This is a genomic window from Flavobacterium sp. 40-81, assembly GCF_001898245.1.
In the GTDB taxonomy this organism is placed as follows: Bacteria; Bacteroidota; Bacteroidia; order Flavobacteriales; family Flavobacteriaceae; genus Flavobacterium; species Flavobacterium inviolabile.
Genome location: NZ_MKTM01000033.1, coordinates 1 through 57,671, shown reverse-complemented (window position 1 = coordinate 57,671; position 57,671 = coordinate 1). Strand labels below are relative to the sequence as shown.

The 57,671-nt window shown below is 41.3% G+C and carries 44 protein-coding genes (1 of these 44 running past the window's edge); 36 read left to right on the top strand and 8 right to left on the bottom strand.

Annotated elements, in window-relative coordinates:
* The 12 genes from BGO42_RS13380 to BGO42_RS13325 form a co-directional block, all read left to right on the top strand.
* Positions 1–162, top strand: the 3' end of a protein-coding gene (locus tag BGO42_RS13380) for an SIMPL domain-containing protein (RefSeq protein ID WP_177734162.1). It extends 525 nt beyond the left edge of the window; the window shows 162 of its 687 coding nt (coding positions 526–687); the start codon falls outside the window, past its left edge; it ends in the stop codon at positions 160–162.
* A 135-nt stretch (positions 163–297) separates the two neighbouring features.
* The gene (gene guaA, locus BGO42_RS13375) at positions 298–1,827 is read left to right on the top strand and encodes a glutamine-hydrolyzing GMP synthase (protein WP_177734164.1); all 1,530 of its coding nucleotides are present in this window, start codon (positions 298–300) and stop codon (positions 1,825–1,827) included.
* Positions 1,828–1,903: 76 nt separating this feature from the next.
* Entirely contained in the window at positions 1,904–3,928 is a 2,025-nt protein-coding gene (locus BGO42_RS13370; protein ID WP_273244907.1) for a LysM peptidoglycan-binding domain-containing protein, read from the top strand.
* Positions 3,928–4,329, top strand: a complete 402-nt coding sequence (locus BGO42_RS13365; protein ID WP_177734168.1) for an OsmC family protein — start codon at positions 3,928–3,930, stop codon at positions 4,327–4,329. The genes BGO42_RS13370 and BGO42_RS13365 overlap by 1 nt, the downstream gene beginning before the upstream one ends.
* A 3-nt stretch (positions 4,330–4,332) precedes the next feature.
* Entirely contained in the window at positions 4,333–4,773 is a 441-nt protein-coding gene (locus tag BGO42_RS13360; RefSeq protein WP_177734170.1) for a DUF805 domain-containing protein, read from the top strand.
* A gap of 4 nt (positions 4,774–4,777) precedes the next feature.
* Complete coding sequence (locus tag BGO42_RS13355) at positions 4,778–5,008, top strand: DUF3820 family protein (RefSeq protein ID WP_177734172.1); 231 nt, start codon at positions 4,778–4,780, stop codon at positions 5,006–5,008.
* 102 nt (positions 5,009–5,110) lie between these two features.
* On the top strand, positions 5,111–6,727 hold the full coding sequence (gene pyrG / locus BGO42_RS13350) for a CTP synthase (RefSeq protein WP_273244911.1): 1,617 nt from the start codon (positions 5,111–5,113) through the stop codon (positions 6,725–6,727).
* Positions 6,728–6,765: 38 nt separating this feature from the next.
* Positions 6,766–8,661, top strand: coding sequence for a membrane protein insertase YidC (gene yidC, locus BGO42_RS13345; protein ID WP_177734176.1), 1,896 nt, complete (start codon positions 6,766–6,768; stop codon positions 8,659–8,661).
* Between the two features lie 124 nt (positions 8,662–8,785).
* Complete coding sequence (locus BGO42_RS13340) at positions 8,786–9,532, top strand: toxin-antitoxin system YwqK family antitoxin (protein WP_273244913.1); 747 nt, start codon at positions 8,786–8,788, stop codon at positions 9,530–9,532.
* Between the two features lie 56 nt (positions 9,533–9,588).
* The gene (gene mnmA, locus BGO42_RS13335) at positions 9,589–10,776 is read left to right on the top strand and encodes a tRNA 2-thiouridine(34) synthase MnmA (RefSeq protein ID WP_273244915.1); all 1,188 of its coding nucleotides are present in this window, start codon (positions 9,589–9,591) and stop codon (positions 10,774–10,776) included.
* Between the two features lie 25 nt (positions 10,777–10,801).
* Positions 10,802–12,412 (top strand): S8 family serine peptidase, encoded by a 1,611-nt coding sequence (locus tag BGO42_RS13330; RefSeq protein WP_273244917.1) that lies wholly within the window; start codon positions 10,802–10,804, stop codon positions 12,410–12,412.
* 13 nt (positions 12,413–12,425) lie between these two features.
* Positions 12,426–13,364 carry an NAD(P)H-dependent flavin oxidoreductase gene (locus BGO42_RS13325; RefSeq protein WP_273244919.1) on the top strand — a complete coding sequence of 313 codons (939 nt, stop codon included), beginning with the start codon at positions 12,426–12,428 and terminating at the stop codon, positions 13,362–13,364.
* Between the two features lie 55 nt (positions 13,365–13,419).
* Here BGO42_RS13325 and BGO42_RS13320 read toward each other — a convergent pair whose 3' ends face one another.
* Positions 13,420–14,100 (bottom strand): Crp/Fnr family transcriptional regulator, encoded by a 681-nt coding sequence (locus tag BGO42_RS13320; RefSeq protein WP_177734186.1) that lies wholly within the window; start codon positions 14,098–14,100, stop codon positions 13,420–13,422.
* 109 nt (positions 14,101–14,209) lie between these two features.
* Between BGO42_RS13320 and BGO42_RS13315 the strand changes: the two genes are divergently transcribed.
* The 8 genes from BGO42_RS13315 to BGO42_RS13280 all read left to right on the top strand — a co-directional run bounded on the left by BGO42_RS13315 (position 14,210) and on the right by BGO42_RS13280 (position 23,040).
* Positions 14,210–16,585: a heavy metal translocating P-type ATPase gene (locus tag BGO42_RS13315; RefSeq protein ID WP_273244921.1), complete on the top strand. Its 2,376-nt coding sequence runs from the start codon at positions 14,210–14,212 to the stop codon at positions 16,583–16,585.
* Between the two features lie 131 nt (positions 16,586–16,716).
* Entirely contained in the window at positions 16,717–16,908 is a 192-nt protein-coding gene (gene ccoS / locus BGO42_RS13310) for a cbb3-type cytochrome oxidase assembly protein CcoS (RefSeq protein WP_177734190.1), read from the top strand.
* A 2-nt stretch (positions 16,909–16,910) separates the two neighbouring features.
* Complete coding sequence (gene ccoN / locus BGO42_RS13305) at positions 16,911–19,106, top strand: cytochrome-c oxidase, cbb3-type subunit I (protein ID WP_273244922.1); 2,196 nt, start codon at positions 16,911–16,913, stop codon at positions 19,104–19,106.
* Positions 19,107–19,112: 6 nt separating this feature from the next.
* Positions 19,113–19,301: a CcoQ/FixQ family Cbb3-type cytochrome c oxidase assembly chaperone gene (locus tag BGO42_RS13300; RefSeq protein WP_177734194.1), complete on the top strand. Its 189-nt coding sequence runs from the start codon at positions 19,113–19,115 to the stop codon at positions 19,299–19,301.
* Between the two features lie 11 nt (positions 19,302–19,312).
* Positions 19,313–20,260, top strand: coding sequence for a cbb3-type cytochrome c oxidase N-terminal domain-containing protein (locus BGO42_RS13295; RefSeq protein WP_273244924.1), 948 nt, complete (start codon positions 19,313–19,315; stop codon positions 20,258–20,260).
* Between the two features lie 56 nt (positions 20,261–20,316).
* Positions 20,317–21,735 (top strand): cytochrome c oxidase accessory protein CcoG, encoded by a 1,419-nt coding sequence (gene ccoG / locus BGO42_RS13290; RefSeq protein ID WP_273244926.1) that lies wholly within the window; start codon positions 20,317–20,319, stop codon positions 21,733–21,735.
* A gap of 57 nt (positions 21,736–21,792) precedes the next feature.
* On the top strand, positions 21,793–22,245 hold the full coding sequence (locus tag BGO42_RS13285) for a FixH family protein (protein ID WP_177734200.1): 453 nt from the start codon (positions 21,793–21,795) through the stop codon (positions 22,243–22,245).
* A 93-nt stretch (positions 22,246–22,338) separates the two neighbouring features.
* Positions 22,339–23,040, top strand: coding sequence for a sulfite exporter TauE/SafE family protein (locus BGO42_RS13280; protein WP_177734202.1), 702 nt, complete (start codon positions 22,339–22,341; stop codon positions 23,038–23,040).
* Here the strand turns inward: BGO42_RS13280 and BGO42_RS13275 are convergent.
* Positions 23,037–23,612 carry a uracil-DNA glycosylase family protein gene (locus BGO42_RS13275; protein WP_273244929.1) on the bottom strand — a complete coding sequence of 192 codons (576 nt, stop codon included), beginning with the start codon at positions 23,610–23,612 and terminating at the stop codon, positions 23,037–23,039. The two genes, BGO42_RS13280 and BGO42_RS13275, sit on opposite strands and share 4 nt — an antisense overlap.
* A 60-nt stretch (positions 23,613–23,672) precedes the next feature.
* On the bottom strand, positions 23,673–23,966 hold the full coding sequence (locus tag BGO42_RS13270; protein ID WP_177734206.1) for a helix-turn-helix domain-containing protein: 294 nt from the start codon (positions 23,964–23,966) through the stop codon (positions 23,673–23,675).
* A 112-nt stretch (positions 23,967–24,078) separates the two neighbouring features.
* On the opposite strand from BGO42_RS13270, the gene BGO42_RS13265 reads away from it, so the two are divergent.
* A complete protein-coding gene (locus BGO42_RS13265) occupies positions 24,079–24,528 on the top strand; it encodes a hypothetical protein (protein WP_273244931.1) in 450 nt (149 codons plus the stop codon).
* Here the strand turns inward: BGO42_RS13265 and hemN are convergent, their stop codons facing one another.
* The gene (hemN, locus tag BGO42_RS13260) at positions 24,529–25,890 is read right to left on the bottom strand and encodes an oxygen-independent coproporphyrinogen III oxidase (protein ID WP_273244933.1); all 1,362 of its coding nucleotides are present in this window, start codon (positions 25,888–25,890) and stop codon (positions 24,529–24,531) included.
* Positions 25,891–26,020: 130 nt separating this feature from the next.
* On the opposite strand from hemN, the gene BGO42_RS13255 reads away from it, so the two are divergent.
* From BGO42_RS13255 to BGO42_RS13225, 7 genes are all read left to right on the top strand, one after another.
* On the top strand, positions 26,021–26,410 hold the full coding sequence (locus BGO42_RS13255) for a rhodanese-like domain-containing protein (protein WP_177734212.1): 390 nt from the start codon (positions 26,021–26,023) through the stop codon (positions 26,408–26,410).
* 15 nt (positions 26,411–26,425) lie between these two features.
* Positions 26,426–27,163, top strand: coding sequence for a sensor histidine kinase (locus BGO42_RS13250; RefSeq protein ID WP_246297062.1), 738 nt, complete (start codon positions 26,426–26,428; stop codon positions 27,161–27,163).
* Positions 27,132–27,854: a LytR/AlgR family response regulator transcription factor gene (locus BGO42_RS13245; RefSeq protein WP_177734214.1), complete on the top strand. Its 723-nt coding sequence runs from the start codon at positions 27,132–27,134 to the stop codon at positions 27,852–27,854. Before BGO42_RS13250 ends, BGO42_RS13245 begins: the two co-directional genes overlap by 32 nt.
* A gap of 124 nt (positions 27,855–27,978) precedes the next feature.
* Entirely contained in the window at positions 27,979–30,249 is a 2,271-nt protein-coding gene (locus tag BGO42_RS13240) for a cation:proton antiporter (protein ID WP_177734216.1), read from the top strand.
* A gap of 61 nt (positions 30,250–30,310) precedes the next feature.
* Positions 30,311–30,877 carry a helix-turn-helix domain-containing protein gene (locus BGO42_RS13235; RefSeq protein ID WP_273244936.1) on the top strand — a complete coding sequence of 189 codons (567 nt, stop codon included), beginning with the start codon at positions 30,311–30,313 and terminating at the stop codon, positions 30,875–30,877.
* 83 nt (positions 30,878–30,960) lie between these two features.
* Positions 30,961–33,165: a heavy metal translocating P-type ATPase gene (locus BGO42_RS13230; RefSeq protein ID WP_273244937.1), complete on the top strand. Its 2,205-nt coding sequence runs from the start codon at positions 30,961–30,963 to the stop codon at positions 33,163–33,165.
* Positions 33,166–33,195: 30 nt separating this feature from the next.
* Complete coding sequence (locus BGO42_RS13225; protein WP_177734222.1) at positions 33,196–33,408, top strand: heavy-metal-associated domain-containing protein; 213 nt, start codon at positions 33,196–33,198, stop codon at positions 33,406–33,408.
* Positions 33,409–33,437: 29 nt separating this feature from the next.
* On the opposite strand, the gene BGO42_RS13220 is transcribed toward BGO42_RS13225, so the two are convergent.
* From BGO42_RS13220 to BGO42_RS13205, 4 genes are all read right to left on the bottom strand, one after another.
* Positions 33,438–34,457 carry a M28 family metallopeptidase gene (locus BGO42_RS13220; protein ID WP_177734224.1) on the bottom strand — a complete coding sequence of 340 codons (1,020 nt, stop codon included), beginning with the start codon at positions 34,455–34,457 and terminating at the stop codon, positions 33,438–33,440.
* A 121-nt stretch (positions 34,458–34,578) separates the two neighbouring features.
* Positions 34,579–35,241 (bottom strand): thiamine diphosphokinase, encoded by a 663-nt coding sequence (locus BGO42_RS13215; RefSeq protein ID WP_273244940.1) that lies wholly within the window; start codon positions 35,239–35,241, stop codon positions 34,579–34,581.
* 81 nt (positions 35,242–35,322) lie between these two features.
* Positions 35,323–36,147 carry a DUF4249 domain-containing protein gene (locus tag BGO42_RS13210; protein WP_273244942.1) on the bottom strand — a complete coding sequence of 275 codons (825 nt, stop codon included), beginning with the start codon at positions 36,145–36,147 and terminating at the stop codon, positions 35,323–35,325.
* A 34-nt stretch (positions 36,148–36,181) separates the two neighbouring features.
* Positions 36,182–38,551 (bottom strand): TonB-dependent receptor, encoded by a 2,370-nt coding sequence (locus BGO42_RS13205; RefSeq protein ID WP_177734228.1) that lies wholly within the window; start codon positions 38,549–38,551, stop codon positions 36,182–36,184.
* 178 nt (positions 38,552–38,729) lie between these two features.
* Between BGO42_RS13205 and BGO42_RS13200 the strand changes: the two genes are divergently transcribed.
* From BGO42_RS13200 to BGO42_RS13165, 8 genes are all read left to right on the top strand, one after another.
* Entirely contained in the window at positions 38,730–39,734 is a 1,005-nt protein-coding gene (locus tag BGO42_RS13200; protein WP_177734229.1) for a sensor histidine kinase, read from the top strand.
* Entirely contained in the window at positions 39,710–40,402 is a 693-nt protein-coding gene (locus BGO42_RS13195; RefSeq protein ID WP_273244945.1) for a LytR/AlgR family response regulator transcription factor, read from the top strand. Before BGO42_RS13200 ends, BGO42_RS13195 begins: the two co-directional genes overlap by 25 nt.
* A gap of 276 nt (positions 40,403–40,678) precedes the next feature.
* Positions 40,679–42,235 carry a helix-turn-helix domain-containing protein gene (locus tag BGO42_RS13190; RefSeq protein WP_273244947.1) on the top strand — a complete coding sequence of 519 codons (1,557 nt, stop codon included), beginning with the start codon at positions 40,679–40,681 and terminating at the stop codon, positions 42,233–42,235.
* 7 nt (positions 42,236–42,242) lie between these two features.
* Complete coding sequence (locus tag BGO42_RS13185) at positions 42,243–43,388, top strand: tetratricopeptide repeat protein (RefSeq protein WP_273244950.1); 1,146 nt, start codon at positions 42,243–42,245, stop codon at positions 43,386–43,388.
* A gap of 272 nt (positions 43,389–43,660) precedes the next feature.
* Entirely contained in the window at positions 43,661–51,412 is a 7,752-nt protein-coding gene (locus BGO42_RS13180; protein ID WP_273244952.1) for a choice-of-anchor J domain-containing protein, read from the top strand.
* A 70-nt stretch (positions 51,413–51,482) separates the two neighbouring features.
* Positions 51,483–52,418, top strand: coding sequence for a PorP/SprF family type IX secretion system membrane protein (locus BGO42_RS13175; protein WP_177734234.1), 936 nt, complete (start codon positions 51,483–51,485; stop codon positions 52,416–52,418).
* Positions 52,419–52,433: 15 nt separating this feature from the next.
* Positions 52,434–54,302, top strand: a complete 1,869-nt coding sequence (locus tag BGO42_RS13170; protein WP_273244955.1) for an OmpA family protein — start codon at positions 52,434–52,436, stop codon at positions 54,300–54,302.
* A gap of 182 nt (positions 54,303–54,484) precedes the next feature.
* Positions 54,485–57,671, top strand: a 3,187-nt coding sequence (locus BGO42_RS13165) for an FIDD domain-containing protein (protein ID WP_502686367.1), incomplete at its 3' end; no start/stop codon positions are given.

Genomic DNA, 57,671 nt, shown 5'->3' with positions numbered 1-57,671 from the left:
GGGAAAGCAATCCTGGTAGCCGATAATTCGTCTACATACTACCCGAGACCGTATATGTCAGCCATGAAAATGTCGGCCGATACCGAAATGACAAGAGAGACTTTGGCGATCGGAGAGATTGAAGTTACCGCTAATGTGACGATAAATTTCGCATTGGATTAATCCAATTCTTTATAAAAACTGATAAAACTGCCCGGTTAGGGCAGTTTTTTTTTACGTAAACATTTGAAAATAATTTCTTTACATTTTTTCAATCGTTTAAATTTTTCAATTTTCAAGAATTGTCTATTTTTGCACATGCAACACAACGTACTTATTTTAGATTTCGGGTCGCAATACACTCAGCTTATTGCGAGAAGAGTTCGCGAATTAAATATTTTCTGCGAAATTTTTCCTTTCAATCACTTTCCCAGTGATTTATCAAGTTATAAAGCGGTTATCCTTTCCGGTAGCCCATACTCCGTAAGAGCAGAGGATGCACCGCATCCGGACTTATCACAAATCAGAGGCAAAATGCCGTTACTGGCGGTTTGCTACGGAGCACAATACCTGGCACATTTTAGCGGAGGAGAAGTAGCCCCTTCCAATATCAGAGAATATGGAAGAGCGAACCTGTCTTATGTAAAAGATGACGAAGCCTTCTTCGATGAAGTGGCTTTAAACAGTCAGGTTTGGATGAGCCACAGTGATACCATCAAGCAATTGCCAACAAACGGTGTTCGTCTGGCAAGTACTAAAGATGTGGAAAATGCGGCTTACAGAATTGAAGGAGAAACCACTTATGCTATTCAGTTTCATCCGGAAGTTTACCATTCAACAGACGGTAAACAGATGCTGGAGAACTTTTTAGTAAAAATTGCAGAAGTACCTCAAAACTTTACCCCTAAAGCATTCGTTGAAGAAATCGTAGACGAATTAAAAGGTAAAATTAAAAATGATAAAGTTGTTTTAGGACTTTCCGGTGGAGTGGATTCTACGGTAGCGGCAGTATTGTTAAACAAAGCTATCGGTGAAAACCTGTACTGTATTTTCGTAAACAACGGACTATTGCGTAAAAATGAATTCCAGAACGTTTTAGAGCAATACAAAGGAATGGGCTTAAACGTAAAAGGAGTGGATGCTTCGGCACGTTTTTTGAATGAATTGGCAGGTATTGAGGATCCGGAAACGAAAAGAAAAACAATCGGACGTGTGTTCATTGAAGTTTTTGATGATGAAGCCCATCTTATTGAAGATGTAAAATGGCTGGCTCAGGGAACGATCTATCCGGACGTAATCGAATCGGTATCGGTAAAAGGACCATCGGCAACGATCAAATCGCACCACAATGTGGGTGGTTTACCGGATTTCATGAAATTACAGGTAGTAGAACCGTTACGAATGCTTTTTAAAGACGAAGTAAGAAGAGTAGGAGCTACTTTGGGAATCAGCCCGGACTTATTGGGAAGACACCCGTTCCCGGGACCTGGATTGTCCATCCGTATCCTGGGAGATATCACGCCGGAGAAAGTTAGTATCTTACAGGATGTAGATGCGATCTTTATTGAAGGACTGAAAACACACGGATTATACGACAAAGTCTGGCAGGCAGGAGCAATCCTGTTACCGGTAAACAGCGTTGGGGTTATGGGAGATGAACGTACCTATGAAAAAGTAGTTGCGTTGAGAGCTGTAGAATCTACAGACGGAATGACTGCAGACTGGGTACATTTACCGTATGACTTCCTGATGAAAATATCGAACGAAATTATCAATAAAGTGAAAGGGGTTAACCGGGTTGTTTATGATATCAGCTCCAAACCGCCGGCCACAATTGAGTGGGAATAAAAAGAAATTGTAAATTTGAGATAAGTCGTTATAAAATTCTAACTTTATAACGACTTATTCGCTTAAAAATAGTAGTATGAAATATATTGTAACTGTTGTAATTTCAGGACTTTTTATGTCCGGTGTTGTTTTTGGACAAACTAAAAATTACATAGAACATAAGGTAGAAAAAGGAGAAACAGTAGTACAGATTGCAAAAAAGTATAGTGTAACGCCTTACGATATTTATCGGATGAACCCGGATTCGCAAAACGGATTAAAGGAAAATTCGAAAATATTGGTTCCGACAGCTTCCGGTAAAATAATTACTGCAAAAACAGAAGATAAGAAAACCGCAACTAAAGAAGTCCTTAAAGAAAAAGTAAAGGAAACTTTAGGAACGGTAACCATTACACATACGGTAGAACCGAAAGAAGGCGTTTACGGTATTGCTAAAAAATATGGAACCACGGTTGAAGCCATCTACAAAAGCAATCCTGCTGTAGAAAAAGACGGATTGAAAATTGGTCAGGTGCTGACTTTTACCGCTCCGAAAGCAGACAAACAACAGCTTAAAGCTGAGAAAAAAGAATTGAAGCAGGAGCTTAAACAAGCGGCAGCTGCCGGATCGGGCACAGCTTCCGGTAAAGCGGTTTACCATATTGTTGAAGCAAAAGAGACCAAATTCGGTATTGCTAAAAAATACGGTTTAACGGTTCCGGAATTAGAAGACCTGAATCCCGGAATAAAAGAAAACCTGGAAATCGGATACAATTTACGACTGAACAAAAATGTTCCTTCGGTACAGAAAACCGTAGAAAAGGAAATTGAAAAAGTTGCCGAAGAAAATAAATACCTGAGCTATCAGGTAAAACCTAAAGAAACCATGTACCGTCTGACCAAATCGTCAGGATTGAGCGAAGAGCAACTGATCTCTTTAAACCCGGAATTAAAAGACGGTGTTAAAGCGGGAATGGTTTTAAAACTGCCGAATACTTCTAAATTTGACGATGTTAAAACGAACAAAGCTTCTGTTGATATTGTTAAAACACTTAAAAAAGACGGAGAAAAAGAATTGGTATTGTTCATGCCTTTTAACCTGGATAAAATTGCATCCGACTCGATCCGTTCTACACAGGAACGTTTAAAAACGGATAAATTCCTGAACATGACCCTTGATTTTTATGCGGGTGCTTTAGTGGCAATCGACTCGGCTAAAGCCTTAGGCCTGCCGTTAAAAGTTAAGATTTATGACTCTAAAGAAACGAAAAACGCATCGGCAGTAGCGGCAATTATCGATAAAAACAACTTTGCGAATACGGATGCCGTTATCGGTCCGTTTTTTCAGTCTAATGTGGAAACCGCTGCCAATTTGCTGAACCAGTATAATGTTCCGGTAATTTCGCCTTTATCGAATGAAAAAGGGAAACCGTATTCGAACCTGTTTCAGGCAATGCCGAATTCGAATGATGTGAAGCAGAAAATGTTTGATTATATGAAGTCTAAAAACGGCAACATCATTGCGGTGGTCGATCCTAAAAAAGGCTCTTCAAGACAATATTTAAAAGATAACTATCCGTCGGTAAAATTTGCGGAATTAAACGAAAAAGGAAATGTGACGCTGGAAAATATCAAAAGCCTGATGGAAGCCGATAAAACCAATTTCGTTATTCTGGAATCGGAAAGTAAAGTAATGGTGCTGAGTACGCTGAATATCCTGGTGAGTGCATTATCGCAATTCCAGGTACAGCTGGTAACACTGGAGAAAAACGAAACCCTGGATTTTGAAGAAATTCCGTTGAGCCGTTTAACCAAATTGAAATTATTGTACCCTTCGGTAGCCAAAGATAACGAAACTCCGGAAGCGGCTATTTTTGCCGGTACATTTAAAAAGAAAAATAACATCTTCCCGAACCGCTTTGCAACAAGAGGTTTTGATGTAACTTTTGATGTTATTGTGAGAATGTTTCAGGAAAACGGATTCCGGGAATCGGTTAACGAAAATGCATCGGAGCAGGTGGAGAACAAATTTGACTACGCAAATATAAACGGAGGCTATTACAATACCGGTGTTTATATTATGAACTATAGTGATGATTTAACTGTAAAAGAAGCAAAATAATGACCTCAAAAGTAACGTATTTAGGAGATTTAAGAACGTCGTCGATTCATTTGCAGTCGGGAAGTGAGATTATATCGGACGCGCCGGTGGACAACAACGGAAAGGGAGAAGCTTTTTCACCCACAGATACCGTGGCGAATGCACTGGCAAGCTGTATGTTTACCGTTATGGGAATAAAAGCAGCTACGATGGATGTTGACTTTTCCGGAGCAACGGCAGACGTAACCAAAGTTATGCAGGCAGAACCGCGAAAAATAGCTGAGATTCATGTGACTTTTAATATGAATATCGAAGCAGACGATAAAACAAAAACAATATTGGAACGAACGGCTTTGACCTGTCCGGTTTATCTGAGCCTGAACCCGGATATTAAAAAAGAAATAATATTTAACTGGAAATAGACGATGGTAAAAGCAGAAAAAGACTATAATTTTTTCGATTGGTGGAAAAAAGCGTTTATTGAAAATTACATCAACTTTTCAGGGCGTGCCCGTCGTTCGGAATATTGGTATTATGTATTGGGTAATTTTATTATTATTGTTCCGCTGTATATCGTATTTATTATTGCTATTGTAACAGGATCGGAAGCATTAATAGGGATTTCAGGTTTCCTGTTGGTGGCTTTTGCACTGGCAACGATCATTCCGTCGTTTGCCGTTGCCGTAAGAAGACTGCATGATACCAATAAAAGCGGCTGGACCTATCTGCTGGCATTGATACCGTTTATCGGTTCCATGATTATCCTGTATTATTTTGTGCTGGATGGCGACCATGGAAGAAATGATTACGGCAATGATCCGAAGATGGCACAGAACAATGAAATTGACTTCATAGGAAGAGAATAATATTTTGGATAAAAATAAAGAAGCACTCATCAGGCTGGCTCATACCAAAATGCCCTTCGGAAAATTTGAAGGGCGTTTTCTTATCGATTTACCCGAACACTATATTGTCTGGTACCACAACAAAGGTTTTCCAAAAGGGCAGCTTGGCGAACAGCTGCAGTTGGTCTATGAACTCAAATTAAACGGACTGGAAGAATTAATCCGGAATATAAAAAAGAACTTCCCCAAACCGTAAACCTTTTATTAACGAATAATTGTCAATCTACAGTTATTAATTCTCAATTTATAATTGTACTTTTGCCAAGTTTTTTACACAACTACAACAAACAACAACACAATGAATCAGACGAAATATATTTTTGTTACAGGAGGTGTGACTTCTTCTTTAGGAAAAGGAATTATCGCAGCTTCTTTAGCTAAATTATTACAAGCAAGAGGTTACCGAACGACAATCCAGAAATTTGATCCGTATATTAATGTGGATCCGGGAACATTAAACCCGTATGAACATGGAGAGTGTTATGTAACAGATGACGGAGCCGAAACCGATTTGGACTTAGGACATTATGAGCGTTTTTTAAATGTTCCTACGTCACAGGCCAATAATGTTACGACAGGAAGAGTATATCTTTCTGTAATTGAAAAAGAGCGTCGTGGTGAATTTTTAGGAAAAACCGTTCAGGTAGTTCCGCACATTACGAATGAGATCAAGGAACGTATGCAGTTGCTTGGAAAGTCGGGTGATTTTGACATTGTGATTACAGAAATAGGCGGTACGGTTGGTGATATCGAATCGTTGCCGTATATCGAATCGGTACGTCAGCTATTGTGGGAGTTGGGTGATAATAACGGAATCGTTATTCATTTAACATTAGTGCCCTATTTGGCGGCAGCCGGTGAATTAAAAACAAAACCAACGCAGCACTCCGTAAAAACCTTAATGGAAAGCGGAATCAAAGCGGATATTCTGGTTTGCAGAACTGAGCATGAAATTTCAAGCGACCTGCGTCAGAAATTAGCGTTATTCTGTAACGTTAAAAAAGAAGCGGTTATTCAGTCTATCGATGCTTCAACCATTTATGATGTTCCAAACTTAATGTTGGAAGAAGGACTGGACAGAGTAGCCCTGAAAAAATTGGATTTACCGGAAAAAGCAACACCGGATTTGTCACAATGGAATGAGTTCCTGCACAAACTGAAAAACCCGAAACACACCGTTAACATCGGTTTGGTAGGGAAATATGTAGAATTACAGGATTCGTATAAATCCATTTTGGAAGCATTCATTCACGCGGGAGCGGCAAATGAAACCAAAGTAAATGTAATCAGTATTCACTCGGAATACCTGGATGAGAAAACGGTTGCCGATAAACTGAACGGTTTGGATGGTATTTTGGTTGCTCCGGGATTTGGAGGAAGAGGAATTGAAGGAAAAATAGAAACGGTTCGCTATGCCAGAGAAAACAAAATTCCATTCTTTGGAATCTGTCTGGGTATGCAGATGGCCGTTATTGAATATTCCAGAAATGTTCTGGGTTATGCCGATGCCAATTCGACAGAAATGAACGACAGCACGTCTTACCCGGTGATCAGCATCATGGAAGAACAAAAAAATATTACCGATAAAGGAGGAACCATGCGTTTGGGTGCCTGGAAATGTACTTTAAAAGAAAATACACTGGCACATTCAATTTATGGTAAAACCAATATTTTAGAGCGTCACCGTCATCGTTATGAATTTAACGGAGACTATTTGGAAGCTTTGGAAAATGCAGGATTAAAAGCATCAGGAGTAAACCCTGATACCGGTTTAGTGGAAGTAGTGGAATTAACGGATCATCCGTTTTTCATTGGGGTTCAATACCATCCGGAATATAAAAGTACGGTAGCTAATCCGCATCCGTTGTTTGTACATTTTGTAGAAGCAGCTGTGAAAAATAAAGTTTGTTGCTAAAAATTTTTGCAACTCACCATAAACAATAAACGATTAGAATGGAAGAAAAGAAATTAGACACAAAATCTATTTTAGGATTTGTTTTGATTGCAGGATTGATGATCTGGATGATGTACAACAACATCGACAAAGAGAAACAATCCATTGCAGAAGATGCTCAAAAAGCTAAAGTTGAAAAAGTAGAGAAAGCTAAAGAAGCGGCAGTTACCAAAGCAATTGCCGATACAACTCAGCCGGATTCGCTTCGCGTAAAAGCATTGCAAAGTTCTTTGGGAGCTTTCGCATACAGTGCTTCATTGCCTTCTGCAAAAGAAAACGTTACCGAAATTAAAAATGAAGTTTTAACGTTAAAAATCGCTAACAAAGGTGGTTATATCGTAGAAGCTACCGTTAACGGTTTTGAGCAATTCAGCAAAAATTCGAAAAGAAATGTTGAATTAATCAAACAAAACAACGCCAATCTGAACCTTCAGATCAACACTCAGGACAATCGTATTTTAAATACCAAAGACCTTTATTTTGAGCCTACTGTAACAAAAGAAGGGGACAATCAGGTTTTAACGATGAGACTGAAAGCCGGTGCCAACCAGTTTTTAGAGTACCGTTATGTATTGAAACCAAAAGAATACATGATGGATTTCGCAATCCGCTCTCAGGGACTTAGCAATGTTATTAACACGGCTAAACCGCTGGATCTGGAGTGGCAGTTAAAATCATTCCGCAACGAAAAAAGTGTAAGCTATGAAAACAGATACACGGATTTGGTTTACGAATATGAAAGCGGAAAAGACAACTCGTTAAGCGCAACCAGTAAATTAGATGAGAAATCTGCAGAAAACGTTACGTATGTAGCCTTCAAACAACATTTCTTTACGTCTATTTTATTGACAGATACGCCGTTTAAAACAGCTCAGTTAAAATCGGAGAACCTGGTTCACGATGAAAAAATTGACACGGTTTTTACTAAAAACTTCGTCGCAAAATTACCGTTAGAATTCAAAAACGGAGAGTTGAACTATAACATGAACTGGTACTACGGACCATCAGACTATAAAACATTAAATTCATACAACAAGAATCTGGATGAAGTAATGCCTTTGGGATGGGGAATTTTCGGTTGGATTAACCGTTATGTATTTATCCCTGTTTACGGATTCTTAAGCGGATTTGTTCCTCACGGTATCGCCATTATTATCTTCACGATCTTAGTGCGTCTGGTAATGTCACCGGTAACTTATAAATCATATTTGTCTCAGGCAAAAATGAAAGTGTTGCGTCCGGAAATTGCAGAATTGAATGAGAAATTCTCAAAAGACCCGATGAAGAAACAACAGGAAACAATGAAACTGTACAATAAAGCCGGTGTGAATCCTATGGCAGGATGTTTACCAGCCGTCATGCAGATTCCGGTTTTCTATGCCCTCTTCCAGTTCTTCCCGTCTTATTTTGATTTAAGACAGAAAAGCTTCCTTTGGGCAGACGATTTATCGTCATACGATTCGGTGTTACACTTACCGTTCTACATTCCGTTCTATGGTAACCACGTGAGTTTATTCCCGATATTGGCATCAGTTGCTATTTTCTTCTATATGAAAATGACAACAGGCGACCAGGCAATGAGCACACCTCCGCAGGAAGGTATGCCGGATATGGGTAAGATCATGAAAATTATGATTTATGTTTCACCAATTATGATGTTATTCTTCTTTAATAACTATGCTTCAGGATTGAGTTTGTATTACTTTATTTCGAATACGATCACTATCGGTATTATGCTGGTTATCAAGAACTACATTGTGAATGAAGAGAAAATTCACGCTCAGATTCAGGAGAATAAGACGAAACCTCAGAAGCAGAGTAAGTTTCAAAGAAAGATGCAGGAAATGATGGAGCAGGCGGAAGCACAGAAAAATGCCAAGCAAAACAAAAAATAATTGAAAAGCATCCGTCAGGGATGCTTTTTTTATACAATCCTTATTTACTTTAGCAGTTTAATCATCAGGGATTAAAATTATTTTCAGGATGATACGTTTAGTATAATTAAACCATTACAAAAATATGAGAACAACATTCTTAGTGATATTCACCTTATTGAGCACCATTGCTTTTTCACAGGAAACAAATAAGAACGACGATAAAGGTCAGCGTCACGGATTGTGGAAAGGAATTTACGACGATACCAAATACCCGCGATATGAAGGAACCTTCGATCACGGAAAGGAAGTGGGCGTGTTCAAGTATTTTGACAATACCAAAGCCACGGTTGTTATTGCAACCCGTGATTTTTCGGCAAATGACGGTTCTAATTATACGGTGTTTTTTGACCAGAAAGGCAATAAAGTCAGTGAAGGAAAAATAGTGGGCAGAGAATATGAAGGAGAATGGAAGTACTACCATAAAGGCGGAAAAGAAATCATGACGCTGGAATATTATTCCAATGGAAAACTAAACGGAACCCGAAAAGCATTTTACCCGAACAAAGCCGTAGCCGAAGAAATTCAGTATGTAAACGGCGTTAAGCAGGGGATGTATAAAAAATATTCCGATAAAGGAGTGGTAATTGAAGAAACAACCTATGTGAACAATCTGTTTGACGGACCTTCTGTTTACCGCAACTCCAAAAATGAAATAATTACCAAAGGACAATTTAAAAAAGGGCAGAAATCCGGAATCTGGAAATTTTACGAAAACAACAAACTGGTTAAAGAAGTAAACGCTGCCAAAATAAACGATGTGACCTTTAAGATCAGGACCGATACGGACGGGAAAAAGAAACCGACCGAGTTAAAAAGCAAAACCAATTAATAATGTAATTTTGCAAAAAAAAATAGAAGAATCATAAATATAAGGTATAGAAATAGATGAAACGTGTAGTTGTTGGTCTTTCCGGTGGAGTGGATTCGAGTGTGGCAGCCTATCTTTTACAGGAACAAGGCTATGAAGTGATAGGACTGTTTATGAAAAACTGGCATGACGATTCGGTTACGATTTCGAACGAATGTCCATGGCTGGAAGACAGTAATGATGCGCTTTTAGTGGCTGAAAAATTAGGAATCCCTTTTCAGACAGTAGATTTAAGCGAACAATATAAAGAACGTATCGTGGACTATATGTTTAACGAATACGAAAAAGGAAGAACACCCAACCCGGATGTGTTGTGTAACCGTGAAATCAAGTTTGACGTATTTATGAAAATAGCGTTAAGCCTTGGTGCCGATTATGTTGCCACAGGGCATTATTGCCGTAAAGGGATTATTGAAAAAGAAGAAGGTAACGTATATCAGTTACTGGCCGGAGTAGACGGTAATAAAGACCAGTCGTATTTCCTGTGCCAGTTATCCCAGGAACAATTGGCAAAATCATTATTCCCGATCGGGGAACTGACCAAGCCCCAGGTTCGGGAAATTGCCGCAAAAATGGAACTGATCACAGCCGAAAAGAAAGATTCGCAAGGACTTTGCTTTATCGGAAAAGTACGCCTGCCGGAATTTTTACAACAGCAGTTACAGCCTAAAGAAGGCTTGATTTTTGAAGTGGATGCGAATCATGCCGTATATACCCAGACCCAAACCGGTTTTGCTTCTCTGGAAGAAGAACTGGCGTACCGGGCGAAGAATATCGACTATACTCCGGAAATGGGGAAAATTGTCGGGAAACACCAGGGTGCCCACTATTTTACGATCGGGCAAAGAAAAGGACTGAATGTAGGAGGAACAAAAGAACCGCTGTTTATTATCGCTACAGATGTAACGACCAATACCATTTACACCGGACAGGGACATAACCATCCCGGATTGTTCAAAAGAGCTTTATTTGTTCAAAAACCGGAAGTACACTGGATTCGTGAGGATCTGGCTTTAGCCAATGGCGAAAAAATGGAAGTAATGGCGAGAATCCGTTACAGACAGCCATTGCAAAAAGCAACGTTATACCAGTTTGAAGACGGTATGTATGTACTTTTCGAAGAACCGCAATCGGCAATAACAGAAGGGCAATTTGTTTCATGGCATATTGGAGATGAATTAGTTGGTTCGGGAGTAATTTCTTAAATTGCGCTTTCTAATTTGTGAAAGCATGAAAAAAATCCTTCCGTTTCTATTCGTATTACTGCACACAGTAACATTTTCACAAGAAGATGCCTGGGTTTATTTTAACGATAAGCCCAATGCACAGACCTATTTGAGCAACCCTCTTTCCATGCTTTCACAAAGAGCATTAGACAGGAGAGCTGCTCAAAATATTGCGGTCGACATTCAGGATGTACCCATCCACCAAAACTATATCGACCAGATTACAGCCGTTCCCGGAATCAGCGTGATGGCAAAATCCAAATGGATGAATGCCTTACACATCAGAGGAACACAGTCGGTGATTAACGGACTGACAACACTTTCCTTTGTTCATCATGTCGATTTTGCCAACAAAACTTTAAATACCAATAAAAATACGAATACTGCCGCTTCCGGATTGTTTAATAAAACGCTGGATGTACAGGCAAACTTTCCCTATGGTGCTTCCGCAGCACAGATTCAGATGCTCAACGGACATTTACTGCACCAGCAGGATTTTACCGGAACCGGAAAGATCATTGCGGTAATGGATGCCGGTTTCCCGGGAGTGGATACCACCGATCCATTTTTAAGATTAAGAACCAATAACCAGATTAAAGGCGGCTATAATTTCGTGAACCGCAATGCCAATTTCTATACCGGCTTCCAGCACGGTACGCAGGTATTGTCTAATATGGCTGCTTATGTAGACAATCAGTTGGTGGGCACTGCACCGGATGCTTCCTATTATTTATTTGTTACGGAAGACATCAACAGCGAAAGTCCGTTAGAAGAAAGCCTTTGGGTGGAAGCTGCCGAAACTGCCGACAGCCTGGGTGTTGATGTAATCAACTCTTCACTGGGCTATAACCTGTTTACCAATGCGGCCTATAACCATACCTACCAGGATATGGACGGGAATACCACCTTTATAACCAGAGGCGCTAATATCGCGTTTACCCGGGGGATGATTGTAGTGGTTTCCGCCGGAAATGAAGGTGCCAAACCGTGGAAATTTATAACAGCCCCAGCAGATGCTAACAATGTTCTGACGGTAGGAGCGGTGAGCGCTTCAGAAGTCAGAGCCGGATTTAGTTCACAGGGACCAACAGCCGACGGAAGGATCAAACCGGATGTAATGGCAATGGGTGCTGCTTCGGTTGTTACAACACAAACCGGAGAAATAGGCTATAATAACGGGACTTCTTTTTCGGCACCCACATTAGCCGGACTGGTAGCGTGCTTATGGCAGGCATTACCGAATAAAACAAATGCTCAGCTGGTACGGATCATAAAAGAATCGGCAGACCGCTATACCAATCCGGATAACTTTTACGGATACGGAATACCGGATTTCCAACTGGCCTTAAATACAGCCTTATCGACCGCTTCGTTTGCAGTAAACGGCTTTAACCTTTATCCCAACCCAACAGCGGGAACGATAACCATTACGTCACCAGACAACACCGTTGCCCGTTTTGTGCTATACAACAGCCTGGGGCAGGAAATCATGAAAAAAAATATCAGCAGCCTTCAGGAAGAAACCATTTCCCTGGAATCGTTTACTTCCGGAATTTATTGCTACACCATTGTTTCGGGTGAAGCCACCTTTTCAGGAAAACTAATCAAAAAATAGTATATCTAACAGCATGAACAGAATCACAAAACTTTTCAATATCCAATACCCGATAATTCAGGGTGGGATGATATGGAATAGCGGATATAAATTAGCAAGTGCCGTAAGTAACGCCGGCGGACTGGGTTTAATCGGAGCCGGATCGATGTATCCGGAAGTACTGCGCGAGCACATTCAGAAATGTAAAAAAGCAACAGATAAACCTTTTGGAATAAACGTTCCGATGCTGTATCCCAACATCGAAGAAATAATGAACATTATTGTCGAAGAAGGCGTAAAGATCGTTTTTACCTCGGCCGGAAATCCGAAAACATGGACCGCTTTTCTAAAAGAAAAAGGCATTACGGTTGTACACGTGGTGAGCAGTTCCAAATTTGCCTTAAAAGCACAGGAAGCAGGAGTGGATGCTGTTGTAGCCGAAGGCTTTGAAGCAGGAGGACACAACGGAAGAGAAGAAACCACAACGCTAACGCTGATCCCGATGGTAAAGGAACAAATCAATATTCCGTTAATCGCTGCCGGTGGTATCGCTACCGGAAGAGGAATGCTGGCGGCAATGGTTTTAGGTGCCGACGGTGTACAGATGGGATCCCGTTTTGCAGCATCGGAAGAAAGCTCGTCACACGATAACTTCAAGCAAACGATCTTAAATGTAAAAGAAGGCGATACCCATTTAACGCTGAAAGAACTGGCGCCGGTTCGTTTGATAAAAAACAAATTTTATGAAGACGTACAAACATTATATACCAAATGCCCGACGCCGGAAGAACTGAAAGAACTCTTAGGCAGGGCCCGTGCAAAACGCGGAATGTTTGAAGGTGATTTGGTGGAAGGAGAACTGGAAATCGGTCAGATAGCCGGATTGATCCACGACATACAACCCGTTTCGGTAATTGTAGCCAATGTTATCGCAGAATTTGAAAAAGCAAAACGGGAAGCCGCAACTTTCTGATAAAACAAAAAACCGGCCTGTTGCCGGTTTTTTTTATATACAATACAATAGGTTACTATTCGGCCATTTTGCGCAGCTGATTCTTGTTTTTGATGCTGATTTTCTTTCCGGTCAGTTCGATTAACCCGGATTTATTGAAATCAGACAACAAACGAATACAACTTTCGGTAGCGGTACCGATAATACTGCTCAACTCCTCACGCGAAAGCTGAATTTTTAAGGTGCCATCTGCATTAGTGCCAAAAGTATCGCTTAGATACAGTAAGGTCTCGGCAAGGCGTTCTTTCACATTTTTCTGCGCCATAGACACCATGTGGTCATCGGCTTCTTTTAAATCACCGCAAATCGTTTTCATCACATTCATGGAAAACTGATTGTTGTTGTTAAAAAAAGAAAGGATCTCGGTTTTGGGAATAAAACAAACCTGCATGTCTTCCAATGCAATAGCGCTCAGGTTTGCCGGTTCATCACTAATCATGGAGCGTTGCCCTAAAAGCTCACCCGGTTTCACCAGTTTTACGATCTGGTCTTTACCGTTCTGGCTGAGTTTGGATAACTTACAAACACCATCTTTGACACAATAGATACCATTGGTAACATCACCTTCTTCAAAAATGGGTTCCCCTTTTTTAATAATATAAGACGTTTTACAGCTGGCAATCTTTAAAAGCTCCTCTTTACTTAAAGCTTTTAAAGAGCTAAACTCTCTAACGATACATTGTTCACATTTCCCCATATACATACTCCTTAAAATGGTTCATACAAATATACCAAAAGTATGACAAATATCATATTTTATTGCTACCCTAATTACAACCTTTGTCTCAGGTAAAATGAGCAAATTTATGGATACGCAAAATTGTTTCCATTGTGGTAATGATATTATAAAAGCAGAAGAAATCATTTTTGATGATAAATCTTTTTGTTGTCTGGGATGTAAAACCGTTTACGAGATTTTCAGCCAGAACGACCTGACCTGCTATTATGATTTCGAAAAGGCGCCCGGAGCGACACCACAAGACATAAAAGGGAAATATGATTTTTTAGAAAATGAAAGTATTGTAACCAAACTTCTGGAGTTTGAAGAAAACACAATACATATCGCTTCGTTGTATATTCCCCACATACACTGTAGTTCGTGTATCTGGATCTTAGAGAATCTGCAAAAACTTCAAAAAGGGATCAGCCTGTCGCAGGTGAACTTTTCGCAGAAGAAAGTCAGAATCACGTATGATCCGCAACAAACGAATCTTAAAGAAATAGTCCTTTTGTTAAGTTCAATAGGCTATGAACCGTATATAAGCCTGGAAAATTATGAAGGTGTCAGGAAAACGGTGGACAGGAGCTTAATTTACAAAATAGGGGTAGCATTTTTTTGCTTTGGAAATATAATGCTCCTGTCTTTTCCTGAATACTTTGAAGTGGGCGAGTACTGGATAGACCAGTACAAAGACTTTTTCAGATGGCTGATTTTCGGACTGTCATTACCGGCTTTCTTTTATTCCGGATGGGGCTATTATATATCCGCCTGGAAAAGCATTAAATCCAGAATGCTCAGTATCGACATCCCGATTGCTTTGGGGATTATCGTAATGTTCGTGAGAAGTACGGTCGATATTGTTTTCGACTACGGTCAGGGATTTTTCGACAGCATGTGCGGACTGATTTTCTTCATGCTTTTAGGAAAACTGTTCCAGCAAAAAACCTACAACTTCCTTTCGTTCGAAAGGGATTATAAATCCTATTTCCCGATTGCGGTAACCAAAATCAATACAGACGGTTCGGAAGAAGCAACCCAGGTTTATGAAATCAAAAAAGGCGACCGCCTGCTGATCCGGAACCAGGAATTAATTCCGGTTGACGGTATTTTAATATCCGGGAAGGCCTATATTGATTACAGTTTTGTGACCGGTGAGGAAATCCCGATTGAAAAGAAATCTGGAGATAAAATTTTTGCCGGCGGAAAACAGATCGGAAGGGTTATCGAAATGGAAGTACTCTATACGGTTTCCCAAAGTTACCTGACACAGTTGTGGAGCAATGATGTGTTCCAGAAAAAAGCCGATTTAAAATACAAAACCATTACCGATACGGTGAGCCGTTATTTTACACCGGTGCTGTTATTGCTGGCTTTCCTTTCCTTTGGTTACTGGATATTCATAGATGTCAACACCGCTTTTAATGTCTTCACAGCCATACTGATTGTTGCCTGCCCGTGTGCGCTGGCACTGACGGCTCCGTTTACCTTAGGGAATGTACTCCGGATAATGGGGAATAAAAAACTCTACTTAAAAAATGCAACGGTGATCGAGCAGATGGCAAAAGTGGACACGATAGTGTTCGATAAAACCGGAACCATTACCTCCAATAAAAAGTCCTCGATAGCCTATACCGGACAGTCATTGAATGAAAAAGAAATCATGCTGATCAAAAATGTACTGCGTGGTTCCAATCACCCGCTAAGCAGAAGGCTGTATGATTTTTTACCCGATGCAGAAAGAGTGGTTGTTTCCGATTTTGAAGAAATTACCGGAAAAGGCATACAGGCAACAATAAAAGAAGCGGCAATAAAGATCGGTTCGGCTTCCTTCGTTGGAAAACAGGAAGAGAACGAAGTAAAACAAACGTCGGTAAATATCAGTATTGATGGTGTTTATAAAGGAAAATTCACCTTTGACAACCAATACCGGGACGGATTGGAACAACTGTTCCGCAAGCTGAATAAAACCTATAAGATCAAGGTACTTTCCGGAGATAATGAAGGAGAAAAAGAAACGCTCGCGGGATTACTGCCCAAAAATACGGAACTGATTTTTAACCAGAAACCGGAACAGAAACTGGCCTTCATCAAAACCCTGCAGGACAAAGGCGGAAATGTCATGATGATCGGTGACGGATTGAATGATGCCGGTGCTCTGGCACAGAGTAATGTCGGGATCTCCATTTCAGAAAATGTGAATGTCTTTTCACCCGCCTGCGACGGTATTCTCGATGCCGGGCAGTTCTCTAAAATAGGCTACTTCCTGAACTATTCCAAAAACGCCATGAAAACCATTATGATGAGCTTTGGCTTGTCCTTATTGTACAATGTGGTCGGGTTGAGTTTTGCTGTAACCGGGAACCTGTCGCCGCTGGTTGCTGCCATTATCATGCCGTTAAGCACCATTACCATCGTAAGCTTTGTGACCGTTATGAGTAATCTGTACTCCCGGAAAGCATAATAGTTTTTGAGGAATAGAGTAAGGTGTTGGTTTATAGTGTTTTGGTAGAATCGAAATAAATAAGAAGTATGATAAATATCATATTTTTTGAAAAACGGGTAAAGTAATTTTGTTTAACACAATTTTAAGGTATGAGTGTCATTTATATATTAATCTCCATCAGTATTATCGTTGCTGCGGTCTTTTTGTATGCTTTTATTAAAGCGGTACGAAGCGGGCAATTTGACGACGATTACACGCCATCAGTAAGAATGCTCTTTGATGATGAGCTTGCGAAGAAAAAAAAGAATAAAACAGAAACAAAAATAGAAAAACAGAACTAATTATGGAAGTGCAACAATTTTATTACGACAACAAAATTGTAAAGAAATTCCTTTATGCTTCAATACTTTTTGGAGTAGTGGGAATGTTAGTCGGGCTCCTTGTGGCTACGATGTACTTATTCCCTAATTTAACCGATGGAATTTCCTGGTTGAGTTACGGGCGTCTAAGACCATTGCATACGAATGCGGTAATTTTTGCCTTTGTAGGTAATGCCATTTTCGCAGGGGTGTACTACTCTTTACAACGTTTATTAAAAGCCAGAATGTATAGTGATATTCTGAGTAATATTAACTTCTGGGGTTGGCAGTTAATTATTGTTGCTGCCGTCATAACGTTACCGCTGGGATATACAACATCTAAAGAATATGCAGAGCTGGAATGGCCTATAGATATTGCCATAGCACTTATTTGGGTAGTATTTGGTATTAATATGATTATGACCATTTTGCGACGTAGAGAACGTCATTTATATGTAGCAATCTGGTTTTATTTGGCAACATTTGTGACTGTTGCAGTACTGCATATCTTTAATAGCTTGGAATTACCAATTAGTGCGTTGAAAAGTTATTCTGTTTACGCTGGTGTTCAGGATGCTTTGGTACAATGGTGGTACGGACACAATGCAGTGGCCTTCTTCCTGACTACACCGTTTTTAGGACTGATGTATTACTTCGTTCCGAAAGCAGCTAATCGCCCGGTATATTCATACCGATTATCCATCATTCACTTTTGGTCTTTAATTTTCCTGTACATCTGGGCAGGACCGCACCACTTGTTGTACACCGCTTTACCGGACTGGGCACAAAATTTAGGAGTTGTTTTCTCTGTAATGCTGATCGCACCGTCCTGGGGTGGTATGATTAATGGATTACTGACACTTAGAGGTGTTTGGGATAAAGTGCGAACAGAACCGGTATTGAAATTCTTCGTAGTAGCGATTACCGGATATGGTATGGCAACTTTTGAAGGACCAATGCTATCCTTAAAAAATGTAAATGCAATTGCACACTTTACCGACTGGATCGTAGCACACGTTCACGTGGGAGCTTTAGCCTGGAACGGATTCCTGACATTCGGTATGATTTACTGGTTGATCCCGAGAATGACCAAAACACAATTATACTCTACAAAACTGGCTAATTTCCACTTCTGGATTGGTACATTGGGAATCATATTGTATGCTTTACCGCTTTATGTAGCCGGATTTGTTCAGGCACAAATGTGGAAACAATTTAATCCGGACGGTTCCCTGGTTTATGGTAACTTCCTGGAAACAGTAAAAGAAATCATGCCAATGTATGCCATGAGAGCCATAGGAGGAACCCTGTTTGTAATCGGAACCCTGGTATTGGTATACAACATCATCATGACCATCAAAGTAGGTCAGAAAATTGAAGACGAATTAGCAGAAGCTCCGGCTTTACAAAAAATAGCAAGCAGCCGATTAAAAGGAGAAAAATTCCACGGCTGGCTGGAAAGAAAACCGATCCAATTAACCATTCTGGCAACTGTTGCCATCCTGATTGGTGGTATCGTACAGATTATCCCGACCCTGGTTGTAAAATCGAATATCCCGACCATCAGCAGTGTGAAACCATATTCACCGCTTGAACTGGAAGGACGTGATTTATATATCAGAGAAGGTTGTGTGGGATGTCACTCCCAAATGGTAAGACCATTCCGTTCTGAAGTGGAACGTTACGGAGAATATTCCAAATCCGGTGAATATGTATACGATCACCCGTTCTTATGGGGATCAAAAAGAACCGGACCCGATTTAATGCGTGTTGGTGGTAAATATTCAGATAACTGGCATTTTAACCACATGTGGGATCCGCAAAGTACATCGTCAGGATCAATCATGCCGGGCTATAAATGGCTGTTTGATAACAAACCGATGGATTACTCCAAAACGCAGGACAAAATGCGTGCAATGGTTAAACTGGGTGTTCCGTATACGGAAGAAGAAATAACAAATGCTTCAAAAAGTATCAAAGAACAAACTCAGAAAATTGAGAAGAACTTACATGCAGACCCTGACTTCGTGAAAAGTTATGAGGAAAGTAAGAAAAATGCTGCCACAAGAGGGGAAACATTTGTACCGATGCACGATAGAGAAATTGTAGCCTTGATTGCTTATTTGCAACGTTTGGGTACGGATATCAAAGTAAAAAACGTAGCTGAAAATCAAAAATAATTTGTTATGCTAAAGTTTATTAAACACAATATGGAGACTATTTCAGGAATTGAAATTTATCCGATAATCTCATTACTTATTTTCTTCCTGTTTTTCGTAGGATTATATATTTGGGTATTAACCTATAAAAAAGAGAAAATTACAGAAATGAGTAATCTCCCTTTTGAGGACCAAAACACAGCAAACAATCAATAATTGTAAGAAGTATGAAAAAATTTTTTCCAGTATATGTTAGAGTTCCGGTTTTGTTTGCCATCTTTTTTATGGCTGTGGAATTCTGTATCGACTCCGGCGACAGACCTGCCTTTATAAAGTACCCTATGGTATCGGTGATTTTATTACTGTTCTTATTTGTATTGATTGCAATGGAAATGGTTTTAAAAGCGACAAATAATATATTAAACACTTTGCTGACGGAAGAACAACGTAAGCAAAAAGAAATTGAAGAAAATCAGCCATTTACAGAATCCGCATTTTACAAAGGGATAATGCAAAAATTAACCCGCTCCCGAAAAATGGAAGAAGAAGGAGAGTTAATGATGGATCATGATTATGACGGAATCAAAGAATTAGACAACGTTTTACCGCCATGGTGGGTGTACCTTTTCTATGCCTGTATTGCCTTTGCCTTTATTTACCTTATCAAGTTCCATGTTTTAGGACATGACGATCAGAAAGCGGAATATGAAAAAGAAATGTCAGAAGCAAAAATTGCAGTTGAAGAATACAAAAAAACAGCTCCGGATTTAATGGATAAAGAAAAAGTGACCTTATTAACAGATGGTGCTTCTTTAGCCGCAGGGAAAGCAATTTTTGAAACCAACTGTGTAGCGTGCCACCGTGCTGACGGAGGTGGAGGAATCGGACCGAATTTAACCGATGACCACTGGATTTTAGGAGGCGGCATCAAAAACGTTTTCAATACCATTATGGAAGGTGGACGTGACGGAAAAGGAATGGTTTCCTGGAAACCGATAATCAAACCTTCCGATATCCAGAAAGTAGCGAGTTATGTACTGAGTCTGCAGGGTACAAATCCTAAAGACGGTAAAGCGGCCGAAGGAGATGTATGGAAAGACGATAGTGCTCCGGCTTCGGATGCTGCTGCAAAACCGGCAGACAGCGCAAAAGTGGCGACAGTTGCTTTAAAATAAAAAAACAAAATATTGCAGGATTCGCATCCGGATCCTGCAATTAAAAAAGAAAGACCATGTCTAATATCCCTGATGAGAGTTTTAGAGATAGTATAGGAACTATTGATAAAGAAGGAAAAAGAGCTTGGGTTTTCCCAAAAATACCGAAAGGAAAATTCTATGAAAAAAGAAAATGGGTCAGTTACTTTCTGTTAGCCTTCCTGTTTTCAGCACCCTTTATAAAAATTAACGGCAACCAGTTTTTGCTGTTCAATGTACTGGAAAGAAAATTCAACTTTTTCGGATTCCCTTTCTGGCCCCAGGATTTCCACTTAGTGGTAATCTCAATGATTGTAGGAGTTGTTTTCGTAACACTTTTTACAGTAGCCTTCGGGCGTATTTTCTGTGGGTGGATCTGTCCGCAGACCATATTCATGGAAATGGTATTCCGCAGAATAGAATTCTGGATTGAAGGCGACAGAGGAGCGCAGATGCGTCTGGCCAAACAGGAGTGGAATGCCGAAAAAATAAGAAAAAGAGTCCTCAAGTGGCTGGTGTTCTTTATCATTTCGTTTTTAATTGCCAATGTGTTTTTAGCCTATCTGGTGGGAAGTGAGCATGTATTGGGAATGGTAAAAGAAGGACCGTTTCACAATACCAGTACGCTGATTGCCTTATTGGTTTTTACCGCGGTTTTCTATTTCGTTTTTGCCTCTTTCAGAGAACAGGTTTGTATCATTGCCTGTCCGTACGGACGATTACAGGGCGTATTACTGGATAACAAATCGATAGTAGTGGCTTACGACCACGTTAGAGGAGAACGCGAAACCGGGCGGGCCAAATTCAAAAAAAATGAGGACCGTTTGCAACTGGGAAAAGGGGACTGTATTGATTGCCGGCAATGTGTAAATGTATGTCCTACCGGAATTGACATCCGTAACGGAACCCAGCTGGAATGTATTAACTGTACCGCCTGTATTGACGAATGCGACCACATCATGGAAAGCGTGAACCTGCCAAAAGGCCTGATCCGATATGCTTCCGAAGATGAGATCGTCAAAAAAGAAAAATTCGTCTTTACTGCAAGAATGAAAGGATACGTGTCTGTATTGGTTATCCTGATCACAGTTTTGGTAGGAATGCTGTTCCTGCGAAACGATGTGGAAGCAACCGTTTTACGTTTACCGGGACAGCTCTATGAACGCAAAGGAGAAAACATCAGTAATGTGTTTACTTTTAAAATAGTTAACAAAACGGTCCGGGATTTTAAAGATGTCCACTTTAAACTGGTAAGTCCGAAAGGAAAAATCATCATGGTGGGAAAACAAAATTTCACCATTAAAAAAGAAGGACTGGCTCAGGGAACTTTATTTATTGAAATAAATCCGGCCTTTTTAAAAGACGATAAAACAAAAGCAATAATTGAAGTATATGATGGTGATTTGCTGATTGAAACCACTACAACCAACTTTTTAGGACCTAGAAGTTTCAATTAATCAAAAGCGGCTATAGCAGGAGTTTCAAATAACAGATTTTTATTTAAAAGAACTATTATGAAAATAAACTGGGGAACAAGTATCGTAATTGCATTCGGATTGTTTATGACCTTTATTTTATACTTTGTTTTCAAAGTACAGTCAGATAAGGATTATGACCATGAAATGGTTACGGAAGAATATTATAAAAAAGAAATGATCTTTCAGCAGCAGCTGGATAAAGAACAGAACGCAGCCGGATTAGCCGATAAATTATCGGTTAATGTGGAGCAGGAAGGTATTGTAGTTACTTTTCCGAAAAGCTTTAATAGTGCCAATATTAAAGGGAAAGTGTCCCTGTACAGACCGTCTAACCAGAAATTAGATTTCGAAACTCCGATTTCGTTGTCTTCTTCAAATTTGCTCATACCTAAAACAAATTTGGTAGACGGTCGCTGGGACATTACAATCGATTGGGAATATGACGGAAAAGCATATTTGAACAAGCAAGTAGTCAATGTCAATTTGTAGTTTTTGCGCTTGTAGTCAGGAGGTTTTTTAATAGGTTTTTAGGTTGTCTCCTCTTGGCTACAAGCTTAAAAATGATAAAACTAAAAATTAGTTATGTTGTTTTCAGCTTTCATTTTCGGATTGATCAGTAGTCTGCACTGCATTGGAATGTGCGGTCCGATTGCCATGATGCTGCCGGTGGATCGAAATAATCAGGCTAAAAAAGTGCTTCAGATTATGCTCTATCATATCGGACGCTTAACGGCCTACGGAACACTCGGACTACTATTCGGAATTGTCGGTAAGGGCCTTTTTCTTGCCGGAATACAACAGCAAATATCTATTATTGCCGGTATTTTAATGATTACAGTCGTACTCATACCGGAAAAAATCTTCGCCCGTTACAATTTTTCAAAACCCGTGTACCGGGTCATCTCCAAAGTAAAAACAAGTCTGGGCAGCCAGTTCCGAAAAAAAAGCTATAAAGCCTTATTTACCATAGGCCTCTTAAACGGATTCCTGCCGTGTGGTTTGGTCTATGTCGCACTTTTTGGTGCAATTGCCATGCAGCATGAAGTACTGAGCGTTACCTATATGCTTCTGTACGGACTGGGAACCATCCCGATGATGAGTGCGGTAGTTTATCTTTCCAACCTGGTGAGTATGCCCGTTCGCAATAAAATTCAAAAAGCCATACCTTATGTAGCCGTTTGTATCGGAATGCTGTTTATCATGAGAGGATTAGGATTGGATATTCCTTTTGTTTCGCCTAGCAATATGAGCCTGTTTGTACGCGGAGAGGCACATTGCGGCTAACCGGCAAGCGCTTTACGGACAATTGCCCGTAATTCGGGTATGATTTCTGCTTCAAACCAGGGATTCTTTTTCTGCCATATCCTGTTTCTTGGTGACGGATGTACCAGCGGCAGAAACTTCGGTAAAAACATCTGGTAATGCGACACATTCTCTGTTAGCGTAGCGAAAGAACGCTCTTTCAGGTAATACTGCTGTGCATACGCCCCGATCAGTAATATAAGTCTTATATCCGGCAATGCCGTGATAATTTCTGCATGCCATTTCGGCGCACATTCCGGTCTTGGTGGTAAATCGCCCGATTTTCCACGTCCCGGAAAACAAAATCCCATCGGAACAATCCCGAAAATCTCCGTATCATAAAACTGTGCTTTGTCCACATTCAGCCATCGCCGCAATTCATCGCCGCTGGCATCATTCCACGGAATCCCGCTGTCGTGCGCTTTCTGCCCCGGAGCCTGACCTACAATCAGTATTTTAGACTGTTTGCTGAACGAAAGTATCGGCTTGGGTGCATACGGCAAAAAATCGCTGCATATCGTGCAGGCACTTATCTTTTCCAGTAAAATATCCATGTTGAAATCGTTTTGGCTTATACAAAGATAACGAATCGGGATTGCAATACTATTGCCTGTTTACTCCGGATCGTTCCTGGATAAAGAATCCGGTTTTGGATCTTCAGCCGGAAAAACAAGATCTTCCGGAACAAAACCTTCCGAAAAAAAATCGGCTAAGGAAACAGAATAATATTCACACAAAGTGTAAAGGGTAGAGAGCGTTAAGTTTTGAATACCCATCTCAATTCTGGAGATATTGATCCCGGTATCCATATCGACGTCTTCCTGCCGGATATTCCTGATGTTACGAATGTATTTCAGTCTTTTCGCAAGCGCTTTTAGTAAAGTAGGATGTTTGATTTGTTGCTTCATAGGTCAACAAATTTTACTAAATAAATATTACAATATTCACTACTTATAAGTAGTAATTTGTTAAATTGCTAAGAAAACAGGTATGCTCAAAAAGAAAATAAAATATATCGGAATGGCTTCTTTTATAGCGGTAGTGACCTTGTTTATCATGACCAATATTTGGCTGCTGTATTCGGAACATACCGGTACCATCAGCAAAAGCGGTATAAAAATGAGGAGGGATAGCAGGGCGGATCATGCCGGTGGATCCGATGTAAGCTTTCGGCTCACACCGGAATTATTATGGCTCATTTGTAATGATTCGATAATAGGGGACTGCCGTTTCCGCAATAGAAAAGTTATCGTGAGCGGTACGATACTGGAGGAAGGCCGCGACATCGACAACACTTCCTATATTGTATTAAAGGCAGGTAAAATAGAAAATATAGGGTGCTATCTGATCAGCCGCACCCATCCGGCAGAAAAACCGGCATCGGTTGGTGATGTTGTAACGGTTTGCGGAACCTACAAGCAATACCTTTTTAACAGTATTGTCATCATTGATGCCGAAATAATAGAATAATTATATGGTCATGGAAAACAACTGCGTTTGCGGTGCTTTTCTTTTTAGACGCAAATCGAAAGCCATACAGATATTGCGGACAAAGGGTTTTCCTTTTTCGGTTACAAAAATGGTATTGTTCTCAATTTTTACCAAATCATCATTTTCCATTTCCTGTAACTGGTCAATTACCTGTTCGATTTCCGGAAAACTGGTTTCCGGCGTCCATGACGTTTCAAAACGGCACATTAGGTTCAGGATATGGCGGCGGATAATAAGATCTTCTTCGGTTAAAATATGCCCTTTAAATACCGGAAGCTCGTTATTGTCCAGACGGGCATAATAATCCTCCAGCGTTTTTTCATTCTGCGCAAAAGCATACCAGCTGTCGCTGATGGAAGAAACACCAAGCCCGATCATCAGCTGCGTTTTAGAAGACGTATAGCCCATAAAATTGCGATGCAGTTTTCCCTGTTTAAAAGACTCGTACATGCTGTCGCTTTCAATGGCAAAATGATCCATCCCGATTTCGTGGAAACCGTTTTTTTGCAGGATCATTTTTCCCACTTCATATAGCTGGCGTTTTTTCTGATCTTTCGGAACATCTTCGTCCTTAAATCCCCGTTGTCCGTTTCCTTTGATCCACGGCACGTGTGCATAGCTGTAAAAAGCAAGCCGGTGTGGCGCCAGCGATTTTGTTTTTTCAATAGTATCAACCACATCTTTCAGTCTTTGGAACGGCAAACCGAAAACCAGGTCGTGCGAGATAGAAGTATAACCGATCTCTTTTGCCCAGAAAGTAACTTTGGCCACATTGTGGAAAGGCTGTTCCCTGTGGATGGCTTTCTGAACCCGTTCGTTATAATCCTGAACGCCGAAACTTACCCTGCGGAAACCCAGATCGTATAACTTTTGCAAATGTGCCCGTGTGGTATTGTTAGGATGTCCTTCGAAGCTGAATTCGTAATTATCGGCTCTTTGGGCTCTTTTAAAAATGCCCAGTAATAACAATTCTAAGTTGGCCGGTGAGAAAAAAGTAGGTGTACCGCCGCCCAGGTGAATTTCCTTGATGAGCGGTGTTTCCGGCAAGGCATCACAATACAGATCCCATTCCTTTAAAACGGCCTGGATGTACTTGTCTTCCACATCATGACGTTTTGTAATACGCTTATGACAGCCGCAAAAGGTACACAAACTCTCGCAAAAAGGTAAATGAATGTACAGGCTGATTCCTTCTGTTGCATTACTTTCGGTAAACGATTTTACAAAACTTTCCTTCCATTTGTCTGTACTGAAACTTTGCTCATCCCAGTAAGGAACGGTCGGGTAACTGGTATATCGGGGTCCGGGGACGTTGTATTTTTGAACCAATGAGATTGCCATAGTTGATGTGATTTTTCAAATTCAAAATTACACCGGGCAGCTTCGCGAAAAAATGATATTTATCATACCGAAAACATTAACAAAGGGCTACTCACTTTTTTTGTACTTTTAGACCTTGAAAATTACCCTCATGAAAACAAAAATTTTTAGTCTGCTATTCTTTGTCTTCTTTTTAACAGCTTGCCAGGCGCAGGTAAAAAAAGGAACGCAGCTGGTTGCTCCGGATGCTTTTGAAAAAACAATCACGGAAAACAAAGGACAGCTAATCGATGTGCGTACGCCTAAAGAATACAATTCCGGACATTTGAAAGGAGCAAAAAACCTGCACCTTTACGACCAGGACTTTAGCCAGCGTGTTGACAAACTGGACAAAAAACAACCGGTATATGTATATTGCAAAGCGGGTGGCAGAAGTGCCGAAGCTGTTGAAATTTTACAGCAGAAAGGATTTCAGAAAATCGTAGAACTGGACGGTGGTATGGATGCCTGGAATGACAGCAAAAAACCGGTTCAGAAATAAACTAGCGTGACAAAACTGGATTACATATTGTTACTGTTATGCCTGCTTACCTTGTGTTTCGTGGGCTATTTGCTGTACCGTTTGAAACGTTTGGAAAAAGAAAAGAAATACATGCAGGTCAAGTATGTCGATTTTGAAGAACGCTTTAATCACCTGCAACTGGAAACACTGGAATCCAAGTTAAATCCGCATTTGTTTAAAAATATCCTGAATTCCATACAGTCGCATGCCTACCAGACCTATTTTGCAATGGATAAACTATCCAACGTACTGGATTACATACTGTATGAAAGCCGGCAGCGTTTTGTGAGTCCGAAAGAAGAAATTGACTTTGCCCTGAACCTGATTGAAATCAATAAAATCAAAATCAGTCCGTTGTTTGCGCTGACAATCAAAAAGAAAATTGACGAAAACGACAGCATGTACCACCAGCGGTTACTGGCACCTTTAATTTCGATCGATTTAATCGAAAATGCGTTTAAACATGCCGATTTACAAAGTTCGGATGCGTTTATTACCGTTGTGATCGAATTAAAAGCCAATGTATTTTCCCTGACGGTCTCCAATAAGATTTCCAATAAAATGACGTTTAAAAAAGAAAACAGCGGTTTGGGTTCCGAAACGCTGGAGCAACGTCTGAAAATTATTTATAAAAACCATTACAAACTGGACAAATTCGTTGAAGGAGATGTCTATTTTGCCCATTTAAAAATTAACTTACGTGAGCACAAAACTCAAATGCTTGCTTCTTGACGACGAATTACCGGGATTAACCTATCTCAAAATGCTCTGTGAGCAAATTCCGGAACTGGAAGTGGTACGCGCCTTTAATAATCCCGAAACCTTTCTGGCGGAATGCCGGGAATATGAATTTGACGTGTTGATTTCCGATATTGAAATGCCGGGAATGAACGGTCTGCAGGTAGCGAATCTGCTGCAGGACAAAGCAGTCATTTTTACAACAGCCTATAAAGATTTTGCAGTGGAAGCCTACGAGCTTGATGCGGTGGACTATGTCGTGAAACCCATTAAAAAAGAACGTTTGCAGCAGGCAGTACAAAAAGTACTCAAACGCGTGGAAAGTTCTGCCAAAACCGTTAAAAAACACTTACAGCTCAATACCGATAAAGGCAAAGCCATATTACCGATAGAACAGATATTCTTTATCAAATCGGCAGAAACCGACAGCAGGGATAAAATCATTTATTTACAGGATCTTACCAAACTGGTTGCCAAGAACTATTCGTTCGATAAATTGCTGAAACAGCTTCCGGCCGAAGAGTTTTGCCGCGTCAATAAAAAAGAAGCGCTGGCTATTAAAAACATCCAGTTCTATTCCCACGATGAAATTACGGCATCCCTGACGGCATCAAACGGAAAACCGTTCAGCTTTAGTTTGAGTGAAAGCTACCGTTCGGAGTTTCTGGAAAAAGTTAAGATTTAAATTTCATTACATTTTTTTACCGTCTTGTTACAAGTCGCGTTTCAAATAGTGTCAATTTGTTTTTTTTCAATTCATTATATAGCACCTTTGCGCTAAAATAAGTGTAAGCCAAAAAGATAACATCATGAAAAACTTCAAAAACAGTTTCTTCTACATTGGAATAATCGGTGTAACATCAGCTTTGATGTATTGGATTGTACAAAACGGAAAAGGATTAGAAGCCGGCCGCCATATCGTAGTCGCTAATTCCGGAAACAGCCAATGGCAGGAATTTCTCAGCTCTTTAACGCATAACTTAACGCATCCGCTGGCTATATTACTGGCACAAATCGTAACCATTATATTCGTTGCCCGTTTGTTCGGGGAACTCTGCAAAAAAATAGGACAGCCAATGGTGATTGGTGAAATCATCGCCGGTATTGTCCTCGGTCCCTCTTTGGTAGGAACCTATTTCCCGGAATTTTCGGCCGCCTTGTTCCCGGAAGCCTCGCTGGGGAACTTACAATTCCTGAGCCAGATAGGACTAATCTTGTTCATGTTTGTAGTAGGGATGGAACTGGACCTGAAAGTACTGCAAAACAAAGCTAAAGAAGCGGTGGTAATCAGTCACGCCAGTATCGTGATACCGTTTACCTTAGGACTCGTTTTAGCCTATTTTATCTATACACAATTTGCACCGGACGGTGTTGAATTTCTTTCTTTCGGACTGTTTATCGGGATTGCAATGAGTATTACCGCCTTTCCGGTTTTAGCCAGAATTGTACAGGAAAGAGGATTGCACCGCACCAAACTGGGCGCAATGGTAATTACCTGTGCCGCAGCCGATGATATTACGGCATGGTGTATCCTGGCAGCGGTAATCGCGATTGTAAAAGCAGGTTCTTTTTTAAGTTCCCTGTACATCATCGGGCTGGCCATCGTGTATGTGATCCTGATGTTAAAAGTAGTACGCCCGTTCCTGAAAAGAATCGGCGATTTATATACCAGTAAAGAAAGCATCACCAAATCGGTAGTCGCAATTTTCTTTTTAACCTTGCTGATTTCGTCTTATGCTACCGAAGTAATCGGGATCCACGCGTTATTCGGCGCTTTTATGGCAGGAGCCATTATGCCGGAAAACATGCGATTCCGTAACATTTTCATCGAAAAAGTAGAAGATGTTTCCCAGGTAATGTTATTGCCGCTGTTCTTTGTATTTACCGGTTTGCGCACGCAGATAGGCTTACTGGATGATCCGTATTTATGGAAAGTATGCGGATTGATTGTCTTGGTTGCCGTAGTGGGTAAATTTGTGGGAAGTGCGCTCACGGCAAGATTTGTCGGGCAGAACTGGCGTGACAGTTTAACCATTGGGGCCTTAATGAATACCCGCGGACTGATGGAACTGGTGGTGTTAAACATCGGTTATGATTTAGGCGTTTTAAAACCCGAAATCTTTGCGATGATGGTTATCATGGCTTTGGGAACAACCCTAATGACCGGACCGGCGCTGGACCTGATCAACTTTATTTTCAAAACGAAAAACGATATCATTCCGTCCGAGATCAGCCAGATCAGCAAATACAAAGTACTGGTTTCGTTTGACACACCCGAAGAGGGAAGAGGCTTGCTGCGTTTAGCCAATACTTTTGTAAAGAAGATGAAGAAAAATGCGATGGTTACCGCCATGCACATTCCGCTTAGCAACGAAGTGAATCCGTTTAATGTGGAAGAATTCGAGGAACAATGCTTTAAGCCGATTTTAGCAGAATCGAAAGAACTGAAACAAAAGGTAACCACCCTGTTTAAAACATCAACAGATATCGATTCGGATGTGATCGAAGTGTCCAATAAAGGAGAATTTGACCTGGTTCTGATCGCGTTGGGACAATCCATCTTTGAAGGAACCTTACTGGGGAAAATTTTAGGATTTACAACCCGTATCATCAATCCTGAAAACCTGTTGAATAAATTCACCGGAAAGGAAAAACTATTCGAAAATTCGCCTTTTGACGAACGTACGGAACAAATCCTGGCCAAAACGGATGTTCCGGTTGGCGTATTGGTCGATAAGAACTTTGAAAAAGCAGACCGCGTTTTTGTAACGCTTTTTGATAATTCGGATGCCTTTTTAATTGACTATGCCCAGAAACTGATTGCCAATGTAGAATCGCAGGTTACCGTACTGGATGTAGTGGGGAATATCAAAAACAATGCGACCATTAAAGAAGGCATTCGCGCGATCGAGCAACAGGCACCGAATCATATTAAATTACTGAACGAACGTAAAATAGAAAAAGATTTCCTACAGGAGCAGGATCTGATGATTATCAGTGTGGACAGCTGGAAAAAACTGGTTGAATCCAGAAGTACATGGCTGAACAATACGCCGTCACTTTTAATCCTGAAGCCTTAAAACTTAGTTAAGAATTTAAAATACCGTTGGCAAATTGTATTTTTGACAGTAAATTTACAGTATGATGAAAATTGCAGTCAAGAATATGGTTTGCCAGCGTTGCGTTTTAGCCGTTACGCAAATTTTAGATAAAATCGATCTTCCGTACCAAACCGTTATTATGGGCGAAGTGACGCTTGCTGACGATATGCCTGCCGACCAAAAATTAAAGCAGTTTTCTGATGAACTGGAAGCCATCGGGTTTGAAATCATTGACGATAAGCGCAAACAGCTCATTGAAAAAGTAAAAGGGGCAATCATCAACTTTATTCACTACGATCAGGAAAAAACAAAACTTACCCTTTCCGAATTCCTGTCGGACAAAGTGCAATACGACTACAATTATCTGAGCAGCCTGTTTTCTGAAATGGAAGGCATTACCATTGAAAAATACCTGATCAACCAGAAAATAGAAAAAGTAAAGGAACTGATCGTTTACGATGAACTTTCCTTAAAACAAATCGCCGATTTACTGGGTTACAGCAGTGTAGCCTACCTGAGCAATCAGTTTAAAAAAGTAACCGGACTAACACCTTCCCACTTCAAAAACATCCGTTCCGAAAAAAGAATCCCTTTAGATAAAGTGTAAATCTTACAACTCTATTGTAAAATTCCACAACACTTTCCATAGTGTTATGATCGAACTTTGTACTATCAAAACGAGATACTATTATGGAAGCCACTATCAAAAATTTTCCGGTAACCGGAATGACCTGTGCTTCTTGCGCAGTGAGCGTAGAAAGCATGCTGAAACACCAGAAAGGTGTTGTCGATGCGGCCGTTAATTATGCGAATGCCTCAGCAAAAGTTGCCTATAATCCGGGAGAAGCTTCTCTGGAAGAATTCAAAAATGCCATTCAGTCCATTGGTTACGATATGATCATCGAAGAAGATGTGAATGTGAATGAAGTTATAGCAGCACAAAATAAAAATCATTACGAAAAGCTAAAAAACAAAACAATTGGCGCTTCAATCCTGACCCTGCCGGTATTTATCATCGGTATGTTTTTTATGGATATGCCATACGGCAATCTGATCATGTGGTTTTTTGCCACTCCGGTTTTGTTTTGGTATGGAAAAGATTTTTTCAGCAATGCCTGGAAACAGCTACAGCACAAATCGGCTAATATGGATACGCTGGTGGCGTTAAGCACCGGAATTGCCTATCTGTTCAGTGTTTTTAATACTCTTTTTGCCGATTTCTGGCACAGCAGGGGCGTCCATGCCCATGTGTATTTTGAAGCGGCAACAGTGGTGATTACGTTTATCCTTTTAGGAAAACTATTGGAAGAAAAGGCAAAAGGCAATACGGCTTCGGCCATAAAAAAACTAATGGGATTGCAGCCCAAAACGGTTACGCTGGTTAAAGACAACGGTGACTATATGGAAGCACCGATAGAATCCATTGTATTTGGCGATTTGATACTGGTAAAACCGGGCGATAAAATTGCGGTTGACGGGGAAGTGGTTTCCGGTAGTTCCTTTGTGGATGAAAGCATGATTTCGGGCGAACCGGTTCCGGTGGAAAAAGAAAAAGGTGCCAGGGTATTTGCGGGAACACTCAACCAGAAAGGAAGCCTGCAGTTCAGAGCCGAAAAAGTGGGCGGTGAAACGCTGCTGGCACACATTATCAAAATGGTTCAGAATGCACAGGGAAGTAAAGCTCCGGTTCAGAAACTGGTCGATAAAATTGCCGGGATATTTGTACCGATAGTATTGGGAATTGCCGTAGTAACTCTGATTGTCTGGATAGTTCTGGGTGGCGAAAACGGCTTTACACAGGGATTAATGGCTATGGTTACCGTACTGGTTATTGCCTGTCCGTGTGCATTAGGTCTGGCCACGCCAACAGCGATTATGGTTGGTGTAGGAAAAGGAGCCGAACAGGGAATCTTAATTAAAGATGCGGAAAGTTTAGAGCTGGCACAAAAAGTAGATACAATCATCCTGGATAAAACCGGGACAATCACCGAAGGGAAACCAAAAGTAACCGGGATACAGTGGCTGGCAGGCGACAGTTCGAAAGCCGCTATTTTAAAAACAATCGAAGCACAGTCGGAACATCCGTTAGCACAGGCTGTTGTGGATGCGTTTGAAGGGCTGAATACCGTTGCGATAAACGAATTTGAAAGCATTACCGGATTTGGAGTCCGCGCTAATGTGGACCACGAAATTTACTTTATCGGTAACCAGAGATTAATGGAGCAGAAAGGGATTGTGATTTCGGAAGAATTAAAACAGTTTGCTGCCGGTTATTATGCAAAAGCCGCTACGGTTTTATTTTTCGGTTCGCTTGAAAAAGTACTGGCGGTTATTGCCGTTCAGGATGCGATCAAACCAACTTCGGTACAGGCCATTCAGGAATTACAGGATAACGGTATTGAAGTAATCATGCTCACAGGCGATAATGAAGCTACAGCAGCTGCGGTTGCCGGACAGCTAAACATTAAACAGTTTAAAGCAGGTGTATTGCCGCAGGATAAATCAGCCTATGTGAAACAGCTGCAGGAACAGGGAAAAGTGGTCGCGATGGTTGGTGATGGTATTAACGACAGTGCGGCTTTGGCACAGGCAAATGTGAGTATTGCCATGGGTAAAGGTTCCGATATTGCGATGGACGTAGCCCACATGACGATTATTGCGTCCGATTTAAAAAAGATACCGGTTGCGATCCATCTGTCAAAACAAACTGTGAAAACGATCAAACAAAATTTATTCTGGGCATTTATTTACAACATTATCGGTATTCCGATTGCCGCCGGAATATTATACCCGATAAACGGATTTTTGCTGAATCCGATGATTGCCGGAGCCGCTATGGCTATGAGCTCCGTGAGTGTGGTGAGCAACAGCTTACTGCTGAAATTTAAAAAGTAAAAACAGATTAATCATAAAACAAATATCAAAATGGAAACGATGAAATTCAAAACCAATATCAACTGTTCCGGATGTGTTCAGAAAGTAACCCCGGTATTAGATCCGTTAGTAGGTGAGAACAACTGGAAAGTGGAAACGGAAAACCCTAAGAAAATATTAACCGTTACCAGCGATGTTCCGGAAAGCACGCTGATGGAACAGGTGAAAAGTGCCGGATTTAACATTGAAAAATATACCGAATAAAAAAAGCCTCAGTATTGAGGCTTTTTTTATTATTCTCCGTTTTTGTCTACAACCGGACGGTTTGGACGGTTTGCCAGTTCCCAGGCGGTGGCAAAAGCCAGTCTGGCTCTTTTTTCCAGTAAATCATATTCGATTTTATCCGGTGTATCGCCCGGCTGGTGGTAATCTTCGTGTACTCCGTTAAAGAAGAAAATCGCCGGAATTCCGTGTTTTGCAAAGTTATAGTGATCGGAACGATAGTAGATTTTCTCCGGATCGTTACGGTCGTTGTATTTATAGTCTAATAAAAGGTTGACATATTTTTTATTGGCTTCTTCGTTGATATTGTGCAAATCGGTACTCAAACGATCCGATCCGATAACATACACATAATTACCATTGTCTTTATGTGCCGGATCACGTCGGCCGATCATGTCGATATTGATATCGGCAATAGTATTTTTTAAAGGGAACAAAGGATGTTCGGAATAATATCTTGAACCGTGTAAACCGTGTTCTTCACCGGTTACGTGTAAAAACAGTATCGAACGTTTTGGTCCGTGTCCGGCTTTTTTAGCATCCATAAACGCCTGAGCGATTTCTAACAGCGCAACAGTTCCGGAACCGTCATCGTCTGCACCGTTATAGATCTCACCGTTTTTCATGCCCACATGGTCATAATGTGCCGAAATGACCAATACCTCATCCGGTTTTTCCGAACCTTCAATATACGCCCAGATGTTTTCGGAATCGTTCAGCTTCGGACTGAAAGCGCGAACCATAAATTCTGAGGGTACTTTCTGGTAAAAACTATCGGCTCCTTTCGGATAGGAGATTCCCATTTTTTTATATTCCGAAATAATATATTCTCCGGCTTTCTTCTGTCCCGGTTCTCCCGTATTTCTTCCTTCCATTTCATCGGAAGCAACGATATACAGGTGCTTTTTTAATTCTTCTTTATTGATTGTGCCAATGTATTTGGAAACATAATCTTTAGAAGATCCTTTTTGGGAAGAACAACTTCCCATAAATAAGGACAGTGCCAAACTGCAAAGAATTATTTTTTTCATGCTGTTATGATTGTGGTTTTAAATATGAGTAGTCTAAAATAACTTTTTGTTTCATTATTTTCCGCGTTTTTTTCTACTTTTTTAAAAAGGATGTTAAAATACGGTATTTTTAAAAAACAATTTAGTCAAAACATTCCATTAGCAGCAGGTCACCTTCCTGATGCTCAATCGTTACGATACCGTCCTGTACCACATGGTTGCTGCTTCCGGTGCGGTAACCAATGGTCAGGCTATCGCCCTGCAATGGATAAAAAAGGTTTTTGGAATGGATACCGTTTACATTGCCGATAGGAATAAGGGAAATAATCGTATCGGCCGGGTACCATTTTTCAAATTTATTGGGTAACAGGAATATTTTTGAATGGTCATCGAGGATCACAATTTTTAACCGATTGCGGTACTGAACGATATTGGTAATATTCGTAATCGTGTGATCGGCTCTTTTGCCGGTTGCCCAAACGACGTTTACGGCAGGAATTTTTCGTTCGATAAGGTAATCGAAAGCCTTTTCCAGATCGGTTTTTTCCTGATCCGGCGTGTGGACAATCTCGATGGGATATTGAATCTGCTTATAGTATTCCGTATCAAAATCACGGTCAAAATCTCCCAGCAATACATCTACCTTAATACCCAGCTTTGCCACGCGCTCCATAGCCGAATCCAGAACAATTACCAAAGGCGACCATTCTAATAGCTGTCCCAGCAATTCTGCATCACAGGGTGCTCCGTTGGCAATTATTAAAGCGGGTTCCTGATCATCGCGGACAATATGGTGTGAAGACATTTTCTTTCTTTTGGATTCGTTCAAAAGTAAGGAATGATTTTAAAACAAAAAAGACAACTTTTAAAAGTTGTCTTTTCAGGTTTATTCTACCGTATAATCCAGTTCAGATACTTCCGAGAGGCTGAAATAGCCCAGCGGATAATTAGTCAGGTTGTTCTGGTTGATCACGTTTCCGCGAACGGTTGCCGGAGGTGTCTGAAACGGACCACCGCCACCGCCGTTGGCAACACTGATTAAAATGCTCATATAGTTGAAATACTGTTTTGAAATACCCATCAGGCGGATATTAACATTGTCATTCGCTGCCATATCTTCATGTATGTACAGGTCGAAAGTTCTGTTTCCCTGAACGAAACGGTCGTCGGAAACATCAAATTTTGCCAAAGTGCTGTTGCGTATATAACGGAATAAATAGTAGTTGTCTTCATTTGCCGGATCATCGTAAAATGTTTTCAGCTCGATATCTTTCCCGGTAAAACCGCCATTGTTATTCTGTTCCACATATAAAATGTCGGGTACCCCTTTTAGCGCTTCGGTGGCTTTATAGGTTACGCCTTGGGAAACGATAGTCAGCGTATAGGTTTCGTTAATAACGGGCTGGAAGTTGTTACAGATGTATTCCCCGCTACCGCTCACGGTTTCGATAAAATCAAAAACAGTATTGGCACTGTTGGTAATATAAACCGTAGCCCCGGATACTTTCGGGATGGTATTGCTGTAATAATCGGTAGTTGTGGTCAGCGTGATTTTCTGAACGTCACCCGGAGTTCCTTTAATCCAGTTAATGGCTGCATCTACCACCAGGCGCGGCGGTGCCGTATCCAGTTTTACATCCACGACATCTTCGCAGCTGCTGCTTAGTGCGCAGATAAAAAGTACCGATAAATATTTGAATATTGTTTTCATGATCTGATTCTTTTATAATGTCTTAATAATCAATTTAGAATTTAAAGTTGTACGTTACGGATGGCACCATTCCAAAAATGGATAGTCTTAAGGCTTCATTTCGTCCGGTATCTTCATTTTGACGGAAGGAAATGGAAGCGGCATTTTTACGGCTGTAAAGGTTGTAAATACTGAAAACCCATTCTCCCTGCCAGCCTTTTTTCTTATCCGGTTTTGGTACATAGGTAGCCGAAACATCCAGATGGTGGTACAACGGCAGACTGTTGTCGTTTCTTCCGCCATAGCTTGGCACGGAAATTCCCTGATATTGGTACTGACCGTTCGGGTAGGTTACCGGCTGTCCGGATTGTAACGCAAAGATTCCTCCAAAAGTCCATTTTTCATTATAGGCATAACTTCCCGTTACCGATAAATTATGGGTTTTGTCATAACCGGTACGGTACCAGTCACTGTTGTTGATCCCCAATTCGTCCGGTGTTCTTCCCGGTGTCTGCTGTTCCGATCGGGATAAGGTATAGGAAACCCATCCGGTTAATTTTCCGGTATTTTTACGAAGCAGAACTTCTAAACCGTAAGCACGGGCACGTCCGGGTAAGATAACCTGCTCAATGGCGTTATTCGCAATTAAGTCGGCACCGTCAATATAATCCACACGGTTTTTGATTTTTTTATAGAACGTTTCTAATTCCAGGGAATATTTGTCGTCACTGAAATTTTTAAAGTACCCCACAGCAAACTGATCCAGAATTTGCGGTTTCAGGAAATTATCACTTGGTGCCCAGACATCCAGTGGTGTTGGCGAAGCCGTATTGGAAATCAGGTGCAGGTACTGGCTCATACGGTTGTAACTCGCTTTTACCGACTGATCGTCGTTTAAAGCATAGGCAACCGATAAACGCGGTTCAAGATTGTTAAAGCTGGCAATGGTTTTATTGCTTCCGTAATATTCTGTTCCGATAGGCGTAGCTTTTTCATAGATTTTAATATCGTTGTTAAAAACTACAGCCTGGTCGTTTTGATATTTGTTAATGGTCTGTGCTCCCAATCTGTAAAACATGGAGTAACGCAAACCGTAATTAATGGAAAGGTTTTCGGTTACTTTTTGTTCGGCATCGATATATAAGGAAGGCTCAAAAGCATATTTTTTATCCAATTGATCCGCATTGATACCGGAATTCGGTTTATTCGGTTTAATGGTTCCCGGATTAAAGTCATAATAAATGGTATTCAATCCGTAGCTTAACTGCATTTTATCGGAAACGTAGTGTTTCAGGTCATATTTGAAATTGTAGTTTTTAATACCGGAATCCCAGTTAAAGCCTGCAAAATCAAGTGTTAAACCATAATAATAGTCACTGTAAATCAGGGACATATTGGAGAATAACTTGTTTGAAAACAGGTGGTTCCATCTTAAGTTCACAACGGTATTACCGTAGGTGTTTTCAAAGCTGTCGTTCAGGCTGAACACATCACGGCCAAAATAGCCGGACAGGTAAAGGTTGTTGTTGTCGTTTAATTTGTAGCTCAGTTTGGTATTCAGATCATAAAAGTAAGCCGAGTTTTTGTTGTCGGTTAATTTCAGGAACAAATGCGCATACGAGCTTCTTCCGGCAACAAGAAAAGAACCTTTGTCTTTAGAAATAGGGCCTTCGGCAAGCAAACGGCTCGAAATCAGACCGATTCCGCCATTCATGTGGAATTCCTTACTGTTTCCTTCTTTCTGGTAAATGTCCAGTACGGAAGACAAACGGCCTCCGAAACGCGCCGGAATACCGCCTTTATACAGCTTTAAATCCTTTATCGCATCGGAGTTAAAAACGGAAAAGAATCCGAAAAGGTGGGAAGAATTGTAAATGGTAGCTTCATCCAGTAAAATCAGGTTCTGATCGGCAGCACCGCCACGAACGTTAAATCCGGACGCCCCTTCACCGGCATTGGTTACACCGGGCAGGGTTAGTATGGACTTCAATACGTCTGTTTCCCCTAAAACAACCGGCATTTTTTTGATCTCCTTGATCGTGAGTTTGTTCACGCTCATTTCCGGACGCCGGATATCGACTTTCTTCTTGTTTTCGGTAATCACGACTTCCTGCAGATCCTGTGAATTTTCGCCCAGTGAAAAGTTTTTCCGGGTGTTCTGATTCAGGTCTATTGTCTGTTCGATACTCTGGTAGCCGATGTAATTAATCTGAACGTTGTAGGTCCCTTTGGGAACGGTAATGGAATAAAATCCATATTCGTTTGTAGTTGTACCGGTTTGCAGGCTTTTGATGTAGATAGTAACACCAATAAGTGTTTCGTTGTTCCTGGTATCCGAAATGGTACCGCTTAAGGTCACTTTCTCCTGAGAAAACAGATAACTCGTGGAGAGTAGCAGTAGGCTGATAATAATTTTAATGTTCATTTTTTGTAACTTTCGTTTTTTGATAGTGTTGATGATTAAAACTTTTGCAAAGATATTCTGTGAAGGAAAAATTAAGTTAAAATTTATTTAAAATATTGATTTATTATACAAATGGCGTTGGTATAAAAAACAACCTCTAATTTGCTGAAAGCATTTTGATTACTTTAAATTTGCCCTCATGAGACCACGCCTTACTTATGAGAACTTCTGGGTTCGAAATACCACTTTTTACCTACTGCTTTTTTTCCTTTTTTTCTTTAACGAATACGTCGAAAAGAAACCGGAAAAGACTTCAGAAAGAATTCTGGTCGAACTAATCGTAATATTATCAGCCATTTATTCGGCTGTGCTCTTTAGTAACGTAATTCTTGTAAGAAAATTTCTTTTGGAGAAAAAATATTTTACTTTTTTTAGGTTTTTCCTTGCTTTCTGGTGCTTTTACATTATTGTTCAGGTAACTTTTATGCGGTATATGGGGGAGTTTACCTCTCTTTTTAATGAGATATTGGGAACACTTTTTATGGTTTTTATCGGTTCCGGTATTTATTTTATCCATTTATGGGTCATACAAAATGTTTTCAGGACACAGAAAAAGCTTTTAAACTCACAGGCAGAGCTCACTTTTTTAAAGCAGCAGCTCAACCCGCACTTTTTACTCAATGCAATGAACAACCTGTATGGCGACGCACTGGCCGAACCGGAAACGGTTGCCGATAAGATCTTAAAGCTTTCCGGCTTGTTGCGCTACCAGATTGAGGCCACCAAAAAAGAATATGTTTCCCTGACGGAAGAAATTGATTTTGTAAACAAATACATTGGTTATCACCAGTATAAAAGCCACAATTTAAAAGTAACACAGGAGTGGCAAGGAAGCTATGAGGATTTTTATATCCTGCCGCTGGTTTTCATGACACTGATTGAAAATGCGGTCAAGTTTTCACTGGAATGCGAAAGCCCTTATGTGGATATAAACTGGAGCTTTAAGGACGACCACCTTATTTTTACCATTGAGAACAATTGTTTGAAAGAAGGTTCGTTTTTAGAGAGTACCGGCCTCGGACTGGAAAACCTGAGAAGGAGGCTGATCGTATCGTTCGTGAAGCATAAAATTACTATTGATAAGGATATTAGCGGAATTTTTAAATTAGAATTACAATTATGGAAGCTAAATATAAATGCTTAGTTGTTGATGACGAAAAGCCAGCTCACAAGGTCATCAGGTCGCATATTTCGCATTGTAAGGAACTGGAATATTGCGATAGTGCCTATAATGGAAATGAGGCAATGAATTTAATCAGGAAGCAGGAGTACGATATCATCTTTTTGGATATCAACATGCCTTTGGTGAGCGGTATCGAGTTGATGGAAACAATGCCGCAGCGGCCGGTTACGATTGTTACCACTGCCTATTCCGATTTTGCCCTGAAATCGTACCAGCATGATGCTGTGGATTATCTGCTAAAACCGATTTCGCTGTCGCTTTTTATGAAAGCAGTAGCAAAAGCCAAATTGTTTTGTGAAGCCCGGAACAGTAAAAACACCATTAAAAGCACCATACAGCTAAAGGTAAACGGAGAAATGATGGACGTGCTTTTAGACGATATTGTCTGTATTGAAAGTGTGGGCAATTACCTCAAAATATACCTTCAGTCCGGTGTGATTCCGGTGGTTGTTTACGGCAGTCTGATCGAAATCAAAGAAAATCTGGATGAGAATTTTATCCAGGTACACCGTTCACACATTGTAAACAGAAGCCACATGCACGGCAATACCAAACACAACCTGACCTTAACCGATGACAGAATAGTACCCATCGGGAGAAAATACCAGATTTTGATTGACAATGCTTAGTACATTGTTGTCCGGTTTCCTTTCAGCAAACAGCCGTATGGCTGTTTTTTTATTAAGAATAGGTTTACACTGCTTAAAAACATCCTTTTCTGCCTGTTTTTTGTGTTACATTTTTGTGATATTTTACCATTAAGTTTTAAAAAAACAATATCTGCGTTATATTGTTTTAACCGTCAAAGCCTATTGCCATTGTTCACATAATCGGTACATTTGTAACTCATGTATAATAAGGGAAAAGAGCAAATGAAGTATAGCAATGTTCAATTTTATTATGTAATGCTACTCATTTTTACATTAGGATTACCATACCATTCTATTGTAGCACAAACTATGTCTAAACAGGAACTATTGTTTAGAGAATCGGAAGAGTTGATCTATTCAAAACCCAACGAGGCTTTGAAAGTGGGACTGCACCTGCTCAAGCGGGTAACGTCCAGTAAAGAAAAGGCTAAAGTCAACTTCTTACTGGCAAGAATTTATGAAGTGAAAGGTGACTATAACAATGCGCTGACTTATTTGTTTGAAGCAGACAGGAATCCTTTTGACCTGGATAACAGGGATATGATTGAGGTTCCGGTAACCAAATCGATAATTTTAAGAGCGTTATATTTTGACGACCAATCCAAAAAATACTTTGATGTAGCCGAAAAACAGGCTTTAAAGATCAGTGACCGGAACGATAAAGCCTATGCAAAATCCTTACTGACGCTGGATAAATCCCTGATGTACCTGGATCGGGAAAAATATGAAGAAGCGGCACAGTTTATTGAAAAGCAGGGCGCTTCTTTTGAAAATACCATACGGGAATTTCCAACGATGTACCTGTGGTTTATGATCACCAAAGGAAGAGCATACTGCGGCTTAAATGATTACGAAAAAGGCCGTTTTTACTTTGAGAAGGTACTGGATTTATTAAAAAAGACAAGCATCAAAAACGATTATGCCGAAGTATACGCTTTAAGCGGAATTGCCTCTGTTTATTTTCATCAGAAAGACCACCAGAAAGCCCTTAAAGCCCTTTTGAGTGCCGGGCAGAAAGCCCAGCCGTTTGAAAATGTATACCTAACGGAAAGCATCAACAAACAGATAGCGATTAATTACCTGGCACTGAATGATAAAACGAATTATAAGTTTTACAATACCAATTTTCTGAAAGCCAATGCCGAAGTGGAAACGATAGAACAGGAATCGGTAAATACGGCTTTTAACCTGATCACACAGGATTATGAAAACATTTATAAGGTTAAGAAACAATGGTATAGCACGGTATTCTATATTGCGTTGGGACTGACATTTGTGGTTATACTCGTTTGCGGTTTGTTCTGGTTTAAATTTCAGTGGAAAAAGAAAAGACTGAAAGAGATTATCAACTACCTGGAAATTACCCGTAATAACCTGATTATCCGCTTTACCGAAAAGAAAGAGGTCAAAGAAGTCAGTAAAAAGAGCAATATTCCGCTGGAAACGGAACAGGCTTTGCTGAACAAGCTAAAGCGCTTTGAAAGTTCAACGAAGTTTACCAATAACGATATGTCGCTTGCCGTATTGGCAGGACAGTTTGAAACCAATACGAAATATTTATCGGAAATAATCAACAAGCACTATGATGTAAATTTCAATACATATATCAACAAACTGCGGATCAACTATATCGTGGAAAAACTAAAATCCGACCCCAATTTCAGAAACTATAAGATCAGTTACCTGGCCGAAAACAGTGGCTTTTCGTCCCATAGCAGCTTTGCTACCGTATTTAAATCGATAACCGGAATTGCACCGATAACGTTTATTGAGCTTTTAAAAAGCGAAATGGAAGTTAGTAATTCACAATAGTACCGCTATGAAACGAAACAGTACTTTACTCGCCGTATTCTTTCTTTTGATTGGTGTAGGTTTATCTGCCCAGTCGGGTAAAAACTTTGACAGCCTGATCCGGGCAAGTAGCCTGGAAATATACGGCAATCCGGATAAGGCAATCGCAGCCGGAAAAGAGGTTGTGAGCAAAGCCGGGAATGATATCAATACCAAAATACGCGGTTATAAGCTCATTTCTGATGCTTATTCCTCCAAACGGGATTATGAAAAGTCTTTGGAATATGTGATCAAGGCGAACCAGCTGTTGCCGCAATCCAGCGACAAGCTGCTTAAGATTCTGATTATCAACAAAGCCGGAATCCAGTACCACCAGCTAAAAATTTACGATAAAGCCATCCAGTATCTGGATCAGGCAGAACAGTTAAGCTTCGAATATCCGGTGCGCGATTCGGTCAGGATCAATCTCGGGATCAATTATATCGTGAGAGGGTTTATCTATAAAGAAAAACTAAACTGTGATATCGCGATAACCTTTTTTGACAAAGGTATTCACGAGATCCTGCAGGGGACTGACCAGATGGGCGGCGCCAGTAAAATCAGTATTGCCAAATACAACAAAGGCAATTGCTATATACTCATGTCCGATAACGAAGCAGCAATAAAGAGCTTTGAAGAATCGAGTGCTTTGGCAAAACAGGTAGATGCCTACAGCCTTCAGGGATTTGCTTTAAAAGGGCTGGCACAGGTGTACACACTGGAAGGCAAATATCAGGAAGCGATTGCAACACTGGAACAGGCACTCAAAATTTCGGGCAATGTGGAAGACCTGGTACTGAATCAGGAAATATACAAAGGTTTGTCTGAAAACTACCTCGCCGTTAACGAATGGAGTACCTATAAAAACTACCGTTCAAAATATCTGCAGGTGCAAACCAAGGTCAAAGAAAGAGAAAGAAAGTCTATAAGTGATTCGTTAAATGAGATTGAGAAAGAGGAAAAAATTAAGCTTAAAAATGCTATTCCCAAATTTATATACGGTTTTATTTGCCTTTTTGTTATTGCAGTTCTGGCTGTAATTGGCTTCATTATTGCCGCGAAAAAATCCAAAACAAGTATCGATAGACTTAATAATGTAATCAAAAGCTTACAAAATGAAAAACCTTTAAATTAATGTAAATAAAAAGTTAATTTTTTATTTAAGTAATTGTTTTTTAGGTGTTTAAAGTTGTTTTTCAGCTTTAAAAATTCAGTAAACCACAAAGCCTTATCCTATTATAGTAGCATTAGTGTAATTATTTTTATTGCAAAACTATTAACTAACAAGTAATGAAAATGCAAAAAAAATTACAATTAACTACTTTAGGTTTTTTGTGGATTGGCTTTCTTGATTTCTTATCAGGATTTCATGAATGCTTATTGCACAAAAAAATAAAAGGGAAGATTTTGACTTTTCTTCTTTTTTTATTTTCTGTTTCAGGTTACAGTCAGCTGAGCACTGAAAATTTTGAAGGAGGAATTCCGGCTACCTGGAAAAAATTCCAAACGCCGGGCCCGACACTTCTTTGGGACATTTCTAATGATGGTTACCTGGGAGGTAATGCTGCTTATATTAATCCGGCTTCCGTGAACATCGGAGCGGGTAATACGGCAGAATACTTTTTAGTTACGCCATCGGTAACACCCATACCAAACGGAGAAATCCGGTTTTTTACCAAACAGGGGAGTGCCACCAATAACGGTACGATTTACCAGCTAAGGCTTTCTACTGCCACACAGCCGGATATCAACGGATTTACCGTGGTATTAAAATCCTGGACGGAAGCCGAACTGAATTCGGGTTCACCAACTGCTTATGAGGAAAAGGTGGTTCCGATTCCGGCCGATCTGCCGTCGAATCTTAATTTTTATGTTGCATTTGTTGCCGTTAATACCCAAACAGGCGCTGCTCCTTCGGGCGATTCCTGGTTTGTAGACAATGTAAGGGTTGTGGAATCTTGTTTAAAAGTAACACAGCCTAATTTTACCGTTAGCAACATTACGGCTAACAGTGCGAATTTATCATGGACACATCCGTCGGCTACTTCTTTTGAAGTTCAGGTAGTACCGCAGGGAACGGCTCCGGCAGCAAACGGAACGGTTGTTGCCAATTCCTATCCGGCCGGTTCACTGGCAGCCAATACGTTTTATGATGTGTATATCAAAACATTATGCGGCGGTTCCGTCCCTACGAGTGAATGGGCAGGACCATTTTCTTTTAAAACATCGATTTTAGGATTATCCTGTTCAACGCCAATCGTTATTCCGGATGTGACAACACAGCCGTTTACGCTATCGACCAATCTGAACTTGTATGAAAACGCGGCAGTAACCTATCCGAACCAGGGAACAGGATGTTTATCACCGGCAGTAACCGGGAATTACCTGGCTGGTGCCAAAGCGTTCTTAACCTATACACCCACAGCAAACGGGCTGATCACGATAACACAGACCACGCTGGGCGGAACAGGATGTTACAATAACTCAACAGGAGTTTTTGTTTACGACAGCTGTGCCAATGTTGGTGTTTCCTGTATTGCAGGTGTGAGCACCTCAGCGGCAAACGTTCCAAAGCGAATCCAGAACTTATTTGTTCAGGCAGGCCACACGTATGTGATTGTGGTATCGTCTAATTTACTGGCTACGGCAAGTATCTGTTTTACACTAAAAGTGGAAGGTGGCAATTGTGCGCCGCCGGCAAACTATACCTACAAGGATTTGTTGCAAAACAGTGTATCGTTTTCCTGGGATAACGTTGGTGGTTTTGCCACTGCCTGGGAATACAAAGCAGTACCAACCGGATCGGGCGCTCCTGCAGGAGCCGGTACGCCAACAACGACAAATCTTAACAATGTGATCAATACCGGATTGGCTCCGGGTACTTCGTATGATTTATATGTAAGATCGGTTTGTAATAATATTCCGGGAAGCTGGGGATTGCCTTATAAATTTACAACCCAGTGTCCGGTATTTTCAACACCATATTCCACACAGTTCACAGGAGCATCGGCTACTGTGCCTACACCTTGCTGGACGGCAGTTGACGTTAACGGCGACGGACAGACATGGTCTTATCTGGGCGGATATGCCACGATGCAGACCAGTACATACCAGAACTATAACAACGATATGTTTGCATCGCCTCAGGTAAATCTGAGCGGAGTACCAAAAAGACTGCGTTACAAACATCAGGTTGTTGGCGGGGTATCCAGTTATGCTATTCGTATTTCCACAACGGGAATAGGGGCACAGAACTTTACGATTGAACTGGCACCGGATACGCAGATTACCAATACAACCTGGCAGGAAAAAATCATCAATATTCCGACTTCGATTACAGGACCGGTTAATATTGCTTTTGTTGTTAGTCCGGCAACCGGTCATACGGCAACAAGAATTTCTATTGATGATGTTTTTATTGAAGACAAACCGGCATGTCCGGATCCGTTGAGCCCTACCGCTCAGAATATCACGGAAAACCAGGCGTTATTGTCCTGGACAAACGGAGATACCGAAACACAGTGGCAGGTATCGGTTCAGCCATACGGAGCAGGAGTTCCTACAGGTTCAGGAGTACTTGTTAACTCGAATCCTTATCTGGCAACCTTGTTAAATCCGGCTACGCATTATGAATATTATGTGAGAGCCTACTGTTCGGCTACACAAACCAGTAACTGGATCGGGCCGTTCGATTTTACAACTGCCTGTATCACTTTCCCGACACCGTTCTCGGAAAGTTTTAATGATACGGATCCTACCACTAAAAAATTCTGCTGGTCTACCAATAATGCCAACAATGATGGCGCGCAATGGACTATAGGCACAACAGAAGCAAGAATACAAAGAGGTTTTATGGGACCAAACTCTTTTAATGACTGGTTGATTACTCCGGCAATTAATGTGTCCGGAAACAAAAAACTTTCGTTTAAATACAGAGCTTTGGCTACGCCATTCACGATAAATCCAAGACACGGTATCGAAGTATTGATTTCTACTACCGATACGAACCCGTCAAGCTTTACCGTTATCTCGCCTTTAATGGAATTTACCAATACGGTATACCAGGAAAAATCCCTGTATTTCACGGCTAACGGACCGGTATATATCGCTTTCCGCGTACCACCGGAATTAAGTTCACCGGCTACAGCTTCTACATTAAATCTTGATGATGTAGTAATTGAAGATGCTCCGGCATGTCCAAATCCGTCTAACTTAACAGCGGCTGATATTACAGAGGATTCTGCTGCCTTATCATGGGTTCCGGGTTATGCCGAATCTGCCTGGGAAGTAAAAATCCAGATCGCCGGTACAACTAATGCGACCGTTACACCGGTGAGCAGCAGTACGTATACACCAAATACCCTATTGCCGAATACGATCTATGAATATTACGTGAGAGCTTCCTGCGGCAGCGGTGTTTACAGTGACTGGATAGGGCCATTTACTTTCAGAACTTTATGTAACCCTATTAATGCGCCATTTACAGAAACGTTCAACAGTAATTCTCAAACAGAAGATTGCTGGAGAATCGTGAACAACAACAACGATTCTAACAAATGGAACATGAATGTAACGGTTAATCCGTATGAAGGAGACCAGATGGCCGGTATGTTTACCGGAAGCAACGGTCAGAATGAAGACTGGCTGATCTCGCCAACGATTAACGTGGCAGCCAATCAAAGATTACGTTATTACTACCGTGTAAACGACAGCTTCTTTACCGAAGATTTAAAAGTACGTTTATCGACTAACGGTATCGCACTGGATCAGTTTACGACTATTTTATACGATTCTGCTACAGATCCTGTATTGATCAACAATGTGGAATACAAGGAAAAAATAATTAACCTTCCGGCAGGAATTACCGGGAATATTAATATTGCGTTCCATGTACCGTTTTATCAAAGTACCGGTCCTTACAGAGGTCAGTTATTGTTTATTGACAATGTGGTAATTGAAGATATTCCGGCTTGTCCGCAGCCATCCAATTTAATGGCGCAAAACGTAACCGATACGGAAGCGCAAATTTCATGGGATGCAAACGGAACTACAGCTCCGTGGGAAATATCGGTACAGCCTTATGGAACTCCGGCTCCGGTGGGGAACACTTTACCGCAATACCTGCATACGGCAGGAACCAACCCGTATACAATTACCAATTTAACACCGGCATTAAAATACCAGTACTATGTGAGAGCACTTTGTAGTGGTTCACAGCAAAGCGAATGGGTTGGACCGTTTGAGTTCACGACCAAATGTAGTTTCGAAAACCTGTGTGAATATACTATTGTTTTATCCAGTGGTAATTCCTTTGGAGTGGGTGGTGGAATCAATGTAATGCAAAACGGAATGTTGGTGCAAACGCTGGAATTCCCTACAGGACCTTTTAATACGGTACCACCACCGGCAGAATATACGCTGCTGTTGTGTAGCGGAGTGGAATACTCTTTATTCTGGGACTCTATCGGAACCGCACCGGGACAATATCCTAATGCACAGGTTCAGGTTAAAGATGCTTCCGGAACGGTGGTTTGGGCAAGCCCGATGGGACTTGGAACACCAAGAACAACCTTATACACCGGACTTTCCATTTGCGGAACCGTTACCTGTCCGCAGCCGACAAACTTACAGGTAAATGCGCAATCAGAGTTTTCCTGGACAGCAGGCGGAACAGAAACACAATGGGAAGTATTTATACAACCGGTTGGCAACGGAACATTGCCGCAATCGGGAACTATTGTTAACACGACTTCTTATGTACCGCAACCGGCAGATTTCAACTCGCAGACCGCAACAACATTCGAATATTTTGTGCGTGCTATCTGTAGTGCAACGAACAAAAGCTACTGGTCCGGACCAAAAGTATTCATCAGAAATGATGAACCGTCAATGGCAATCAGAATCCCGGTTAACCCGAATGAAGAATGTAATACCTCAGCCAGCGATGTAACCTTTAACGGGGCTACGGCATCGGCAACACCAATGAGCTGTGGTGGTATCAATGGTGGTGATATCTGGTTTGAATTTGATGCTACATCAAAAGTTCATATTATCGAGGCAAACGGATTTACCGGTAACTTCTACCAATCATCCGGAGATGAGCCGTATCCGAACATGACGATGACGCTTTATAAAGTAGGCACAAACGGTGTACTGGAAGAAAAAGCGTGCAGCAATAACAACGTAATTGTGGCGATGTATATGTCTGAATTAGTTGTTGGAGAAACCTATAAAGTACGCCTTACCCTAAACAGTACCGTTCCGAGTACCCGAAAATTCAATGTGTGTGTTAAAACACCGGTGGATTTATGTGATATAAATGCGGTGAACCATGGTTTTGAATTCCCGCCTATGCAAACGGTTACCGGAGTTACGACCATCGGTACGCAATATGTTGTACCGGGATGGAGGGTTAATTTAGATACCTGGAGTGCTATTTTCTTTACAGAAGCATTAAATGCGATTAATTTAGGACCTTATTCCGGAGGACAATGTATTCAGATATTGAGTGATCCGGAAGAAGACTGGAATCCTAACGATCCAAACATCAAAGGAATATATAAAGAATTTGATACATCCGAAATTACCCAGATGGATTATAGTTTTGCACATGCAGCCCGATCCAGCAACGGTAGTTCACTACAATTATTTGCAGGACCGCCGGCAGGACCATTCACGTTAGTGCTGGAATCGGCTTCACCGGGGCCAATCTGGCACCTGAATACCGGATCATACGCAGTTCCGGCAGGTCAGAACGTTACCCGTTTTATTTTCAGATCCAAAGAAAATATAATCGGAAACCTTTTAGATGAGGCTAATTTTAAAGCGAATGTGGCTATTAAAACAGCGGCTCACACTTTAAACTGTAGTCAGAATACCACTACTGTTGAAGCAGAAGGTGTAGGGCAATGGGTAGCCGCTGCGAATAATCCGGCTACTACGGTTATTGCCACACCAAATAACAAAACAACAGCGATTTCCGGATTTACAACACCGGGTGTTTATACATTCTATTGGAGAACACGTTATTGTGAAAAATCGATCGCGATTACCTATGAAGGAATCAGCGATGCACCGGTAGTAACCACTCCGGTTGTTTATTGCCAGAATGCGACAGCGACTGCCTTAACCGCTACACCACCGGCAAACCATACCTTATTATGGTATACAGATGCTGTGGGCGGAACAGGAAATCCTGTTGCTCCGGTACCGGTTACAACTACTGTAGGAAATACTTCTTACTATGTGAGCCTTACCGATACTAACGGATGTGTAGGACCAAGAACAGAAATTGTTGTTCAGGTAAATGTTTTACCTGTTGCTACGATAACTGCTCCGGCTCCGGTTTGTTCCGGAACGACGGCTACCGTTACTTTTAACGGTACACCAAATGCGGTTATTACATATACTGTGGACGGTGGTGCGAACCAAACGGTAACGTTAGACACCAATGGTGTTGCTACCGTTACAACTCCTGCCTTAACGGTGAACAGTGTGTACACTTTGGTAAGTGTTACCGAAACCGGTACCAATGCCTGTATGCAAAACCTGACCGCTTCGGCAACAGTGAACGTATTGGCATTGCCAACGGCAGCAATATCGGGCAGTACAACGATCTGCTCCGGTGATACGGCTGCAATCACGATTACCGGTACGCCAAATGCCACAGTAACCTATACGGTAAATGGCGGTGCACAGCAAACCGTAGTTTTAGATGCAACCGGAACGGCTGTATTGAACACGGCTGCGATTACGGCAACCACTACTTTTGAATTGGTAGGGGCTACTTCTGCGGCTTCGTCCTGTACGGCAGCGGTAACCGGTTCGGCTGTGATTACAGTAGCTGCATTACCAACTGCTACGATTTCCGGAACGGCTACCATTTGCTCCGGAAACACAACAACGATCACGTTTACCGGTACACCAAATGCTGTAGTAACCTACAACGTAAATGGTGGTGCGAACCAAACGATTGTATTGGATGCTGCCGGAAACGCGACTATTGTAACCGGAAATGCGGGTACCTATACTATTGTAAATGTAACGGCTTCCGGAGCATTAGCGTGCAGCCAGGCGGTATCAGACTCGGTTGTGATCACCGTGACACCGCTAACAGCACCAAATGTAACGTTCAGTTATGCAACAACCTGTGTAAATGCAACGGTAAATCCTTTACCGGTATTACCGGCAGGCTTTACAACCGGCGGAGTATTCAGCTCGGCGACGGTAACGGTTAATGCAGCTACAGGAGCTATTGATTTAGCAACGGCTACTGCCGGAACACACCAGGTGCAATATGTTGTAACTGCTGATCAGGCAAACTGTATTGGCGGCGACAGCTATACGGCAACGATAGTGTTAACCACAGGAGTAAACCCGGTAACGGCCTTTACGTATGACAATACTTATTGTGCCGGCAGTCCGAATGCTTTCCCAGTGACAGCATCAGGATTTACACAGGGAGGTACTTTCAGTGCCGGAACAGGTTTGACGATCAATGGTACTACAGGAGAAATCAATATTGCAGGAAGCACACCGGGAACCTATACCATTACCTATTTGGTACAGCAGGATGCGGCAACGTGTAATACGGGTGGATCGGATATTTTCACGATCACTATTTCCCAGTCCATTGCAGTAGCAGTTGAAAGTGCCTGCGAATCGGAAACGTTAGTATTGAAAGCGGTTCCGGTAAACGGTTCTTACAACCCTGATACGGTGAGTTATATCTGGAAAGACTACAATAACATTACGGTAGGTACCAATGCCGAAACATTTAATGTGGATCAGTATCTGGCACAAAACCCGACAGCTGGTTTACCATTGAATTTTAGTGTTACGGTACTTTCCGGAAACTGTAGCGGTTCGGCACCATTTACGGTAACCAATAATCCTTGTAAAATGATCCCTAAAGGTATTTCTCCAAACAATGACGGAGCGAACGATGCCTTTGATCTGACAGGATTAGGAGTGAGAGAACTTTCCATTTTCAACCGTTACGGTACAGAAGTGTATTCTTTCAAAGGAAACTATACCAACCAATGGAATGGTGTGTCCGGCAATGGAAACGAGTTACCAGACGGAACGTATTTCTATGCGATTCATAAAGAAAACGGAACAACTGTAACCGGTTGGGTATATATAAACAGAGAACACTAATCAATAAATTAAAATGCAGTCTGTTTGTTTTCAGGCAGACTGTATTTTTAAAAGTAATAAATAGCCGAATATGAAAAAACTATATTTTGCAGCTTTGCTAATAGTTATGGTTGCTTTAGAGGTCAAAGCACAGCAAGATCCGCATTATACACAATATATGTATAATATGAATGTCATGAATCCGGCTTATGCAGGATCCAAAGAGAGTTTATCCGGAGGATTATTATACAGACAGCAGTGGGTTGACATACAGGGAGCTCCTAAAACAGCGACCTTATCCCTGCACAGTCCGGTTGGAAAAAATGTTGGATTAGGGTTATCTGCCGTTTCCGATAAAATTGGTCCGGTGGAAGAAAATAATGTCTATGCCGATTTCTCCTATACGTTAAATTTAGGTGGCGAACACCGTTTGGCACTTGGACTTAAAGCCGGGGCGACATTCCAGAAAATCGGATTGTTCTCGGAAATCGGTAACGGATTTGTACCGCAGCCGGGTGATGTTGCCTTCCGGGAAGATACCAGCAATACCTATTTTAATGTGGGTACCGGGGTCTTTTATTATACGCAGCACTATTACCTGGCCTTTTCGGTACCCAGCATGTTGAAAAAAACACATCTGGATGTTACTCAAAACGGACAGGAATACAATTTCGGAAGCGAAACACAGCACTATTTCTTAACAGGAGGATATGTGTTTAACCTGACCGATAATATGAAATTTAAGCCCTCTTTTATGGTAAAGTCGGCATTTCAGGCACCAACCTCATTAGATTTGTCAGCAAATGTTTTATTTTTTGATAAGTTCGAACTGGGAGCAACGTACCGACTGGATGATTCCTTTGGCGGAATGGTGAATTATGCCATTACACCCAACATCAAAATCGGATACGCTTATGACCATATTGTTTCAGACTTAAAGGTAACAACGCCGGCTTCACATGAATTTATGTTGTTATTTGATTTGAACTTCCCGAAAAAAGTATCACTTTCACCAAGATATTTCTAAACCAAAGGATATAAAATGAAAAAACAGTATATAACATTAGGCTTAATGCTACTGCTAACAGCAGGTTACGGACAAAACAAAGCGACAGAAAAGGCAGACCAGCTTTTTGAAAGCTACCAGTATGTGGGGGCTATTGAGGAATATTTGAAATTAGCGGAAAGTAAAAATGCTAATGAATATGTCTATACTCAGCTGGCAGACAGTTACTACAATGTATTCAACATGAGCGAAGCGGCCAAATGGTATGCCAAAGCAACGGAAGGCAAAGCTGCGGCAGAAACCTATTACCGTTATGCGCAAACGCTGAAAGCATTGGGAAAATACCAGGATGCCAATAAACAAATGGATGCCTTTGCCCGTTTGATGCCAAATGATGTCAGAGCAAAAGAACACAAAGCAAATCCCAATTATATTCCCAGCCTGACCAACCGTACAAAAATGTTTGATGTGGCGGCTACGAACATAAACAGTAAAGGACAAAGCGATTTTGGAGCGGTACTCACCAATGACAAAACACTTTATTTTACCAGTACCCGAAATACCGCTAAGAAAACGGATAAATGGGCGAATCAGCCGTACCTGGATATTTTCCAGGCAACCCGAAATGAAGACGGAACGTTTACAGAACCCAAACCGGTTGATGAGCTGAATACTCCTTTCCACGATGGTCCGGTTACCATTAGCAGTGACGGCAAAACGATGTTTTTTGCCCGCGACGGTCATAGTGCCGGACAATATGAAAGAAGCAAGAACAGCAATACCAAAGTAGGGCAGCAGGGTTTGTATAAAGCCACAAAAACAGATGGAAAATGGGGACAGATTGAAGCCCTTCCGATAAACAGTACGGCCTATTCGATAACCAATCCGAGTTTGAGTAAAGACGGTAAGACCTTGTATTTTGCTTCCAATATGCCGGGTGGTTTAGGAGAATCGGATATCTGGAAAGTAGCGGTAGAACCAACAGGATATGGCAAACCGCAAAACCTGGGCGCTGCGGTAAATACACCCGGAAAAGAGAACTTTCCGTTTATCACGGACGATAATATCTTATATTTTGCTTCTTCCGGAAAACAGGGATTTGGCGGATTGGATGTCTTTAAAATTGATTTAGGAACTTCCGAAACAGCCCAAAACGTTGGAAAACCGGTGAACAGTGAAAAAGATGATTTCTCTTTCAGCTTTAATAAAACCCTGAACATCGGTTACTTTTCTTCTAACCGTGACGGTTCGGATGCTATTTATATGGCTACACCGGTTTGTTCGGCAGAAGCGATTGCTTTGGTGACCAATAAAAAAACAGGAGCACTGTTAACCAATGCTTCGGTGGCTATACTGGATGCTAAAGGAAATATCATTGCAACCAAACAAACCAATGCCGAAGGAAAAGTAAGTTATAATGTGGACTGTGAAACGGCTTATGTGTTCCAGGCAACAGCCCCTAATTTTGAAGCCGGAACCTTCCCGGTTCAGAAAATAAAATCGGGTGAAATGATGGTCGAAACACCATTAGTACCGGTAGAAGTTATCATTACCGATAAGGAAGTATTGCTGAATCCGGTGTATTTCGATTTCAACAAAAGCAATATTACAGAGCAGGGTGCGAATGAGCTGAACAAACTGGTTAAGGTGATGAAAGATCATCCGGCAATGGTAATCATGGTAAAATCACATACCGATTCCAAAGGTAGTGCCGCTTACAACCTGAAATTGTCCGAACAAAGAGCACAGGCAACCGTACAATACCTGATCTCGAAAGGCATTGAAAAAGACCGTATTTCCGGAAAAGGATATGGAAGTTCGGAGCTTAAAATCAATTGTACGAACTGTACAGAAGAAGAACACTCTCAAAACAGACGTTCTGAATTTGTAATCATTAAAAAATAGATCTGAATCATCTCTTATTGAAAGTTGGGAATACAAAACAGTCTCATGGTTTTTTGGAAGTTAACAACAGATAGTTCGCGATTTTCATAAGAGATATTAGATCGGTTTCAATAAAAAAACAATAGCTAACCTTGATGCATACAGTCGGGGTTGGCTATTGTTCATCAATAAAAAACTGATAAATGAAGAAATTTCTATTAGCATTGTTAGCCGTAATTTTCTCAAATGTGGCGATTGCTCAAAACCAGCCTAACGATTGCGTCAATGCCATTACGGTTTGCGGTAATGGTACTTTTAGTTCCAATGCCAGCGGTATTGGAGCGGTTCAGGAAGTTTCCGGTTGTGGGGGAGCGGAACACAATTCGATTTGGCTAAAAATCAATGTGGTTCAGGCGGGAACATTGGGTTTTAACATTATCCCTAATGATACCAATATTGTTGTGGATTACGATTTCTGGGTTTACGGGCCAAACAGAACCTGTTCGAATCTGGGCAGCCCGATACGCTGTGCAACCACCAATCCGCAACTGGCAGGAATGACCAATAATCATACGGGAATGAACGGGGCAACAACCCTAACGCAAACAGGCCCGGGTGCTAATGGTAACGGTTATGTCCGCTGGTTAAATGTTACGCCGGGACAATCCTATTATATTGCAATTGACCGGCCGGAAGGCGATGGCGGATTTGATCTGGAATGGACCGGAACGGCAACTCTGAACGGAGGCGCTTTTGCACCGCCGCCGGTTGCCAATACTATTGCCGATTTAAAAGTGTGCAGTGCAACCCCGAATATCGGTCTTTTTGACCTGAATAGTGTAAGAAGCCAGATCAATCCGGATCTTGCCAATAATACAATAACTTTTCATACAACGCTTGCCAACGCAAACGATGGTATTGCACCATTGCCTAATATTATAGCCAATACGGTTAATCCCCAGACAATTTATGCGAGAGTAACGAATACTACTTCCGGATGCTACAGTATCACGGATTTTAAACTGATTGTTTATCCGGTTCCTACGGCTAATTTAAGTGTTGCGCCAACGGCTATATGTGCCGGTGAAAATGCAACGGTTACTTTTACCGGAACTCCGGATGGAACTATTGAATATACGATTAACGGCGGTGCAGTTCAGACAGCAGTTTTAAATGCTGCCGGGACATTTACCTTGACACAGACACTAACAGCCGACACAACTTATACCTTAAGTTATATTAAGATCATCGATAATAACGGAACGATGCTCTGCTCGCAGGCGTTGAACGCTTCTGTAACCGTAACCGTTAGTCCGCTGCCGGTAGCAACGATATCCGGAACAGCCACTATATGTTCGGGCGACGCTGCAACAATTACCTTTAACGGAACACCTAACGCTACGGTTACTTATACTTTTAACGGAGGGGCAAACCAGCAAATTGTACTGGATGCTGCGGGAACCGCCACGCTTACCGGCGGAACGGCAGGAACCTACAACCTGGTTAGTGCTGCGACTACCGGAACACCGGCTTGCAGCCAGCCTCAAACGGGATCTGTGACCATTACAACCACGTCGTTGCCTACAGCTGCAATAACAGGAACAGCTCCGGTTTGTTCCGGTACCACGGCAACGATTACTTTTAGCGGAACGCCCGGCGCAACCGTTACCTATACTGTTGATGCTAACCCAAATGAGTTTATAACGCTAAACGGAACGGGAACAGCTACAGTAACAACACCAGTCTTAACGAATTCAAGTACATACACTTTGGTTGCTGTAGCTTCTGCCGGTACACCGTCCTGTAGCCAGCCGTTAACAGCTGCCCATACGGTAAACGTTATTCAGGCACCAGTTATCAATACGCCGGCAGCTTTTGAAGTGTGCAGCAACAACAGTACTAATGCGTTTGCGGTTTTTGACCTGACAACCAGGATCAATGAAATTACCGGCGGCTATACGGCCTATACGGTAACTTTTCATGAAACGCAGGCCGATGCCAATGCGGGAACCAACCCAAAAGGACCTTTATATACCAACATTAACCCGGTGACTCAAACCTTGTATGTCAGGGTGGTTAGTGGCGGAGCCAATCAGTGTGCTTCCTTTACAACCTTATTGTTAAAGGTAATTGCACGTCCGGCACTCAATCCGGATGTGACAAACTATGAAGTATGCGAAACAAGTGTACCGGGCGATGGTTTTGAAATATTTGATCTGACGGTTAAAAACACCCAGTTAATCAACGGCCAGACCGGCGTTTCGGTGTCGTATTATATCAGCCAGGCTGATGCCCAGTCCGGAACGGCTCCGATTGTTCCGGCAACAGCGTTTCCCAATACGGGGAACCCGCAGACCATCTGGTATCAGTTGAGAAATACAACCGGATGTATAAGTGTGGGCTCTTTCCAGTTAATTGTAAATCCGTCACCGGTCATTACGCCATTAAATCCAATGAATGCCTGTAGTAACGGAACAACTACCACGGCGGCGTTTGATCTGGCATTAAACAATCCGCTTGTAACGGGTGGTGTTGCCGGTTTGCAGGTGAGTTATCACTTAACGCAGGGAGATGCTAATACCGGACTGAATCCGTTACCGATACCGTATACCAGCGGACCGGCGACCATATTTGTTCGTGTTAAAAATCCGGTAACCGGATGTTTTGCAACCACCACTTTGGAACTGAATATCACTCAGGGACCGCTTGCGGTAACCCCGCAGCCTCTGGAATATTGCGATCCCAATAACGACGGATTCGGTCCGTTCGACTTAAACGGTGTTGCAGCAGTAATAGCCGGAGGAACTATTCCGCCCGGCGTTTCGGTGACTTTCCATGAAACACCGGAAGATGCGCAATTGGAACTGAATGCTCTTCAAAGCCCTTATACCAATATCAATCCGTGGACACAAACGCTTTATGTAAACGTTAGTTATACCTTAACCAGCTGTACCAATACGGTACAACTACAGTTAATCGTACATGAAACACCGGAAGCCGTGACACCAACACCGTTAGTGATTTGTGATGACAATACAGCCGATGGTTTTGCGGCTTTTGACCTTACCGTTAAGGCATCCGAAATTTTAGGGACATTAAATCCGGCCAACCATACGCTTAGCTATCATGTGAACCTGAATGATGCACAGGCAGGAATCAATATAATCAATAACATATTCAGCTATACCAACATTACGAATCCACAGGTTATTTATGTTCGTGTCACGCATAACACAACCGGCTGTTTTGATGTTGTTTCATTAAAACTAATAGTCAACCCATTACCGGTTGTGCCAATGCCAGTACCGGCTTACTCATTATGTGACTATACCGGACTACCGTTATATGAAGAATTCGATTTATCGACTAAGATTCCGGAAATCATCGGAA

Excerpts from the sequence above, each read along its gene's own strand:
- guaA (WP_177734164.1), top strand. The coding sequence starts at position 298 with ATGCAACACAACGTACTTATTTTAGATTTCGGGTCGCAATACACTCAG.
- BGO42_RS13370 (WP_273244907.1), top strand. The coding sequence starts at position 1,904 with ATGAAATATATTGTAACTGTTGTAATTTCAGGACTTTTTATGTCCGGT.
- BGO42_RS13365 (WP_177734168.1), top strand. The coding sequence starts at position 3,928 with ATGACCTCAAAAGTAACGTATTTAGGAGATTTAAGAACGTCGTCGATT.
- BGO42_RS13360 (WP_177734170.1), top strand. The coding sequence starts at position 4,333 with ATGGTAAAAGCAGAAAAAGACTATAATTTTTTCGATTGGTGGAAAAAA.
- pyrG (WP_273244911.1), top strand. The coding sequence starts at position 5,111 with ATGAATCAGACGAAATATATTTTTGTTACAGGAGGTGTGACTTCTTCT.
- yidC (WP_177734176.1), top strand. The coding sequence starts at position 6,766 with ATGGAAGAAAAGAAATTAGACACAAAATCTATTTTAGGATTTGTTTTG.
- BGO42_RS13340 (WP_273244913.1), top strand. The coding sequence starts at position 8,786 with ATGAGAACAACATTCTTAGTGATATTCACCTTATTGAGCACCATTGCT.
- mnmA (WP_273244915.1), top strand. The coding sequence starts at position 9,589 with ATGAAACGTGTAGTTGTTGGTCTTTCCGGTGGAGTGGATTCGAGTGTG.
- BGO42_RS13330 (WP_273244917.1), top strand. The coding sequence starts at position 10,802 with ATGAAAAAAATCCTTCCGTTTCTATTCGTATTACTGCACACAGTAACA.
- BGO42_RS13325 (WP_273244919.1), top strand. The coding sequence starts at position 12,426 with ATGAACAGAATCACAAAACTTTTCAATATCCAATACCCGATAATTCAG.
- BGO42_RS13320 (WP_177734186.1), bottom strand. The coding sequence starts at position 14,100 with ATGGGGAAATGTGAACAATGTATCGTTAGAGAGTTTAGCTCTTTAAAA.
- BGO42_RS13315 (WP_273244921.1), top strand. The coding sequence starts at position 14,210 with ATGGATACGCAAAATTGTTTCCATTGTGGTAATGATATTATAAAAGCA.
- ccoS (WP_177734190.1), top strand. The coding sequence starts at position 16,717 with ATGAGTGTCATTTATATATTAATCTCCATCAGTATTATCGTTGCTGCG.
- ccoN (WP_273244922.1), top strand. The coding sequence starts at position 16,911 with ATGGAAGTGCAACAATTTTATTACGACAACAAAATTGTAAAGAAATTC.
- BGO42_RS13300 (WP_177734194.1), top strand. The coding sequence starts at position 19,113 with ATGCTAAAGTTTATTAAACACAATATGGAGACTATTTCAGGAATTGAA.
- BGO42_RS13295 (WP_273244924.1), top strand. The coding sequence starts at position 19,313 with ATGAAAAAATTTTTTCCAGTATATGTTAGAGTTCCGGTTTTGTTTGCC.
- ccoG (WP_273244926.1), top strand. The coding sequence starts at position 20,317 with ATGTCTAATATCCCTGATGAGAGTTTTAGAGATAGTATAGGAACTATT.
- BGO42_RS13285 (WP_177734200.1), top strand. The coding sequence starts at position 21,793 with ATGAAAATAAACTGGGGAACAAGTATCGTAATTGCATTCGGATTGTTT.
- BGO42_RS13280 (WP_177734202.1), top strand. The coding sequence starts at position 22,339 with ATGTTGTTTTCAGCTTTCATTTTCGGATTGATCAGTAGTCTGCACTGC.
- BGO42_RS13275 (WP_273244929.1), bottom strand. The coding sequence starts at position 23,612 with ATGGATATTTTACTGGAAAAGATAAGTGCCTGCACGATATGCAGCGAT.
- BGO42_RS13270 (WP_177734206.1), bottom strand. The coding sequence starts at position 23,966 with ATGAAGCAACAAATCAAACATCCTACTTTACTAAAAGCGCTTGCGAAA.
- BGO42_RS13265 (WP_273244931.1), top strand. The coding sequence starts at position 24,079 with ATGGCTTCTTTTATAGCGGTAGTGACCTTGTTTATCATGACCAATATT.
- hemN (WP_273244933.1), bottom strand. The coding sequence starts at position 25,890 with ATGGCAATCTCATTGGTTCAAAAATACAACGTCCCCGGACCCCGATAT.
- BGO42_RS13255 (WP_177734212.1), top strand. The coding sequence starts at position 26,021 with ATGAAAACAAAAATTTTTAGTCTGCTATTCTTTGTCTTCTTTTTAACA.
- BGO42_RS13240 (WP_177734216.1), top strand. The coding sequence starts at position 27,979 with ATGAAAAACTTCAAAAACAGTTTCTTCTACATTGGAATAATCGGTGTA.
- BGO42_RS13235 (WP_273244936.1), top strand. The coding sequence starts at position 30,311 with ATGATGAAAATTGCAGTCAAGAATATGGTTTGCCAGCGTTGCGTTTTA.
- BGO42_RS13230 (WP_273244937.1), top strand. The coding sequence starts at position 30,961 with ATGGAAGCCACTATCAAAAATTTTCCGGTAACCGGAATGACCTGTGCT.
- BGO42_RS13225 (WP_177734222.1), top strand. The coding sequence starts at position 33,196 with ATGGAAACGATGAAATTCAAAACCAATATCAACTGTTCCGGATGTGTT.
- BGO42_RS13220 (WP_177734224.1), bottom strand. The coding sequence starts at position 34,457 with ATGAAAAAAATAATTCTTTGCAGTTTGGCACTGTCCTTATTTATGGGA.
- BGO42_RS13215 (WP_273244940.1), bottom strand. The coding sequence starts at position 35,241 with ATGTCTTCACACCATATTGTCCGCGATGATCAGGAACCCGCTTTAATA.
- BGO42_RS13210 (WP_273244942.1), bottom strand. The coding sequence starts at position 36,147 with ATGAAAACAATATTCAAATATTTATCGGTACTTTTTATCTGCGCACTA.
- BGO42_RS13205 (WP_177734228.1), bottom strand. The coding sequence starts at position 38,551 with ATGAACATTAAAATTATTATCAGCCTACTGCTACTCTCCACGAGTTAT.
- BGO42_RS13200 (WP_177734229.1), top strand. The coding sequence starts at position 38,730 with ATGAGACCACGCCTTACTTATGAGAACTTCTGGGTTCGAAATACCACT.
- BGO42_RS13195 (WP_273244945.1), top strand. The coding sequence starts at position 39,710 with ATGGAAGCTAAATATAAATGCTTAGTTGTTGATGACGAAAAGCCAGCT.
- BGO42_RS13190 (WP_273244947.1), top strand. The coding sequence starts at position 40,679 with ATGCTACTCATTTTTACATTAGGATTACCATACCATTCTATTGTAGCA.
- BGO42_RS13185 (WP_273244950.1), top strand. The coding sequence starts at position 42,243 with ATGAAACGAAACAGTACTTTACTCGCCGTATTCTTTCTTTTGATTGGT.
- BGO42_RS13175 (WP_177734234.1), top strand. The coding sequence starts at position 51,483 with ATGAAAAAACTATATTTTGCAGCTTTGCTAATAGTTATGGTTGCTTTA.
- BGO42_RS13170 (WP_273244955.1), top strand. The coding sequence starts at position 52,434 with ATGAAAAAACAGTATATAACATTAGGCTTAATGCTACTGCTAACAGCA.